49 protein-coding genes and 2 pseudogenes (1 of these 51 cut by a window edge) are annotated in these 56,033 nt (G+C 68.7%); 26 read left to right on the top strand and 25 right to left on the bottom strand.

Annotation, left to right across the window (positions count from 1 at the left end):
- From A6A40_RS16465 to A6A40_RS16440, 6 genes are all read right to left on the bottom strand, one after another.
- Positions 1–563 carry the 5' portion of an alanine racemase gene (locus tag A6A40_RS16465; protein ID WP_108546984.1) on the bottom strand. The gene continues 496 nt to the left of window position 1, outside the view, so only the first 563 of its 1,059 coding nucleotides appear in the window; its start codon is at positions 561–563; its stop codon lies beyond the left edge, outside the window.
- A gap of 69 nt (positions 564–632) precedes the next feature.
- Positions 633–1,016, bottom strand: a complete 384-nt coding sequence (locus A6A40_RS16460) for a RidA family protein (protein ID WP_014188873.1) — start codon at positions 1,014–1,016, stop codon at positions 633–635.
- Positions 1,017–1,069: 53 nt separating this feature from the next.
- On the bottom strand, positions 1,070–2,674 hold the full coding sequence (locus A6A40_RS16455; RefSeq protein WP_108546983.1) for an N-acyl-D-amino-acid deacylase family protein: 1,605 nt from the start codon (positions 2,672–2,674) through the stop codon (positions 1,070–1,072).
- Position 2,675: 1 nt separating this feature from the next.
- Positions 2,676–3,584 carry an ABC transporter permease gene (locus A6A40_RS16450; protein WP_236783841.1) on the bottom strand — a complete coding sequence of 303 codons (909 nt, stop codon included), beginning with the start codon at positions 3,582–3,584 and terminating at the stop codon, positions 2,676–2,678.
- A gap of 14 nt (positions 3,585–3,598) precedes the next feature.
- Positions 3,599–4,540, bottom strand: coding sequence for an ABC transporter permease (locus A6A40_RS16445; RefSeq protein WP_108546982.1), 942 nt, complete (start codon positions 4,538–4,540; stop codon positions 3,599–3,601).
- 74 nt (positions 4,541–4,614) lie between these two features.
- Entirely contained in the window at positions 4,615–6,189 is a 1,575-nt protein-coding gene (locus tag A6A40_RS16440; RefSeq protein WP_108546981.1) for an ABC transporter substrate-binding protein, read from the bottom strand.
- 144 nt (positions 6,190–6,333) lie between these two features.
- Here A6A40_RS16440 and A6A40_RS16435 point away from each other — a divergent pair, with 144 nt between their 5' ends.
- From A6A40_RS16435 to A6A40_RS16420, 4 genes are all read left to right on the top strand, one after another.
- Complete coding sequence (locus A6A40_RS16435; RefSeq protein WP_108546980.1) at positions 6,334–7,131, top strand: IclR family transcriptional regulator; 798 nt, start codon at positions 6,334–6,336, stop codon at positions 7,129–7,131.
- Positions 7,132–7,449: 318 nt separating this feature from the next.
- Positions 7,450–7,656 carry a hypothetical protein gene (locus tag A6A40_RS16430; RefSeq protein ID WP_108546979.1) on the top strand — a complete coding sequence of 69 codons (207 nt, stop codon included), beginning with the start codon at positions 7,450–7,452 and terminating at the stop codon, positions 7,654–7,656.
- Positions 7,657–7,757: 101 nt separating this feature from the next.
- Positions 7,758–7,934 carry a hypothetical protein gene (locus tag A6A40_RS30725; RefSeq protein ID WP_158279300.1) on the top strand — a complete coding sequence of 59 codons (177 nt, stop codon included), beginning with the start codon at positions 7,758–7,760 and terminating at the stop codon, positions 7,932–7,934.
- Between the two features lie 252 nt (positions 7,935–8,186).
- On the top strand, positions 8,187–9,074 hold the full coding sequence (locus A6A40_RS16420) for a cell wall hydrolase (protein WP_108546977.1): 888 nt from the start codon (positions 8,187–8,189) through the stop codon (positions 9,072–9,074).
- A gap of 9 nt (positions 9,075–9,083) precedes the next feature.
- On the opposite strand, the gene A6A40_RS16415 is transcribed toward A6A40_RS16420, so the two are convergent.
- The gene (locus tag A6A40_RS16415) at positions 9,084–9,704 is read right to left on the bottom strand and encodes a response regulator transcription factor (protein WP_108546976.1); all 621 of its coding nucleotides are present in this window, start codon (positions 9,702–9,704) and stop codon (positions 9,084–9,086) included.
- A complete protein-coding gene (locus A6A40_RS16410; protein ID WP_236783840.1) occupies positions 9,701–11,359 on the bottom strand; it encodes an ATP-binding protein in 1,659 nt (552 codons plus the stop codon). The genes A6A40_RS16415 and A6A40_RS16410 overlap by 4 nt, the downstream gene beginning before the upstream one ends.
- 223 nt (positions 11,360–11,582) lie before the next feature.
- Here A6A40_RS16410 and A6A40_RS16405 point away from each other — a divergent pair, with 223 nt between their 5' ends.
- From A6A40_RS16405 to mnhG, 8 genes are read left to right on the top strand one after another with little or no spacing between them, the layout of a single operon-like run.
- Positions 11,583–12,506: a universal stress protein gene (locus A6A40_RS16405; RefSeq protein WP_108546974.1), complete on the top strand. Its 924-nt coding sequence runs from the start codon at positions 11,583–11,585 to the stop codon at positions 12,504–12,506.
- A complete protein-coding gene (locus tag A6A40_RS16400) occupies positions 12,493–13,002 on the top strand; it encodes a PTS sugar transporter subunit IIA (RefSeq protein ID WP_108547266.1) in 510 nt (169 codons plus the stop codon). The genes A6A40_RS16405 and A6A40_RS16400 overlap by 14 nt, the downstream gene beginning before the upstream one ends.
- A 39-nt stretch (positions 13,003–13,041) precedes the next feature.
- Positions 13,042–15,993: a monovalent cation/H+ antiporter subunit A gene (locus A6A40_RS16395; RefSeq protein ID WP_108546973.1), complete on the top strand. Its 2,952-nt coding sequence runs from the start codon at positions 13,042–13,044 to the stop codon at positions 15,991–15,993.
- Position 15,994: 1 nt separating this feature from the next.
- A complete protein-coding gene (locus tag A6A40_RS16390) occupies positions 15,995–16,339 on the top strand; it encodes a Na+/H+ antiporter subunit C (protein WP_108546972.1) in 345 nt (114 codons plus the stop codon).
- Between the two features lie 8 nt (positions 16,340–16,347).
- Complete coding sequence (locus A6A40_RS16385) at positions 16,348–17,946, top strand: monovalent cation/H+ antiporter subunit D (protein ID WP_108547265.1); 1,599 nt, start codon at positions 16,348–16,350, stop codon at positions 17,944–17,946.
- On the top strand, positions 17,943–18,443 hold the full coding sequence (locus tag A6A40_RS16380; protein ID WP_108546971.1) for a Na+/H+ antiporter subunit E: 501 nt from the start codon (positions 17,943–17,945) through the stop codon (positions 18,441–18,443). Before A6A40_RS16385 ends, A6A40_RS16380 begins: the two co-directional genes overlap by 4 nt.
- Complete coding sequence (locus A6A40_RS16375; protein WP_174718527.1) at positions 18,440–18,721, top strand: K+/H+ antiporter subunit F; 282 nt, start codon at positions 18,440–18,442, stop codon at positions 18,719–18,721. The genes A6A40_RS16380 and A6A40_RS16375 overlap by 4 nt, the downstream gene beginning before the upstream one ends.
- The gene (gene mnhG, locus A6A40_RS16370; protein ID WP_108546970.1) at positions 18,718–19,068 is read left to right on the top strand and encodes a monovalent cation/H(+) antiporter subunit G; all 351 of its coding nucleotides are present in this window, start codon (positions 18,718–18,720) and stop codon (positions 19,066–19,068) included. Before A6A40_RS16375 ends, mnhG begins: the two co-directional genes overlap by 4 nt.
- Positions 19,069–19,077: 9 nt before the next feature.
- On the opposite strand, the gene A6A40_RS16365 is transcribed toward mnhG, so the two are convergent.
- From A6A40_RS16365 to fliF, 10 genes are read right to left on the bottom strand one after another with little or no spacing between them, the layout of a single operon-like run.
- Positions 19,078–19,431 carry a hypothetical protein gene (locus tag A6A40_RS16365; protein WP_108546969.1) on the bottom strand — a complete coding sequence of 118 codons (354 nt, stop codon included), beginning with the start codon at positions 19,429–19,431 and terminating at the stop codon, positions 19,078–19,080.
- Positions 19,428–21,290, bottom strand: coding sequence for a hypothetical protein (locus A6A40_RS16360; protein ID WP_108546968.1), 1,863 nt, complete (start codon positions 21,288–21,290; stop codon positions 19,428–19,430). The genes A6A40_RS16365 and A6A40_RS16360 overlap by 4 nt, the downstream gene beginning before the upstream one ends.
- 8 nt (positions 21,291–21,298) lie before the next feature.
- On the bottom strand, positions 21,299–22,096 hold the full coding sequence (locus tag A6A40_RS16355; RefSeq protein ID WP_108546967.1) for a MinD/ParA family protein: 798 nt from the start codon (positions 22,094–22,096) through the stop codon (positions 21,299–21,301).
- The gene (locus A6A40_RS16350) at positions 22,093–23,358 is read right to left on the bottom strand and encodes a flagellar biosynthesis protein FlhF (protein WP_108546966.1); all 1,266 of its coding nucleotides are present in this window, start codon (positions 23,356–23,358) and stop codon (positions 22,093–22,095) included. Before A6A40_RS16350 ends, A6A40_RS16355 begins: the two co-directional genes overlap by 4 nt.
- Before the next feature lie 46 nt (positions 23,359–23,404).
- Positions 23,405–25,582 (bottom strand): flagellar biosynthesis protein FlhA, encoded by a 2,178-nt coding sequence (gene flhA / locus A6A40_RS16345; RefSeq protein ID WP_108546965.1) that lies wholly within the window; start codon positions 25,580–25,582, stop codon positions 23,405–23,407.
- 40 nt (positions 25,583–25,622) lie between these two features.
- Positions 25,623–27,182: a sigma-54-dependent transcriptional regulator gene (locus A6A40_RS16340; protein ID WP_108546964.1), complete on the bottom strand. Its 1,560-nt coding sequence runs from the start codon at positions 27,180–27,182 to the stop codon at positions 25,623–25,625.
- Between the two features lie 4 nt (positions 27,183–27,186).
- Positions 27,187–28,083 carry a motility protein A gene (locus tag A6A40_RS16335; RefSeq protein ID WP_108546963.1) on the bottom strand — a complete coding sequence of 299 codons (897 nt, stop codon included), beginning with the start codon at positions 28,081–28,083 and terminating at the stop codon, positions 27,187–27,189.
- Positions 28,083–28,400 (bottom strand): flagellar motor switch protein FliN, encoded by a 318-nt coding sequence (gene fliN, locus A6A40_RS16330; protein ID WP_108546962.1) that lies wholly within the window; start codon positions 28,398–28,400, stop codon positions 28,083–28,085. The genes A6A40_RS16335 and fliN overlap by 1 nt, the downstream gene beginning before the upstream one ends.
- A gap of 34 nt (positions 28,401–28,434) precedes the next feature.
- Positions 28,435–29,211 carry a FliH/SctL family protein gene (locus A6A40_RS16325; protein WP_108546961.1) on the bottom strand — a complete coding sequence of 259 codons (777 nt, stop codon included), beginning with the start codon at positions 29,209–29,211 and terminating at the stop codon, positions 28,435–28,437.
- A 50-nt stretch (positions 29,212–29,261) separates the two neighbouring features.
- Positions 29,262–30,923, bottom strand: a complete 1,662-nt coding sequence (gene fliF / locus A6A40_RS16320; protein WP_108546960.1) for a flagellar basal-body MS-ring/collar protein FliF — start codon at positions 30,921–30,923, stop codon at positions 29,262–29,264.
- A gap of 606 nt (positions 30,924–31,529) precedes the next feature.
- On the opposite strand from fliF, the gene A6A40_RS16315 reads away from it, so the two are divergent.
- On the top strand, positions 31,530–32,033 hold the full coding sequence (locus A6A40_RS16315; protein ID WP_108546959.1) for a helix-turn-helix domain-containing protein: 504 nt from the start codon (positions 31,530–31,532) through the stop codon (positions 32,031–32,033).
- 46 nt (positions 32,034–32,079) lie between these two features.
- Here the strand turns inward: A6A40_RS16315 and A6A40_RS16310 are convergent, their stop codons facing one another.
- On the bottom strand, positions 32,080–32,688 hold the full coding sequence (locus tag A6A40_RS16310; RefSeq protein WP_108546958.1) for a transcriptional regulator: 609 nt from the start codon (positions 32,686–32,688) through the stop codon (positions 32,080–32,082).
- Between the two features lie 56 nt (positions 32,689–32,744).
- Positions 32,745–34,904, bottom strand: coding sequence for an ATP-binding protein (locus A6A40_RS16305; protein ID WP_108547263.1), 2,160 nt, complete (start codon positions 34,902–34,904; stop codon positions 32,745–32,747).
- Between the two features lie 203 nt (positions 34,905–35,107).
- Between A6A40_RS16305 and A6A40_RS16300 the strand changes: the two genes are divergently transcribed.
- The 3 genes and pseudogenes from A6A40_RS16300 to A6A40_RS16290 all read left to right on the top strand — a co-directional run.
- A complete protein-coding gene (locus A6A40_RS16300; RefSeq protein WP_108546957.1) occupies positions 35,108–35,542 on the top strand; it encodes a response regulator in 435 nt (144 codons plus the stop codon).
- A 259-nt stretch (positions 35,543–35,801) separates the two neighbouring features.
- Positions 35,802–36,425: an exopolysaccharide biosynthesis protein gene (locus tag A6A40_RS16295; RefSeq protein ID WP_335645192.1), complete on the top strand. Its 624-nt coding sequence runs from the start codon at positions 35,802–35,804 to the stop codon at positions 36,423–36,425.
- Positions 36,426–36,451: 26 nt separating this feature from the next.
- A pseudogene (locus A6A40_RS16290) lies at positions 36,452–37,738 on the top strand (hemolysin family protein); the annotation flags it as partial.
- 81 nt (positions 37,739–37,819) lie between these two features.
- On the opposite strand, the gene A6A40_RS16285 reads toward A6A40_RS16290, so the two are convergent.
- On the bottom strand, positions 37,820–38,077 hold the full coding sequence (locus tag A6A40_RS16285) for a hypothetical protein (RefSeq protein WP_108546954.1): 258 nt from the start codon (positions 38,075–38,077) through the stop codon (positions 37,820–37,822).
- A gap of 124 nt (positions 38,078–38,201) precedes the next feature.
- Entirely contained in the window at positions 38,202–38,576 is a 375-nt protein-coding gene (locus A6A40_RS16280; protein ID WP_108546953.1) for a DUF1636 domain-containing protein, read from the bottom strand.
- 202 nt (positions 38,577–38,778) lie between these two features.
- Here A6A40_RS16280 and A6A40_RS16275 point away from each other — a divergent pair, with 202 nt between their 5' ends.
- The 4 genes from A6A40_RS16275 (at position 38,779) to A6A40_RS16260 (ending at position 43,994) form a co-directional block, all read left to right on the top strand.
- The gene (locus A6A40_RS16275) at positions 38,779–42,234 is read left to right on the top strand and encodes a hybrid sensor histidine kinase/response regulator (protein WP_108546952.1); all 3,456 of its coding nucleotides are present in this window, start codon (positions 38,779–38,781) and stop codon (positions 42,232–42,234) included.
- Complete coding sequence (locus A6A40_RS16270) at positions 42,231–43,163, top strand: response regulator transcription factor (RefSeq protein ID WP_108546951.1); 933 nt, start codon at positions 42,231–42,233, stop codon at positions 43,161–43,163. Before A6A40_RS16275 ends, A6A40_RS16270 begins: the two co-directional genes overlap by 4 nt.
- Positions 43,164–43,320: 157 nt before the next feature.
- Positions 43,321–43,746: a putative toxin-antitoxin system toxin component, PIN family gene (locus A6A40_RS16265; protein WP_167562489.1), complete on the top strand. Its 426-nt coding sequence runs from the start codon at positions 43,321–43,323 to the stop codon at positions 43,744–43,746.
- Positions 43,743–43,994 (top strand): hypothetical protein, encoded by a 252-nt coding sequence (locus A6A40_RS16260; protein ID WP_014188911.1) that lies wholly within the window; start codon positions 43,743–43,745, stop codon positions 43,992–43,994. The genes A6A40_RS16265 and A6A40_RS16260 overlap by 4 nt, the downstream gene beginning before the upstream one ends.
- A gap of 81 nt (positions 43,995–44,075) precedes the next feature.
- Here A6A40_RS16260 and A6A40_RS16255 read toward each other — a convergent pair whose 3' ends face one another.
- Genes A6A40_RS16255 through A6A40_RS16245 form a run of 3 tightly spaced genes read right to left on the bottom strand, consistent with a single transcriptional unit; the run spans position 44,076 to position 47,856 of the window.
- A complete protein-coding gene (locus A6A40_RS16255) occupies positions 44,076–46,358 on the bottom strand; it encodes a xanthine dehydrogenase family protein molybdopterin-binding subunit (protein WP_174718526.1) in 2,283 nt (760 codons plus the stop codon).
- Positions 46,355–47,365: an FAD binding domain-containing protein gene (locus A6A40_RS16250; RefSeq protein ID WP_108546949.1), complete on the bottom strand. Its 1,011-nt coding sequence runs from the start codon at positions 47,363–47,365 to the stop codon at positions 46,355–46,357. Before A6A40_RS16250 ends, A6A40_RS16255 begins: the two co-directional genes overlap by 4 nt.
- Positions 47,362–47,856 (bottom strand): (2Fe-2S)-binding protein, encoded by a 495-nt coding sequence (locus A6A40_RS16245; RefSeq protein WP_236783838.1) that lies wholly within the window; start codon positions 47,854–47,856, stop codon positions 47,362–47,364. Before A6A40_RS16245 ends, A6A40_RS16250 begins: the two co-directional genes overlap by 4 nt.
- Positions 47,857–48,119: 263 nt before the next feature.
- Between A6A40_RS16245 and A6A40_RS16240 the strand changes: the two genes are divergently transcribed.
- The 6 genes and pseudogenes from A6A40_RS16240 (at position 48,120) to A6A40_RS16215 (ending at position 55,898) form a co-directional block, all read left to right on the top strand.
- The gene (locus tag A6A40_RS16240; protein ID WP_108546947.1) at positions 48,120–48,614 is read left to right on the top strand and encodes a GFA family protein; all 495 of its coding nucleotides are present in this window, start codon (positions 48,120–48,122) and stop codon (positions 48,612–48,614) included.
- Positions 48,615–48,641: 27 nt separating this feature from the next.
- Positions 48,642–49,292: a BLUF domain-containing protein gene (locus A6A40_RS16235; protein ID WP_236783837.1), complete on the top strand. Its 651-nt coding sequence runs from the start codon at positions 48,642–48,644 to the stop codon at positions 49,290–49,292.
- 109 nt (positions 49,293–49,401) lie between these two features.
- Positions 49,402–50,874, top strand: a complete 1,473-nt coding sequence (locus tag A6A40_RS16230) for a mechanosensitive ion channel family protein (protein WP_108546945.1) — start codon at positions 49,402–49,404, stop codon at positions 50,872–50,874.
- A 225-nt stretch (positions 50,875–51,099) separates the two neighbouring features.
- Positions 51,100–52,875, top strand: coding sequence for an N-acetylglutaminylglutamine amidotransferase (locus tag A6A40_RS16225; protein WP_108546944.1), 1,776 nt, complete (start codon positions 51,100–51,102; stop codon positions 52,873–52,875).
- A gap of 121 nt (positions 52,876–52,996) precedes the next feature.
- Positions 52,997–54,762 (top strand): annotated as a pseudogene (ngg, locus tag A6A40_RS16220) (N-acetylglutaminylglutamine synthetase); the annotation flags it as partial.
- A gap of 77 nt (positions 54,763–54,839) precedes the next feature.
- Positions 54,840–55,898 (top strand): osmoprotectant NAGGN system M42 family peptidase, encoded by a 1,059-nt coding sequence (locus tag A6A40_RS16215; RefSeq protein ID WP_174718525.1) that lies wholly within the window; start codon positions 54,840–54,842, stop codon positions 55,896–55,898.
- Positions 55,899–56,033 lie beyond the last annotated feature (135 nt).

Raw genomic sequence — 56,033 nt, 5'->3', positions numbered from 1 at the left:
CCCTCCAGCAGGGCGCGCGTCTCGGCGACGAAGGGCACGGTGCGGGGGCCGCGCGGGTAGGTCATCAGGCCGCGGAAGCGGGTCAGCCCGTTGCCGGCGGCGCGGCGGGCCAGCGTCAGCACCTCGTCCGCGGTCTGCACGCCGCAACGGCCGTCGCCGCTGTCGAACTCCACCAGGATGCCGATCTCGACGCCTGCTTCGGCGGCAGCGGCGGCCACGGTGTCGAGCGCCACAGCGTTGTCCAGCGCCACCGTCAGCCTGGTCTTGCCGGCGAGCTCCGCCAGCGGCGACACCTTGGCGGCGCCGACGATGGGGTAGGTCAGCAGGATATCGGTGCAGCCGGCCTCGGCCATCACCAGCGCTTCGCTGATCTTCTGGCAGGTGATGCCGACGGCGCCCAGCTCGATCTGGCGCAGCGCGAATTGGGGAAGCTTGTGGGTCTTGATGTGCGGGCGCAGCGCCAACCCATGCCGGTCGCAGTATGCCTGCATCTTGGTCAGGTTATGCTCGACCCGGTCGAGATCGATGACGGGGACGGGGGTGTCGAGTTCGTCGACGCGCATGGGACCGCTCCGGAACGCAGATTTGGGAAAGGGGCCGACCCGGTCGGGGCCGGCCGTGTACTCAGGATTTTACGCCGTCGGCAGGACGGCGATGCAGTCGATTTCGACCTGGATGTTGTTCAGCTGGCAGCCGATGGTGGTGCGGGCCGGCGGCTCGGTCGGGAAGAACTCCGAATAGAGCGCGTTGTATTCCTGGAAGCGGCCGAGGTCGCTGAGATAGCTGTTGACCTTCACCACATGGGCGAGGTCGGTGCCGGCGGCCTTCAGGATGATTTCCAGGTTGCGCAGGGTCTGGCGCACCTCGCCGGCGAAATCCTCGGGCAGGGCGCCGGTCTCCGGATGGTGCGGCCCCTGGCCCGACACATAGACGAAGCCGTTCGCGACGATGGCGTGGCTGTACTGGCCGGCGGGCGGCACCGCCTTCTCGGCGAAGATCGGCTTGCGGTTGGTCATTCGGTCCTCACTGGTTTTGAAACTCGGGTTTTGAAACTCGGGGTTTTGAAGGGTCAGGCGCGGGCCAGGGCCTTGCCCGGACGCGCGCCGGTGTGCCCGCCGTCGCGCAGGATGAACTGTCCGGCGACGAGCACGTCGGTGATGCCGTGGGGCGGGCGCGTCGGATCCTGGAAGGTCGCGCGATCCGCCACGTCGGCGGTGAACAGGGTCAGGTCGGCCATCATGCCCGGCCGGATCAGCCCGCGGTCGGACAGGCCGAAGCGCTGTGCCGGGACGGCGGTCATGTGGCGGACGGCATCCTCCAGCCCCAGCCCGCCTTCGCCTCCGATGGCGCGGGCGAGATAGCGCGGGAAGCTGCCGAAGGCGCGGGGGTGCGGCTTGCCGGTTTCGCGCGGCAGCCCGTCCGATCCCAGCATGTGTAGCGGGTGCGACAGCGCGGTCTCCAGATCGGCCTCGGCCAGCTGGAACATGACGATGTTGGTGCGGCCACGGTCGGCGCGGATCAGCCGGACCAGCGTGTCGAAGGGCGCTTCCTGTGCGACTTCGGCGATCTCGGTCAGCGACAGCCCTTCCAGCGTGCGCAGGTCCGGCTCGCCGACGCCGCCGATGCGGACATTCTCCCAGCCGATCAGGCGGATCTTGGATTCCCAGCCGGCGTCATTCGGTGCCTCGCCACCCTCCACCGCCCGGCGCAGCGCCGCCAGCCCGTCGGCATCGGCCATGCGCGCCAGCAGCGCCTCGACCCCGCCCGCCAGCGCCGACGGCGGCAGCAGTTGCAGGATGGTGCTGGACCCCGCCGGGTAGGGGTACATGTCGAAACTGACGTCGGTGCCGCCTTTGCGGGCGATCTCCAGCCGCTCCACCGCGCGCGGCAGGCTGCCCCAATAGGGCTTTCCAGCGGCTTGCAGGTGGGACAGCAGGCCGCTCGCCCCGCCGGTCTTCAGCAGATCGAGGAACTCGTCCACCGAGGCGATCAGCCCGCCCTCGTAGGAGCGGACATGGGCGGTCAGCAGCGCGCCATGCTCCGCCACCACCTCCGCCAGCCGCACCAGCTCGGCGCGGTCGGCCCAGGCGCTGGGCGGATAGACGAGGCCGAGCGACAGTCCGTGCGCGCCCTGGCGAAGCTGCTCGGCCAACAATGCGGCCATCGCCTCGCGCTCTTCGGCGGTGGCGGCGCGGTTCTGCCAGCCCATGACGGCGAGGCGCAGGGCCGCGTGCCCGACCAGCGAGACGAGGTTGATGGCGGTGCCGCGCCCGTCGAGTGCTGCGCGGTAGCCGGCGAAGTCGGCGAAGGTCTCCTGATCGGACACCGTGCCCAGCAGGTTGCCGAAATGCTCACGCAAGGGGCCGCCGCTGTCGGGGCTCTGCGGGTAGAGCCCGAAGGAGCAGTTGCCGACCACCACGGTCGTGACGCCCTGCGCCACCTTCTCCGGCCGGCCGGGCTGACGCAGCTGGATCAGGTCGTCGTGGCAATGGGCGTCGATGAAGCCAGGGGCGAGGAAACGGCCCTGCGCCTCCAACGGTTCGGCGTCGGCTGCGTCCAGCATCGGGCCGACGGCGGCGATGCGTCCGCGCTCCACCAGCACGTCGGCGGGGAACCAGGGGGCGCCGGTGCCGTCGATGACGCGGGCGCCCTTGATGAGAAGAGTATCGGTCATCTCATTTCGCCTTCTGGAGCCGGGGGTCGAGCGCGTCGCGCAGCCCGTCCCCGACGATCTGGAGCGACAGCACGGTCAGGACGATGGCGCAGCCGGGGAACAGGATCAGCCAGTCGGCCTGCTGGAAATACTGCTGGGCGCTGGCGATCATGTTGCCCCAGGTCGGCGTGGTCGGCGGCACGCCGACGCCGAGGAAGGACAGCGCCGCCTCCGTCAGGATGGCGTAGGCGAAGATGAAGGTGGCCTGCACCAGGATCGGCGACATCAGGTTGGGCAGGATGTGCAGGAAGACGATGCGCGGGGTCGAGGCGCCCAGCGCGGTGGCCGCCTCGATGAAGGGCATCTCGCGCACCACCAGACAGGCGGCGCGCACCACGCGGGCGACGCGCGGGGTGTAGACGATGCCGAGCGCCAGCACGACGTTGTAGAGCGACGGCCCCAGCGCCGCCATGAAGGCAATGGCGAGCAGGATGTCCGGGAAGGCCATCAGCGCGTCGGTCAGCCGCATCAGCAGCCCGTCCAGCGGCCGGATATAGCCGGCGGCGAGCCCCAGCAGCGTGCCGAGCAGCGTCGCCACCACCACCACCAGCAGGCCGACCAGCAGCGACAGCCGGGCGCCCAGCATCACGCGGGACAGCACGTCGCGGCCGTACTCGTCGGTGCCGAACCAGTGGGCGGCGGTGGGCGGCTTCAGCCGGCCGAGGATGTCCATCTTCATCGGGTTGAACGGGGTGATCCAGGGCGCCAGCAGCGCCACCGCCAGGATCGCCAGCATGATCAGGAAGGACAGCACCACCAGCCGGCGGCGGAACAGCTGGCGCAGCAGCAGGGCGGCCGGCGACCGGCTGTTCTGCGGCTTGCCGGGGGAGGGAAGGGGGACGCTGCCGTGACCGGCGGGGACGCTTGCCATGGAAACCCTCCCTCTCAATAACGGACCCGCGGATCGACCACGGCATAGAGCAGGTCGACCGTCAGGTTGATCAGCACATAGATGGCGGACACCACCAGCAGGGCGCCCTGGATCACCGGATAGTCGCGGCGCAGTACGGCCGAGACGATCAGGTTGCCGACGCCGGGCAGGCCGAACACGGTCTCCGTCACGATGGCGCCGGCGATCATCACCGCGGTGGTCAGGCCGATCACCGTCAGGATCGGGATCATCGCGTTGCGCAGCGCATGCTTCAGCACGACGACCAGCGGCGGCAGGCCCTTGGCCCGCGCGGTGCGGACGTAATCGTGGCTCATCACGTCCAGCATGCTGGTGCGGGTGAAGCGCAGGATCAGCGCCGAGTTCGGAATGCCCAGCGCGATGGCCGGCAGAACCAGATGGCGCATGCGTTCCAGCAGGTCGGCATCGGGCGGGCCGTAGCCGGCGACCGGGAACCAGGCATGGTCGACCGCCAGATACTTGATCAGCGTCAGCCCGATCCAGAAGCTGGGAATGCTGGCCGCCAGCATGGCGAGCCCGACCGCGGTCTGGTCGATCAGGCCGCCGCGCTTGGCCGCCGACAGGATGCCGACCGGCACGCCGATCAGCATGGCGATGCCCACCGACATCATGGTCAAAAGTCCGGTCAGCTCCGACCGTTCGGCCAGCGCCTGGGCCACCGGGCGGTTGAGGAAGATGGACTCGCCGAGGTCGAAGCGGACGATCTGCCCGAGATAGAGCAGGAACTGCGTCAGCAGCGGTTCGTCGAGCCCGAGCCGGCCGCGCAGCGCCGCGATGTCCTCCGGCGTGGCGGAGGACCCCAGCATGACGGCGGCGGGATCGCCCGGCACGACGCGGGCGATCAGGAAGACCACCATGGCGACGAGCAGCATGACGACCATCATGCCGGCGAACCGGCGGACGATGTAAACGAGCATGGTTGCGGTCCCGGACCGAGGGGAAGCACAGAGTTTCCCTCTCCCGTCCCGGGAGAGGGACTATCAAACCGCCCTCAGCCCTTCAGGTCGGTGTTCCAGAAGAACGGCCAGGGAGTCGGGGTGTAGCCGGTCAGCTTGTCGCTGCTGGCGGCGAGGTTGTAGAACTCGCCGACCTTCACGCTCGGCACCTCGCTGTAGAACAGCGTCTGCAACGCCACCCACTTCGTCTTGCGCGCCGCCGGATCCATCTCGCGGTTGAAGGCGGCCAGCGCCTCCTTCTTGGCCGGGCTGTCCCACCAGCCGGGATAGCTGGGGTTCAGCACGGTGATCAGCGACGGTTCCGGCACGAAGGTGTGGTAGGTGAAGAAGGCATCCCACCCCTTGTCGTCGCCGCGGCGCTGCAGCAGCGTCGCCCAGTCCAGCACCTGGAGGTCGACCTTGAAGCCGGCCATTTCGAGTTGGGCCTGCGCCACCATGCTCATCTTGTACAGGAACTCGTACTGCACCGAGGTCATGATGCGGATCGGCTCGCCCTTGTAGCCGGCGGCCTTCAGCAGCTCCGCCGCCTTGCCGGCCGCATGGTCGCTGTAGGGCTTGGCGCTGGCCGCATCGTAATAGGGCGTGCCCTGGGCGTAGATCGACCCCTCCGCCTGGACGAAGGCGGGATCGCCGAGGCCGGCCAGCAGCATGTCGTTCGGCTCCAGCGCCGCCAGGACGGCCTGACGGACCTTCGGGTTCGCCATCACGCCGGTCTTGGTGTTCATGATCATCAGCGGGAAGCCGAACGGCTTGACGATCACGGGCTTGACGCCGGCCGCACCCTTGATGCGCGGCAGGGTTTCCGCCGGCAGGCTGTCGGCGAACTGGTACTGGCCGGCCAGGACGCCCGACACGCGGGTGGCGGCGTTCGGCACCGGGACGAAGCGGACCTCGCCGATGTTGGCCTTGCGGCTGCCGGCATAGCCGCTCGGCGTGCCGGCGGGCGAGGCGTAGCCGTCGTGGCGCACCAGCCGGATATACTGGTCGGGCTTGTGCTCCAGCAGCTTGTAGGGGCCGGTGCCGATCAGCGACTTCAAGGCACCCGGCCCGTCGATGACCGATTTCGGCACGATGGCGGCGGCGCCGTTGTTCATCGCCAGCAGTGCGGTCAGCGGCGCGAAGGGCTCCTTCAGCGCGATGACGACGGCGTCCGCACCCTTGGCGGCGATGCTCTCCACCAGCGGGGCGACGGTCTTGCCGCGCGGCGAGGCCTTGGTCCAGTGATCCAGCGAGGCGACCACGTCGTCGGCCGTGACGGTGCTGCCGTCATGGAAGGTGACGCCGCTGCGCAGCGGGATGGTGTAGGTCTTGCCGTCCGCCGACACCTGCGGCAGGGCCGACGCCACCAGCGGGGCCAGCTTCCACTCGCCGTCGAAGGTGAACAGCGTCTCGAACATGTGCTGGGTGATGATGCTGACGAGGTCGGACGTGGTGCCGACCGGGTCCAGCGTCGGCGGCTCGCCGATGGTGGCGACCGTGACGACCGAGGCGCCGCCCTGCTGGGCCAGCGCCGGGGTGGTCCAGCTTCCGAGAATTCCAGAGGAAAGTCCGCCTGCAGCCAGCGTCGTGCCGAGGGCGGTGTTGAACAGACGTCGCGTGATCCCTGTCATTTCCGTCTCCCGAACCGTTTGTCCGAAATATCGGACGTCGGTCTTGTATTCCAGACAAGCGAACGGTATATCGGACAAAGACCGCTGGCAAGCCGAAAATCCGCGTGCTAATCGGTTGTGCGACGACCAGGGAGTGCGGATCAGATGACGGGCGACGGCGTGGCGCAGAAGCAGGCAGAGAAGCAGTCGGCGGAAAAACCGACGGGCCGCGCCCGTGGTATCGACCGTGTCATCGCGCTGATGGAGCATCTGCACGACCGGCGCGCTCCCACGCGGATCGCCGACATCGCCCGCGACACCGGCACGCCGCGCTCCACCATGTACGAGCTGGTCAATACGCTGGTGGAGGCGCGCTGGCTGGAACTGCGCGACGGCGACGGCACCGTCTATTTCGGGCCGGCGATGCATTACTACGGCAGCGATTACCTCGACAGCGTCGACCTGATCCGCAAGGCGAGGTTGGAGGTCGCCCACATCGCCGAGATGGTGGGCGAGACCGCGCAGTTCTGCACGCTGGAAGGCGACAAGTATCTGGTCGTGCTGAATGAACCCGGCCGGCGCATGTTCCGCATCAGCTCCGAGATCGGCATCAAGGTGCCGATTCCCTGGACGGCGTCCGGCCGGCTGCTGGTCGATCACATGGCCGCCGAGGAGATCCTGCGCTTCATTCCACCGGACGACTTCGTCCTGCCCGACGGCCGCCGCATCGCCGAGGACGAGTTCCTGGAGGACATGCGCCGCGCCCGCACCCAGGGCTATGTCCGCACCACGGCGCTGGTCGACCGTTTCACCACCTGCCTGGCGGCTCCGGTCCGCGATCCGGCCGGCCGCTGCATCGCCACCATCTGCTTCGTCGTTCCGGCCGACACGACGGAAGAGGCGCAGCAGGCGATGATCGACACGCTGAAGGCCAGTGCCGAGCGGCTGTCTCCGGGACGCTGACGGCGGCTGCGCCAATTCCGCGCATCGGCCGTTGCCATTGACACAATCCAACCCACATGTCTTTAATCTGGACAGACGGCAGCCAGTAATAGCGCTGCGAAACTCCCCATAAATCTCTGTAGAGCGCTGCGAAAGGCGCCGATATCCCAACAAGTTCTGCGGATATCGTCTTTCACAGCGCTATGCTGCGATGCAAAATGACGAATACAGGGATGTCATGTCTCCGCTTTTGCGGTGGCGTGATTGTGCCAATATCTTCCTAGACAGGCCGCTGCATCGGCCGCCGGAACTCAAAACCGACATTGAAGGAAGACCGTCATGACCACGCATGAAACCGACTCCGCTGTCTTCGCCGCCAAGTTCGCCGTTGTCCGTGTCGTCGTCGGCGTCCTGCTGTTCGCCGCCATCGCTGCAATCGCCAACGTGAACACCCCCGCCGTGCTGGCCGCCGACGAAGTCCGCGCCGCTGTCGCTCTGGAAATGGTGCGGACCATGCCGGTCACGGTGGCCGACGCCGCCAACTGATGTGCCGGGGGAGCGGGTTTCCTTCGACCGCTCCTCCGTTTCGTGATCTTGCTGGCCAACTCCTGTTTCCTGGACCGTCCCCGATGAACCAGGAGGAACCGATGTCCCGCAAGCCCGAAGGCTCCGACGACAGTGACGACCGCAAGTCCGGTCAGGACCAGGTGCCGAAACCTCCCTCCCGCGCGGAGGTCGAGGAGACCAGCCGTTCCCAGGACTATCTGACCGACGACTGGACCGGCGAGGGCGGCAAGCCTGACGAGGGCCGCCAGCCCGGCTGACGCCGCCGGCTTTTCCCCACAGACATCCATTCTGCCGATCGGGCTGGAAGCCGGAGGACTCCGAAGGCTTGCCGGCCCGCATCCCTATGCCCTGCTCCGACATCCAAACCCGCGGGAAAGCCCATGCGCGCGTCACCGGATTACGTCCTCCGCCCTCAGGCTTAAGCCATCGGAGAGGTGGACGAATCACGGAACTTGCGATCCGTCCCTCCTGTCGAAGGAAGTCCCCTTCCCCATACCGGAGAGACCGGGATGCGCCATTCCCTCCTCGCCCTGCTGTTCGCGACTGTCCTGGCTCCCGCCGGCGCAGGTGCCCAGGAAGCCGGTGCTGACATCGGCGCTCTCATCGCTGGAGGATTTCAGGCCGACCGGCCCGTCTGCCCTTCCGGCGACGACGGCTGCGCCCGCTTCGTCGGGGACGCGAAAGGCGCCCTGCCCAAGCGGGGCGGGGCGAAGCAACCGGTGGTCATCGGTTCTTCGGTCTACATGCTGACCCCCTGGCAGGCGGAGCGCGAGCGCCGTTGCCTCGCGCTGGCCGGTTGGGCCGAGGCGCGGGGCGAGGGCGCCGACGCCATGGCCGCCGTCATGTGGGTGGTCGCCAACCGGGCCGCATCGGCATCGCAGCCGTCGCTGCCTTGCCGCGTCGTCGTCGCCGCCGGACAGTTCGAACCCTTCTCCCCACCCGTGCAGGTGGAGCCACAGAAGCGCCGCAAGCCGGCCAAGTCGGCGGGATCCCGCGTGAAGCAGGCCGAGCCGCAGCAGGTGGCGGAGGATCCCCGCGCCGCCAGCCGGGCGGAGGCCCGGCGCATCCTGGCGGAGATCCGCCGTCAGGCGCAGGTGATCCGGGCCGGCGGCATGCCGTCCTGGCCGAAGCCGCGGCTCGCCCCCGACCAGGAGGCGCTGCGCCTTGCCCGCGGCCTCGCCTGGGGTCTGAACGACGACGAGATGCCCGATCCGACGGCGCGCGCCTCGCTGTTCTACAGCCCGACCACGCAGGCGGCACTGCGGCGCCAGAAGCCGGACTGGGCGCAGGCGCGGCTGCGCACTGCCTCCATCGGCGACCATTCCTTCTACCGGTATCCCGCTCCCGTCGAGCGCACCGTCCCGGTCGAGACCCAGGTGGCGGAGGTCGGCGAGTGAGGCGTCCGCCTATTCCCGCCGCTCGGCCAGCCGCATCTGCATCCGCGCCAACTCCGGGGCGTTGCGCGCCTCCATCTTCTCCAGAACGCGGGCGCGGTGGGTCTCCACCGTGCGGATGCCGATGGAAAGCCGCTGGGCGATCGTCTTGTTGGGCAGTCCCTCGGCGACCAGTTGCATCACCTCCAGTTCGCGCGGGCTGAGCAGGGCGAGCCGGCGGCGTATCTCACCGGCCTCCACGTCGGCGCGGCGGGCGGCCAGATCGCGCTCGAAAGCCTCCTGCACCCGTTCGATCAGCAAATCCTCGTCGAAGGGCTTCTGCAGGAAATCCACGGCGCCCGCGCGGAAGGCGCGGACCGCGGCGGTCACGTCGCCATGGCCGGTGATGATGATGACGGGCAGGATCAGGCCGCGACGGACCATCTCCTGTTGCAGATCCAGCCCATCCATGCCCGGCATGCGGATGTCGAGGATCGCACAGCCGGGCTGGTCGGGCGATGCGGCCTCCAGGAACTCCGCCGCCGAAGCGCAGCAGCGCACCGACAGACCAGCCAGATCGAGGTGAAGCGCCAGGGCGTCGCGCACAGCCTCGTCGTCGTCCACCACGAAGGCGACGGGCTTTTCGGTCGTCATGCAGGCTCTCCTTGCGTGTCCTTCGCGTGCACGGGAATGGTGAACTGGAACACGGTTCCCCCTCCGGCGTCGGCCGTGGAGCCACTGCCATCGCGGGTTTTCCCATTGTGCGCCGTCAAAGTGCCGCCGTGGGAGTCGACGATGGTGCGCACGATGGACAGCCCCAGCCCCATGCCTGTCGGCTTGGTGGTGACGAAGGGCGCGAACAGGTTGCGCTCCACCACCTCGGCAAGGCCGGGTCCGGTGTCGCGCACGCCGATGGCGACGAAACCGGGCTGGGCCGCCGGACAGGCGAAGATCACGATGCGGCGCCGGTCAGGCGCCTCTTCCGGCTGCGCGCCGTCCGGCGCCATCGCCTCCGCCGCATTGCGGACGAGGTTCAAAATCGCCTGCTGCAGTTGGACCGCATCGCCGGCGATGGCCGGCAGGGCGGGGGCCACCTCCGCCGTGATCTCCACCGAATGCCGGCTGGCGAGCGGGCCGGCCAGCGTCAGGCAGTCGGCGACCAGCGTGGCGACCGGCAGCGGCGCCCGGTCGCGGTCGCCCTTGCGCACGAAGTCGCGCAGGCTGCGGATGACGCGGTCGGCCCGCTCCGCCTGGGAAACCGTCTTGTCGAGGATCTCGGTCAGGCGGGGGGAGGCCTCTTCCATCCGCGCGATCTTACGGGCGGCGCGGGCGTAGCCCATGGTCGCCGCCAGCGGCTGGTTCAACTCATGGGCCAGCGCTGCCGCCATTTCCCCCGCTTCGATCAGGCGGGAGGCGTGGGCAAGGTCCGACTGCCGCACCCGCAGCCTGTCCTCCGCCCGGCGGCGCTCGCTGACCACGGCGCCCAGCAGCAGGATGGTGATGGCGAGCGTCAGCATCAGAAGCTGGAAATGCGCCGTTCGCGCGGTATCGACGCCGGTCGCCTGGATGGCGGCGATCAGCCCGGCCTGCGTGGCGGCCGATGCCAGCACCGCCCCGCCCAGCCCGTGACGCACCGCGACCGCGATGGCCGGCAGGAACAGCAGGTAGAAATACTCGTACTGGGAGGAGGCCAGCGGGCCGAAATCCAGCCACAGGGTGAAGCCGATCAGCGCCCCCTGGGCCAGGATCTCGGCGCCGCCGCCCCAGGACCAGCGCAGCGCCGGCATGTGCCGGGCCATCAGCACCATCGGGGTCAGGACAGCGATGCCGATGATCTCGCCGGTCCAGAAGCGCAGCAGCACCTCCGGAAAGCGCGCCCATTCGAACAGCCCGGCCACCGTGTGGACCGCGATGAAGCCCAGCCCGATGATCAGGACCGCCGCCGCGCTGCCGCCCAGCAGCAGAACGATGTCACGCAGGCTGGACAGTCCCGGATCGATGACCTTGCGCAGGAACCCTCCCGCCGCTCCATAGCCAATGGCGACGATTCCGTTCGCGAGAAGAGCCGTTCCCAGGCCGACCGGGAGGTCGCGGACCACGATGTCGGCGGCGGTCAGCCCCAGCCAGACCAGCGGCACCGCGCGCAGGCCCAGCAGCACCGACAGTCCCATCATCAGGCCGGCAGGCGGGTTCCACGGCGTGACGTTGATCGACGAGACCGCATGGATGAAGCTGATCCAATCCAGGAACATGTGGGCGGCCAAATAGGCCGGAATGAACATCCATCGGTGGCGGACAGTCTGTGGCATAGACCGATGGTAACGCCAACCGGACCGGACTGCATCAGCTGAAATCGACTGCCCCGTATTACTACGGACACTCGGCAGGCCTCCGCACGACCCTTTCGGGTCCGTATTTCCCGGCATGGACAGACTGCAACCGACTTCCGATCATCAAGATGTCCCTTGCGGAGAACTCCGGCGAGGAGACTTCCAACGGGGTGGCTGCCCTGCAACTGGATCGAAAGTCACGATGGCGAGCCTCCGGCGCATTCTGCTGGCAACCGACCTGGAACCGAAATCGGATCGCGCCCTGGATCGCGCCATCCAGCTCGCCCTCCGGTTCGGTGCGGAGCTGACGGCGCTGCATGTCGTCGAGGGTGCCGGCAGTCCTTATGGGTGCCTGCCGCTGCACCATGTGGAAGCGGAGATCCAGCGCCATATCCTGTCCGTGCCCGGCGGGGCGGACATCCGGTCCCAGGCGGTCGCGGTGCGCGGCGACGCCGTCGAACACCGGGTCGCCGGCTATGCCGGCCTGTGGCTTCCCGACCTGTTGGTGGTGGGAGTGCACCAGCGCGACCGTGTGGCCGACCTGTTCCTGGCCTCCACCGTCGAGCGCATCGCGATCGCCGATGCAACGCCGATGCTGATCGTGCGCGACAAGCCGCTCCGGCCCTATCTGCGGGCACTTGTGCCGGTCGACTTCTCCGAACGTTCGCGCCCTTCGGTGGACGGCATGCGGATGCTGATGCGGGAGGGAAGCATCCACCTGCTGCATGTCGTCGATCTGCCGGGAATTGGCGGCGCGTCCAGGTCGCCCCTGGACACGGCGCAGTTCGCGCACGACTTCCGGGAAGTGCTCGGCGGTCCGGCCGATTGGCCGGCCGGCGGGACGGATTTGGAAGCGGCGGTTGAGACGATCCTGCTCACCGGCTCTCCGGGGCGGCGGATCGTCGATCTCGCGCGGGACGGACGCTACGATCTGGTCGCCCTTGGCTCGGCCCGGCGCAGCGGCGTTTCCCGTGCCCTGCTGGGCAGCACGGCCGCTGAAGTGATCGAAGCGCTGCCCTGCGACGTGCTGATCGGCGGTACGGGCGGCGTCCGGCGTCCAGCGACCGCCTCGACCTTTGGCCTCAATGGAGAATCGGATGCCGGAGAACCAGATGGCCATCACTGAGCTTTTTTCCGCGGCCGACGTCATCCTCGACGCCGATCCCGCCAACAAACCGGCCCTGCTCGACCGGCTGGCGGCGGAGGCGGCATCCCGCAGCGGCCGGCCGGCGCCGGAAATCCTGGATGCCCTGCTGGCGCGCGAGAAGATCGGCTCCACCGCGCTCGGCAAGGGTGTGGCGCTTCCGCATACGGAGCTGGCCGACCTCGCGGAGCCGGTCGTCCTGTTCGCCCGGCTCCAGCGCGCGGTCGATTTCGACGCGCGCGACGACGAGCCGGTCGACCTCGTCTTCCTGGCTCTGTGGCCGGCATCGAACCGCAAGGGGCTGCTGACCGCCATGTCGGAGATCTGCAGGGCGTTGCGCGACCCGCAATCGGTGCGCCGGCTGCGCGGCGCCGCGACGCCCGACGACGCGGCCCGGATCGTCCTCCAGGCCGTCGCCCGCGATCCGGAGGATCCCGACCTCGTCAAGGACCAGGACGATCCGCCGCCCGGCCTCTGACCCCGCCCGTCCCCGCCGCCCCTTCGACCGTAGGACTTCATGCCCGACGCTCTGCTGCTCCTGATCGCCGTTGGCTTCCCCTTCGCCGGTGCGCTCGTCGCCGGGCTGTTGCCCACGCATGCGCGCAACGCGGCGGCGTGGCTGGCCGGCGGCGTGGCGCTGGTCGGGCTGGCGATGGTGTGGTCCGCCTATCCGACCGTTTCGGCGGGCGGCGTGGTCCGTTATTCGGCGGACTGGATGCCGACGCTGGGGCTTGACGTCTCCCTGCGCATGGACGGCTTCGCCTGGCTGTTCGCCGGTCTGGTGTTCGGCGTCGGCACGCTGGTGGTGGTCTATGCCCGTTATTACATGGCGGCCGAGGACCCGGTGCCGCGCTTCTTCGCCTTCCTTCTCGCCTTCATGGGGTCGATGACGGGGGTGGTGCTGTCGGGCAACCTGATCCAGCTCGCCTTCTTCTGGGAGCTGACCAGCCTCTTCTCCTTCCTGCTGATCGGCTACTGGCACCACACCGCCGCCGCCCGCGACGGCGCGCGCATGGCGCTGACCGTCACCGCGACGGGCGGCCTCTGCCTGTTCGCGGGCGTGCTGATTCTCGGCCACATCGTCGGCAGCTACGAGCTGGACGCCGTGCTGGCGGCGGGCGACCTGATCCGGGCGCATCCGCTCTACCTGCCGGCGCTGGTGCTGATCCTGCTCGGCGCCCTGACCAAGAGCGCGCAGTTCCCCTTCCATTTCTGGCTGCCGCACGCCATGGCGGCGCCGACCCCGGTATCGGCCTATTTGCATTCGGCGACGCTGGTGAAGGCCGGCGTCTTCCTGATGGCGCGGCTGTGGCCGGTGCTGGCGGGGACGGAGGCGTGGTTCTGGATCGTCGGCACCGCTGGGCTCGCCACGCTGCTGCTCGGCGCCTACATCGCCATCTTCCAGCACGACCTGAAAGGGCTGCTCGCCTATTCGACCATCAGCCATCTCGGCCTGATCACCCTGCTGCTGGGGCTGAACAGCGAGCTGGCGATGGTGGCGGCGATCTTCCACGTCATCAACCACGCGACCTTCAAGGCGTCGCTGTTCATGGCCGCCGGCATCATCGACCACGAGACGGGGACGCGCGACATCCGCCGACTGTCCGGCCTGAACCGCTTCATGCCCTTCACCGCCCGCCTCGCCCTGATCGCCGCCGGGGCCATGGCGGGCGTGCCGCTGCTGAACGGCTTCCTGTCGAAGGAGATGTTCTTCGCCGAGGCGCTGTCGGCCAAGGAGCCGCTGCCGGTCTTCTTCGACGTGCTGCCGGTCGCCGCGATGGTGGCGAGCGCCTTCAGCGTCGCCTATTCGCTGCGGTTCATCCATGGCGCCTTCTTCGGGCCGGACCCGGTGGATTTGCCGAAGAAGCCGCAAGAGCCGCCGGCCTGGATGCGTTTCCCGGTCGAGATCCTGGTGCTGGCCTGCATCGTCATCGGCATTCTGCCGGCCGCCACCGTGGGCCCCTTCCTCGACATGGCCGCCCGCGCGGCGCTCGGCGCGGCGACGCCGGAATACAGCCTTGCGGTCTGGCACGGTTTCAACCGGCCGCTGCTGATGAGCATGATCGCCTTTGCCGCCGGGCTCGGGCTTTACCGTCTGCTGCAGGGCCATCTGGCCAAGGGTATCGAGGGTCCGCCGCTGATCCGGGCGCTGGAGGGACGGCGCATGTTCGAACGGACGATGGTCTTCCTGTCCTGGCGCCTCGCCCGCACGGCGGAAGGGGTGATCGGCACCCGCCGCCTTCAGCCGCAGCTGAGGCTGGTGGTGTGCGCGGCGGTGCTGGCCGCCGGCGTGGCGGTCTGGCTGCGCGGTCTGGCGCCGGGCAACCTGCAGCCGGCGGGCATCGACCCGGTGCTGGCGCTGATCTGGGCGCTGGGCGCCGCCTTCGCGCTCGGCGCCGCCTGGCAGGCGAAGTTCCACCGGCTGGCGGCGCTGATCCTGCTGGGCGGCGCCGGGCTGGTCGTCTGCATCACCTTCGTCTGGTTCTCCGCCCCCGATCTCGCGCTCACCCAGCTGCTGGTGGAGGTCGTCACCACCATCCTGCTGCTGCTGGGATTGCGCTGGCTGCCCAAGCGCCTGGACATTCCCGGCTCCCGCGGGGCGGAGGCGGTCACGCTTGGCCGCCGCCTGCGCGACCTTGCCATCGCCATCGCCGCCGGGGCTGGCATGGCCGGACTGTCCTTCGGCGTGATGACGCGCCTGCCGCCGGAACTGCTGGCCCAGCATTTCCTGGAGCTTGCCTACAGCGAGGGCGGCGGCACCAACGTCGTCAACGTCATCCTGGTCGATTTCCGCGGCTTCGACACCATGGGGGAAATCGTCGTCCTGGGCGCCGTGGCCTTGACCGCCTACGCGCTTCTGCGCCGCTTCCGTCCGGCGGCCGACAGCGTCGACGTTCCCGAGCAGCAGCGTGACCAGAGCGCCTACGACATCTCCCGGCCCGGCCGCAAGGAGGGCGACACGGTGATGGAGTGGCTGTTCATCCCGTCGCTGATCGCGCGGCTTCTGTTCCCGCTGATCCTGATGGTGGCGCTGTTCCTGCTTCTGCGCGGCCACGACCTGCCGGGCGGCGGCTTCGCGGCCGGGCTGACCGTGGCCATCGCCATGATCCTGCAATACATGTTCGGCGGCATCCAATGGGTGGAGACGCGGCTGCGCGTTTTGCCGATGCGCTGGATGGGGGCCGGGCTGCTGCTGGCCGCCGGGACCGGACTGGGCGCCTGGATCTTCGGCCGCCCCTTCCTGACCAGCTACTTCACCTACGCCGACCTGCCGGTGCTGGGGAAGATTCCGGTGGCGAGCGCGCTGCTGTTCGACATCGGCGTCTTCGCCCTGGTGGTCGGCGCCACGATCCTGATCCTGATCGCGCTGGCCCGCCAGTCCGTGCGCGGCCACCGCGCTGCGGCGCCGCGCCCGGCCGAGATGCCGGCCATTCCCGATCGCGTGCCGTCCGCCGTGGGAGACGACTGACATGGAACTGATCCTTTCGCTCGGCATCGGCGTGCTGACCGGCTCCGGCGTGTGGCTGCTGCTGCGGCCCCGCACCTTCCAGGTGATCGTCGGCCTGTCGCTGCTGTCCTATGCCGTCAATCTGTTCATCTTCTCCACCGGCGGCCTGCGCACCGGCGCCGAACCGATCCTGGAGGGCGGCCGGGCCGGCAACCTTGCCATGCATGCCGATCCGGTGCCGCAGGCGCTGGTGCTGACCGCCATCGTCATCGGCTTCGCCACCACCGCCCTGTTCCTCGTCCTGCTGCTCGCCGCCCGCGGCCTGACCGGGACCGACCATGTCGACGGAAAGGAGAAGAGCCGGTGACCGGCTGGATGGATCACCTGACCATCGCGCCCATCGTCCTGCCCATGCTGGCCGGTGCGGCGATGATGCTGATCGACGACCGGCGGCGCACGCTGAAGGCCGTGATCGGCATGGCGTCGGCGCTGGCGCTGCTGGGGCTGGCCGTGCTGGCGCTGACGGTCGCGGATTCTGGTGCCGGAGGGACCAGGGTCTACCGGCTGGGCGACTGGCCGGCCAATTTCGGCATCGTGCTGGTTCTGGACCGTTTCGCCGCGCTGATGCTGGTGCTGACCGGCATCCTCGGCGTGGCCGCCCTGCTGTTCTCGCTGCCGCGCTGGCAGAAGGCGGGGGCACATTTCCATTCGCTGTTCCAGTTCCAGCTGATGGGGCTGAACGGCGCCTTCCTGACCGGCGACCTGTTCAACCTGTTCGTCTTCTTCGAGATCATGCTGGCCGCCTCCTACGGGCTTGCCCTGCACGGCTCGGGTCTTGCGCGGGTGCGGGCGGGGCTGCATTACATCGCCATCAACCTGTCGGCGTCGCTGCTGTTCCTGATCGGCGTCAGCATGATCTACGGCATTTCCGGCACCCTCAACATGGCCGATCTGGCCGGCCGCGTCGCCGGTCTGGCTGCGGAGGATCGCGGACTGCTGGAGGCCGGGGCGGCCATTCTGGGCGTCGCCTTCCTGATCAAGGCGGGGATGTGGCCGCTGGGCTTCTGGCTGCCCAACACCTATTCCACCCTGGGTGCGGCCTCTGCCGCCATCGTCTCCATCCTCAGCAAGGTCGGCGTCTATGCCGTGCTGCGGCTGTGGCTGCTGGTGTTCGGCGACGGGGCCGGCGCTTCCTCCGGATTCGGCGGCACCGTCCTGCTGGTCGGCGGGCTGCTGACCATCGGCTTCGGCTCCATCGCCGTGCTGGCCACTCAGAACATGGCGCGGCTGGCCGGGGCCAGCGTGCTGGTATCGTCCGGCACGCTGCTGGCGGCCATCGGCGCCGGGCAGCTGTCGGTCACCGGCGGCGCCCTGTTCTATCTCAGCAGTTCGGTTCTGGCGGTTGCCGGCTTCTTCCTGGTGGTGGAGCTGGTGGAACGCGGGCGTGCCGTCGGCGCCGACGTGCTCGCGGTGACACGCGAGGCGTACGGCGAGGGCGATGACGAGGAGTCCGACGATGGCGGCGCCGGCGTCGCCATCCCGGCGACGATGGCGATCCTCGGCATCGGCTTCATGTCCAGCGCGCTGCTGCTCGCCGGCCTGCCGCCGCTGTCGGGATTCCTCGCCAAGTTCGCCATCCTGTCGCCGCTGCTGGCCGCCGGTCCGGACGTGCCGGCCACCACCTGGGTGCTGGTGGCGGCGCTGGTCCTGTCCGGGCTGGCGACGGTTGTGGCGATGACCCGCGCCGGCATCGACGCCTTCTGGGCTTCCCCTTCCGAAGAGGCGCCGCGCGTGCGGGTGGCGGAGATCGCCCCGGTCCTGCTGCTGCTCGCCCTCAACGTGGCGCTGACGGTGCAGGCGGGTCCGGCGATGCGCTACATGGAGGACACCGCGCGGTCGCTGCATGAGCCGGGCGGCTATGCCGGTGCCGTGTTGTCCGTGACCCGCGCCCCTGGCATGGGAGGCAAGGAATGAGAGTGCCGGTCAAGAGATGGCTTCCCTACCCCATGATGGCGGCGACCCTGCTGGGGGTTTGGCTGCTGCTGAACGAAAGCGTGGCGCCGGGCACGATCATCCTGGGCGGCGTGCTGTCGCTGGCGACGGTGGCGACCCTGGACACGCTGGACCTGCCGGCCGGGAGGTTCCGCCGGCCGCGGGCGGCGCTGTCGCTGCTGGTGCTGGTGCTGGCGGACATCGTCCGCTCCAACATCGCCGTCGCGAAGATCATCCTGCGGCCGGGCCGCGGACAGCATGTGTCCGGCTTCCTGCGCATCCCGCTCGACCTCCGGGCGCCCTATGGGCTGGCGACGCTGGCCTGCATCGTCACCGCCACCCCCGGCACCGTGTGGGTTGCCTATGACCGGTCGCGGAACACCCTCCTGCTGCACATCCTCGACCTCGTTGACGAGCAGGAGTGGATCGACATCATCAAGGGGCGGTACGAGACGCGGCTGATGGAGCTGTTCGAATGATCGTGACTCTGCTGACCGGAACGATCCTCCTGTCCCAGATCCTGCTGGTGGTCGCCATGGCCTTCGCCGCCTTCCGGGTGCTGCGCGGACCGCGGGCGCAGGACCGCGTGCTGGGGATGGACGCCCTTTATGTCACGGCGACCATGCTGCTGCTGACCTTCGGCATCCGCACCGGCGGCATCCTGTATTTCGAGGCGGCGCTGATCATCGCCCTGCTGGGCTTCGTGTCGACGGCGGCGCTGGCGAAATTCCTGATGCGCGGGGAGGTGATCGAATGACCCATCTTGCCGAGATACCCGCCTGGGCGGCGGTCCTGACCTGCCTGCTGCTGCTGACCGGCGCCCTCCTGACGCTGATCGGGACGGTCGGGCTGCTGCGATTCGACAGTTTCTACCAGCGGGTCCACGCCCCGACGCTGGGCGCGACGCTGGGGATCGGCTGCATCCTGCTGGCCTCGATGCTGTTCTTCTCGGTCCTGGAGTCGCGGGCGATCATCCACGAGATTCTGATCACCGCCCTGATGGTGGTCACCACGCCGATCACCCTGATGCTGTTGGCCCGCGCCGCCCTCTACCGCGACCGCACGGAGGGAAGCGACGAGGTGCCGCCGCCGCCTTCGGACTGACCGGCCCGCTCAGATCCGCCGCAGCCGTCCCATCAATTGCGGATTGTCCCAGTTCGGCTGCCGGTCCTCGATCGCCACGCGATGGGGCAGGGGGCTGTCGCACTCCAGCACAACCTCGACCCAGCGCGGCACCAGCTCGTTGTTGAGGTCGTCGAGGATGGCGATCGCCAGCGCCTCCAGCCCGTCGGCGAAGCCGGCGAACTCCGCCAGATAGGTGGCGACGGAGGCCGGGTCCGGCACCAGCCGGTCGGGCACCAGACGCAGGGTCAGGCGCGTGCCGGTCCTCGGCTCGCCGCGCAGCTCCACCAGATAGTCGTGGCGGGCATCGGGGGAGGGGCGGGTGGTCAGTCGTTCCCGCCTCATGCGGACACTCCAAGCCCGGCTTGTCCGGCGCGGGTCAGTTTCACCCAGCTGCGCGCACCCGACTGGAAGGACAGCCCGCCGCTATAGCCCACTGCCCGCACGCTGTCGGCGAAGACCTGGATCAGCTCCACCCGCAGCTCCGGCGGCAGGGCGGCGTGGCTGCGCAGGATCAGGTCGAAATGGTTCGGCCGCACCAGCCCGTCCAGCTGCATCGGCCCGAAGCGGCTGAGGTCCAGGTCGATGAGGAAGCGGCTTCCTGGCTTGCCGCGCGGCCTGCCCTCGCCTTCCTCATCCTCCTTCAGCGGGTGGACATGCAGCTTGATCGGCTTCGGGCCGCTCGAATCCATCAGCGGGATGGTATAGCTGCGCCAGTCGCCCGGCAGAGGGTCCGCGGCCTCGCGGCGCAGCGCCTCGAAATCCTTTTCCAGCCGGTCCAGCAGGTCGCGCCGCCCGGCCTTGTCGAGCGCGGACGAGGCATCGTCGCCGAGCCAGCCGCGGGCGTCGCCCCCGCGCATCGCCGCCAGGAAGAAGCCCAGCGCCGCGGTCAGCTTGCGGTTCGGCTGCGGCATGGTCGCCAGCATCGACCTTGCCAGCGCCGGGTCGGACGCCGCGAGCGTCGCCATCAGCTGCCGCATCGCCGGCCAGTCGCGCTCGCCGAGCGGCCCCGGCGGGCCGGGCAGGGTGGGAGCCGCGGCCTGGGTCGCCTGTGCAAGGTCGGTGAGCACCGCGGTGACCTTGGCTCCCGGCGGCAGGCTGGCCGGCACGTTGAGGGCCAGCATGCCCTGTCTGGTCGCCAGGATCGGCTGACCCTGCGGCGTGCTGCCGGCGACAGTGCCGCGCAGAATCGGGGTATCCGGTGGGACGGCGGGATCCGCAGGGTCCGGGGCTGTCGGTTGACCGGCGGCCTGTCCCCCGGTCTGGTTTCCGCTGCCCTGGTTTCCTGCCTGCCCGTTCCGTCCGCCGGCCTCGGGATCGCCGGGGGGGCGTGGCTGTTGCGGAGGCGCTGTAACGGTCAGGATCTTCAACGCCACCGTGGCGCCGCGCGGCAGGTCGGGCGGTTCGGCGGGGGAGCCGGCTGCCGTGCCGGACTGCTGGTCCGGTGTCGCCGGAGATCCCGCGCCGGGATGCGCCGCATCGCCGCCCAGTTGCACCGGGGTGCCGTAGGTCGCGCTGCCGCCACCCATCGGCGGTGCCGGCAGGGATGGGGTGGCGGATGCCGCGGCGTCGGGCTTGGCCTGCCCTGCCGGGTTGCTACCGGCCGGGGAGGAGGCTGCCGGTTGGGGCGCGGTACTGCCGGACGGTGCCGCCGGCGTCGGCTTTGCCCCCGATCCGCCGGCGATCACCAGTGCCGGCACCACCGTGCCGGGCAGCAGCGGTGGCAGGGTGGGCGTCGCGGCCGGGGTGGGGGTCGGCAGCAGGACGGCGGGAGTCGCGGCATTTCCGGGTGCCGCGCCGCCCGCTGGCGTGGCTGGGGCCGTGCCGCCCGCCGCCGCGCCGGCCGTCCCCGTCCCGGTTGGGGTGCCCAGAGCCTGCAGCAGGATCACCGCGCTGGGCTTGGCCGCGTTCGGTCCCGTTGGTGTCGCGGTCGAGGGCGTGATCTGGACGGTGACCGGCTTGTCGGGCGGCAGCTCCGCCTTGCTGTCCAGCAGCAGCTCGCCCGCCGCCGTGCGCACGCGGGTCAGACCTTCCGGGGTCTGGCCGGCGACGGTGCCGGTCAGCACCACCGGGCGCGTCACCTCCGGCAGCCGCTCGGGCAGCCGGACGACCGTGGCCTCGGCCGTGGCCGGTGCGGCCGTGGCGGGGGCCGCCACGGCGGTGGCGGCAGCGGGCGTGACCGTCGGTGGGAGCGCCCCGCCCATCGGTTCCGTTACTTGGAGCCGGCCAGCAGCCGCTGCACGATCGCCTCGACGTCGCGCGCCGCGTCGCAGGCGGGCGAGCGGGTCAGCAGCGGGGTCTGGTTGCGGATGGCGTCGCGCACCTTCAGGTCGCGGCGGATGATGCCCGCCAGCGCCGGCTTGTATTTCAGGAAGTTCTGGCAGGCCTTCAGGATGGTGCCGTAGGTGCGTTCGCCATCCTTCACGCTCTGCGCCATGTTCACCACGATCCGCAGGTCGGCCGACGGGTTGGTGGCATGGGTCAGCTTGATGAAGGCATAGGCGTCGGTCAGCGAGGTCGGCTCGTCCGTCGTCACCACCAGCGTGGTGCCGGCCGGCCCCGACAGGGTGCGGACCGTGCGGTCGACGCCGGCGCCCATGTCCATCACCACCCGGTCATAGCTCCTGGCCAGCTCCAGCAGGTCGTTGCGCAGGCCCGACAGGCGCTGGCTCGGCAGCTGCGCCAGCGTGCCCGATCCCGACCGACCGGCGATGATGTCGAATCCGGTGTCGGGGAAGCGCTGCGCCGCCTTGGCCAGCGTCACCTCGCCGTTGATGACGGCGCCCAGATCGTTCTTGGGCGAAAAGCCCAGCTGGATGTCGACGTTGGCGAGGCCGAGGTCGCCGTCGAACAGCAGGGTGTTCATTCCCGCCTTGGTCAGGGCGTGGCTGAGCGTGATGGAGAACCACGTCTTGCCGACGCCGCCCTTTCCGCTGGCCACGGCGATGACGTTGGCGCCGCGCAGCGGGCGAACGTTCTTGAGGGCGGCCGGGAACACCGGATCGGTCATGGCAGGGTCCTCGACGAGGGGGAACTGGAGGCTTTTGCCTTGGTTGCGGATTTTGCGGTTGCGGGTTTCGTTGGCTTGGCGGCGGTGGCCCTGCGTGGCGGCGGGGGTGGCGGCGCCGGCTCGATCTCCGGCTCGTCGTCCTCCGGCTCATAGCCCCGCCCGAAGGTCGGCTTGCGCATGGGCGCATGGTCCGGCTCATGACCCAGCTGCCCGTCGTCTTCCTCGTCCCAGTCCGCGCTGCGGGCGGTGCGGCGCGGTGCCGCCTCCTTGGCGGCGGGCGCCTTTTCCTCGGCCGGGATCATCAGGCGGGCGAGCGCCAGTGGATTCAGGGCTGTCAGCCCCTCCGCCACCTTGGACGATACGCTGGCGTCGCAGAAGGACAGCCGGGCGCGGGCGGCGATCGCCAGCAGGCTGCCCAGCCGGCGGGTCATGTCCAGCCGGGTGACCAGCATCCGCCGCACGCCGACCGCCTTGAAGGCCAGCGCCATGTCGGCGGCCTCCAGCGCGTCCAGCCCGGCGGGCAGCACCAGCACCGGCTCCACCTCCCCGGCGCCGAGCAGGGAGCGGAGATCCTGCATGTCGTCGGCGTCGAAAGGGTTGCGCCCGGCGGTGTCCACCAGCACGAGGTCGGTGCGGCGGTGCACCTCGAAAGCGCCGGCCAGCGCGTCGGGATCCTCCACCGTCGCCAGCTTCAGCTTCATCAGCCGGGTGAAGGCGGCCAACTGGTCGACGCCGCCAGCGCGCACCGTGTCGGTGGTGATCACGCCGACCGAGCATTTCCTGAAGACGGCGCGGGCAGCCAGCTTGGCCGCGACCAGCGTCTTGCCCGATCCCGGCGGACCGACCAGCGCCAGCGGCTTCACCGGGTTGCGCCCGTCCGGCAGCGGATTGAAGGTGAAATAGGAATCGAGCGCCGAGCCCAGCGCCAGCCGCGGATCCTCGGTGTCGAGGCCCGACGCGGCATCGATCAGCTGTTCGGCCAGGGTGGCGGGGACGCCATGGCGCTGCAGGGCGTCGGCCACCACCTCGCCCACGTCGATTTCTGGTTCGACCGGCTTGGGCGGGGTCTTGGCCCGGCCGCCGCGCGCAGTGCCGGAAACCGGGGTGGGCGGCAGGTCGTCCTCCTCCACCGCCGCCGTGACGCGCACGCCGCCGCCTTCCTCCTCGCGCGTCGCGACGATGATGGCGTCGTCGCCCAGCGACTGGCGCACCATCCGCATGGCGTCGGACATGGTCTTGGCGTGGAAGGACTTCAGCCGCATCGGCGGTGCCTTCCGTCAGGCAGGGGAGGGGGAACGGCGCGCACCATCAGATCTGCCCCAGGGTCTTGATGCGGGCCTTCGGGTGGATCTCGTTCTGCGACATGACCACGGTCGCCGGCCGGAACCGCTCCACGATGGAGCGGACGAACGGCCGGATCAGCGGGCTGGTCAACAGAACGGGGCTCTCGCCCATCATGGCATGTCGCTCGAAGGTTTGGCGGACGGAGGTGATGAACTGCTGCAGGCGGGACGGGGCCATCGTCAGCTGCCGGTCGTCGCCGTCGCCCACCAGGGACTCGGCGAACGCCTGCTCCCATTCGGGCGACAGGGTGACGAGCGGGATGAAGCCCATCTCGTTCGTGTTCGCGTCGCAGATCTGCCGGGCAAGGCGGGAGCGCACATGCTCGGTGATCTGGGTGATGCTGCGGGTCTGGCTGGTCGCTTCGGATACCCCTTCCAATATCGTGGGAAGATCCCGGATCGAGACGCGTTCGGCAAGGAGATTCTGCAACACCCGTTGCAATCCGCCCACAGTGATCTGATTCGGCACCACATCGGCGATCAGCTTCTGGTGTTCCTTGTCGGTCTCGTCCAGCAGCTTCTGCGTCTCGGTGAAGGACAGCAGCTCCTGCATGTTGTCCTTGATCAGCTCGGTCAGATGGGTGGTCACCACGGTCGACGGGTCGACCACGGTGTAGCCCTTGAACAGCGCCTCCTCGCGATAGCCGGGCTCGATCCAGATGGCGGGCAGGCCGAAGGTCGGCTCCACCGTCTGCTCGCCGGGCAGGCTCATGGCGTCGCCGCGCGGGTCCATGACCAGCAGCATGTTGGGCCGGATGTCGCCGCGCCCGGCCTCGATCTCCTTCACGCGGATGATGTAGGTGTTGGGCGGAAGCTGCAGATTGTCCTGAATGCGCACCGCCGGCATGACGAAGCCGACCTCTCCGGCGATCTGCCGGCGCAGCCCCTTGATCTGGTCGGTCAGCCGGTGGCTTCCCGCCTGCGGCTGGTTGATCAGCGACAGCAGGCCGTAACCCAGCTCCAGCCGGATGAGGTCGATGGCGAGCGCGGTGGAAATCGGTTCGTCCGGCGCCGGTCCGGCTCCCGGCATGCCGCCCGGCCCTGCGCCGGTCGCGGCCTCCTCCGCCGCGGCGGCCTCCTCCGCCTCCTTCTTCGCGCGCAGGCGCGGCATGTACCAGGCGGCGGCACCCACGAGCCCTATGACCGGGGCCAGCGTCAGGATCGGCATGCCCGGCAGCAGGGCCAGCACGCCGATGGCGCCGGCCGACAGGGCCAGCGCCTGGCTGTGGCCGGTCAGCTGCCCCACAACCGCCTTGTCGGTGGAGCCGCCCATGCCGGCCTTCGACACCAGGAAGCCGGCGGAGATCGAGATGACCAGCGCCGGGATCTGCGAGACGAGGCCGTCGCCGATGGTCAGCTTGGTGAAGGTGTCCAGCGCCTGCATCACCGGCATGTCGTGGCGCAGCACCGCGATGGTGACGCCGCCGATGATGTTGATGAACATGATCATCAGGCCGGCGACCGCGTCGCCCTTCACGAACTTCGACGCACCGTCCATCGAGCCGAAGAAGGCGCTTTCGTCCTCCAGCTCCTTGCGCCGTGCCCGCGCGGTGGTCTCGTCGATCATGCCGGCCGACAGGTCGGCGTCGATGGCCATCTGCTTGCCGGGCATGGCGTCGAGGGTGAAGCGCGCCGCCACTTCGGCGATGCGGCCCGAACCGGCGGTGATGACCTTGAAGTTCACGATGGTCAGGATGGCGTAGATGATCACGCCGATGACGAAATCGCCGCCCATCACGAGATTGGCGAAGGCCTCGATGACATGGCCGGCGGCCGCGGTGCCCTCATGCCCCTGGGTCAGGATCAGGCGCGTGGAGGCCATGTTCAGGGACAGGCGCAGCAGCGTGGTGATCAGCAGGATCGTCGGGTAGGAGGACAGCTCCAGCGGCTTCTCGATGAACAGCACCACCATCAGGATCAGGATGGAGATGGTGATGTTCAGCCCCAGCATCATGTCGAGCATGACGCTGGGCAGCGGCATGATCAGCCCGACCACGACGATCAGGATGCCGATGGCCATCGCCACGTCGCCGCGCTTCAGCGACGATTTGGCGACCGCCCACATCTCGCCGAAGGCGGCCATGTTGCCGGTACCGCCGCCCCCGCCGCCGCTGCCCCCGCCATTCTGTTCCGTCAGCGCCATGGATGCTCCCGCCGCTCAGGGCCCGGTTCCGGACCGGCCGTCAGGCCGTCGCCCGTTCGTCGTTGCCCGGCGCGGGCACGTTGCGGCCCTCGTCGCCGTACTGCTTCAACTTGTTGCGCAGCGTGCGGATCGAGATGCCCAGGATGTTGGCGGCATGGGTGCGGTTGCCCAGGCAATGGGTCAGCGTCTCCAGGATCAGGTCGCGCTCCACGTCGGCCACCGTGCGGCCGATCAGCGCCGCCAGACCGGCACCGGTCCCGCCGGCATTGGCCGCGGCGGCGGCACCGCTGTTGGCGGCCATGCCGTAGGGACCGGTCTTGCCGCCCTTGGGCGGGCCGTAGCTGGTCGGCAGGGCGCCCGGCGGCGGCACGACCAGCGGCACGGCCGGCTGCGGCGCGTGCGGCTGCGCGGCGGGCACGGTGCCGCCGGGGCCGGCGAACGGGTTGGCGACCGGCGAGTCGGCGGGGATGGAGGCCTGGGCGCTGCCTTCCGGCGCCAGCATCTTGCTGGTCAGCATGATGGCTTCCGGCCCCACCTCCTCACCGCGCGACAGCAGGACGGCGCGATGCATGGTGTTTTCCAGCTCGCGCACGTTGCCGCGCCAGTGATGGGTCTTCAGCATCAGGAGGGCGTCCTCGGTCAGGCGCTTGTCGCCCAGCCCGTTGGCCTCCGCGTACTTCCTCAGGAAATGCTCGGCGATCATCGGGATGTCGGCCGGGCGTTCGCGCAAGGACGGGATCGCCACGCTGAACACGTTCAGGCGGAAATACAGATCCTCGCGGAAATTGCCGGAGCGGACCTCCGCCTCCAGGTTGCGGTTGGAGGTGGCGATCAGGCGGACATTGACCTTCACCGGCTGGCTGGAACCGATGCGGTCGATCTCCTTTTCCTGGATGGCGCGCAGCAGCTTGGCCTGCAGGCGCGGATGCATCTCCGACAGCTCGTCCAGCAGGAGGGTGCCGTTGTTGGCCTCCTCGAATTTGCCGAGCCGCCGGGCGACAGCGCCGGTGAAGGCGCCCTTTTCGTGGCCGAACAGCTCCGATTCCAGCAGGTTTTCCGGGATGGCGGCGCAGTTCACCGCCACGAAGGGCTCGTTGGCCCGCCGGCTCTTGCGGTGGATGAAGCGGGCCATCAGCTCCTTGCCGGTGCCGCTCTCGCCTGTGATCATCACCGACGCGTCGCTGGGGGCCACCTGTTCGGCCAGCCGCAGGGTCGCCAGCATGGCAGGGTCGCTGCAGACGATGGAATGGCTTTCCTCCGCCACCGCCTCCAGCACCGCGGCGATCAGCTCGGCATTGGGCGGCAGCGGCAGATATTCCTTGGCGCCGGCGCGGATGGCGCGTACGGCGGCGGCCGCATCGGTGCCGATGCCGCAGGCGACCACCGGGATGGTGATCCGCTCCGACTTCAGGCTGTCGATGAAGGTCGCGATGTCCAGCTTGACGTCGATCATCACCAGATCGGCACCGGCAGCGGCACGCAAGGCGGTCAGCGCCCCTTCGATGCTGTCGGTGTGCGACACCTTGGCCCCGCGCTTCATGGCGATCTTGCCGGCGGCGGTGATGTAGCCTTCCAACGTTCCAACGATCAGCAGACGCATAGCCTTACGCTCCCACTCTCGGGGCTTCCCGGTCGAAATACTGGATCCGCTTTCCAGGCGGCAGGACGGCGTTCAGGAGCATCTCCAGACGCCGCGGATTCTCCTGGCGCGCGATGGATACGGCGCCGATGGTAAAGAGGGTCTTGACCAGCGCGTCCTCCTCCGCCGACCGCTCCACCTTGGCGGCGAGCGGGGAGAGGACGACGTTGCCGAGTACGGCCCCGTAGAAGGTCGTCAGCAATGCCAGCGCCATCGCCGGCCCGATGGCCGACGGGTCGTTCAGGCTGCCCAGCATCTGGACGAGCCCGACCAGCGTGCCGATCAGCCCCATGGCCGGCGCCACTTCCGACGCCCGGCGCAGCACGCCGGCGCTCCTGCCCAGGGCGCCCGCGGTCGCCTCGACCTCGCCGGTCAGCATCTGCTCGATGCTGTCGGGCGGCAGCCCTTCGGTGATCAGGGTGACGCTGCGGTGCAGGAAGGGTTCGGCGCGCAGTTCCGGCAGGACGTTGCGCAGGGTCTCCGGCCCGGCCCGGCGGGCGGCCTCGGCCAGCAGGATCACCTGCCGGGCCACGCCCTTGGGGTCGAGCGTCTGGTGGACCAGCACCGCCGCCGCGCTCCGCCACGCCACCGCCACGTCGCCCAGCGAGAAGGACGCAGTGGTGACCGCCAGCGTTCCGCCCAGCACGATCAACAGCGACGGCGGATCGAGGAAGGCGCGCGCCGAACCGCCGGTGGTGATCGCCAGCAGGATCACCGCGCCGGCTGCGGCAAGCCCGACCAGGGTCGCCACGTCCAGCCCGCCGCGCAGCCGCACGCCCCGACCCGGCGCGGCGGCGGGCGCCGCCGGCTGCGGCTGGGCCGCCTTGGCGCGGGATGCGGCGTTGTCGGACGAAATCGCCATCAGCCCCGGTCCGACTTGATGATTTCCGTCATGGTCACGCCCAGCCGGTCCTCCACCACCACCACCTCGCCGCGGGCGACCAGGCGGTTGTTGACGTAGATGTCGATGGCCTCGCCGACCTTGCGGTCCAGCTCCACCACGGCGCCGCGGCCCAGCTTCAGCAACTGCGCCACCTGCATGGTCGATTTGCCCAGCACCGCGGAGATCTGGACGGGGATGTCGTACACCGCCTCCAGATCCTTGGCGATTCCGGGGCTGGCGTAATCGTCGCCATCGCCACTGTGCAGGTCGTTCAGCGAGAAATTGTCGCTCGGCATGTCGGTCTCGGACCTCCTTCAATCCGGTCACCCCTTAGACGGGGGCCGGAACCTCCAGCATGTGCGCGGCACGGCGTTCGATCTCGGCCAGCAGTTGGGCGGTGTCCCGCTCCATGCCGCCTTCGGCCCATTCGATGCGGCAGCCGCCGGGCGCGATCGACGGGTCGCCGATCACCATGAGCTTTGCACCGAAGCCGCGCGCCCCGACCGTCTGGTCCAGATGGTCGCGCACCAGCCCCATCGTGTCCTCCGCCACCCGGATGACCAGCCGCGGCTCGTCGATCAGGTCGGTCAGGCAGGTGCGGACCATCGCCTCCACCTCGGCCATCCCGCCGCGCCGCGCCCATTCGGGCAACAGCTTGCGGACGATGGCCAGCGCCAGATGGACCGGCTGTTCCGTGCGGGCGGCGTTGCCCGCCTCGCGCTCCGCCAGCAGGCGGGACACCCCGTCGGCGATCTGGGAGAGCGCGTTGGCGATGCGGTTGTTCACCGTCGCCTCGACCTCCTCCTTGCCACGCTCGTAGCCGGTGTTCTGTCCGGAGGCCATGCCGTCGGTGAAGCCCTTGCCGTATCCGGCGGCGGTGCCTTCCGACTTGCCGGCGGCCAGACCCTCCTCGTAGCCCTGGGCGCGGGCGGCGGCCAGCTCCTCCTCGCCGAAGGTCGGCGCGGGTGGTGGCGGCGGTTCCTCCGGCTCCGGCGGCAGGGCCGACAGCTCGTCCTCGGGCAGCAGGTCGTCGTCCTCCACATGGGTCATGCGGGGCACGGCGTCCACGTCGAAGGATTCGTCGAAGAGGAATTTGCGCACGCTCATCGCCGCGGCCCTCCCTCAGAAGACGGTATGGAAATGGAGGCCGGCATGGCTCAGCTCTCCTGGTACAGCCAGTTGCGCAGGATCGAGACGGCCTCTTCCGGGTGCTTGTCGACGATCTCGCCGACCTTGCGCAGGGACGACGCACGGACGCGGCCTTCCACCCGGTTGATGTCGATCATCTGTTCCAGCTCCTCGTCGGCCTGAGCCGCCTCCAGTGCCAGATCCTGGGCCAGGGCGCCGGTGGGGGCGGCGAGTGCCGCCGGCATGCCTGCCTGGTCGGTCAGCAGGCGGTCCATCTCGTCCTCCTCCTGCATCTCCGCCTTCTCGAAGGCGCGGGAGATCAGCGGGCGGATGACCAGCAGGATGATCAGGACGGCGACGATGCCCAGGACCACCATCTCCGCGATGCGGAACAGGTCGTCCTTGGTCATGCCCATGAACAGCTCTTCCGGCTTCTGGATGTCGTCCTCTGGCGACCAGAAGCGCAGGTTGACCACCTCCAGCGTGTCGCCGCGCACGGCGTCCAGCCCCACGGCGGACCGCACCAGCGCCTTGATGCTCTCGATCTCCTGCTCGCTGCGCGGCTGGTAGGCCGGCGGCGCCTCCTTGGAGGTCTGGTAGGTGCCGTCCACCAGCACGGCGACCGACAGGCGGCGGACGGTGCCGGCCTCGCGCACATGCGACTTGGTGGTCTTGGTGATCTCGTAGTTGATAGTCTCTTCGTTGCGGTTCGACTTGTTCGACGACAGCGGGCTGGCGCTGCTGCTGGCCTGGGAGGTCGGCAGGTTCTGGTCCACCGTGACCGGGGCCAGCGGGTCGCGGTCGCTGCTCTCGTTCGATTCGCTCACGGTCTGGGTCGAGCGGACGACCTGGCTTTCCGGATCGAAGATTTCCGACTGTGTCGTGATGCGGTCGAAATCGAGGTCGGCCGACACCTCCGCCCGGACCTTGCCGTAGCCGAGCGTGCGGCCGAGCAGATCCTCGATGGTGCGGGCGAGCCGGCCCTCATAGGCCTGCTTCTTCTCCTCGGCGCTCGCCATCATCGCCTCGGCGGTGTCGCTGCCGGTGCCGCGGGCGAGCAGCTTGCCCTTGTCGTCGACGATGGAGATGCGGTTGGGGTCGAGGTTGGGGACCGAGGCGGCGATCAGCTGCTGGATCGCCTGGATGTTCTCGCGGCTCAGCTGGGCGCCGGGACGCAGCTTCAGAAAGACGCTGGCGGTGGCCGGGTTCTGCTGGCGGGCGAACAGCTCGCGCTTGGGCAGAACCAGATGGACGCGGGCCTGCTGGACGCCGTTGAGCGTCTGCACCGTGCGCGCCATCTCGCCCTCCAGCGCGCGCAGGTGGTTGATGTTCTGCATGAAGCTGGTGGCGCCGAAGCCTTCGCCCTTGTCGAACAGCTCGTAGCCGACCGAGCCGCCGGAGGGCAGCCCCTGCGCCGCCATGCGCATGCGCATCGGCCCGACCTGATCGGCCGGGACCATGATCTTGGTGCCCGTCTTGTCGACGGTGAAGGGGACCTTCGCCTCCTCCAGCTTCTTGGCGATCGCCGCGGCTTCCGTCTGCTGGAGTTCGGCGTAGAGCAGCTCCATCTCCGGCGTGGACAGCCGGGTGGTCAGGTAGACGAAGAATCCGATCAGCAACAGCCCGACGCCGCCGATCGCCGCGAGGCGGGCGGGCCCGAGATTGCGCAAGGTCTGCAGCAGGTTGTTCACGCGCGGTCCCCGATCGGAAGTCTCCCCGGCATTCTCCTGGCATCGGCCGTTTCGCTGATGCAAAACGGTTTTTGCAAGTTCCGCGCCGGGCTTGCCTACGTTGGGGCATGCTGCGGTGTCTTGATGAAGAGAGGGTTAATCAGCGGCAGTTTTTGCCGGGCGCCCGGCAAAATATGCCTAGTGCCCCGCAAATGTTGCAGCCCTGCGACGGTTTCGTTCGGCAACCGTGGGTCACAATGCCGCATTGTATTCTCGCTGCATTGGATTGCCGGGTCGAGCGGTGCCGTAGGGGTGCCGCGACCGCTGGTAGGGCGATGCCATCCCTTGCGCGAAAAGAGTGTGCCGGCATCCCATGCCGTACGAATCCCGCGAAAGCTGTGCTGTCCAAAAGAGGTATTCAGCCGAGCGGAGGTTGACATCGGCAAGTGCCGGTCATAGCTGAGTTGCATTCCGTGCCCGCAACCGGCCGATTCGTCCTGCCTGTCGACGTCTTTCCAGCATCGACGCCGCCTGCGACGTTTTCCGGTTCGAAGGGCCAACCGGCGTCCCGGGGCATATCGTCATGGTCGGCGGCCGGGACCTGTACAGGATCGAAGGGGAAGTGCCATGAAACGGCGTGGCCGCGAAAAGAAGGAAGGCCTGAACGAGGTCGATGTGTTCGTCGGCCAGCGCCTTCGGGAGCTGCGCATGCTGGCCGGCCTCAGCCAGAGCGATGTCGCCTCGGCCCTCGGGCTGACCTTCCAGCAGTTGCAGAAGTACGAGCGCGGATTCAACCGAGTGTCGTCCAGCCGCCTGTTCAAGTTGGGCCAGTTCTTCCGCGTCCCCGTCTCCGTCTTCTTCGAAGGGCTGGAGAACCGCCAGCCGGTGGGCGAAGGCGGGCAAATGCCGGCGGCCGGCGGCGGGGAGGAGCAGGAGAACACCCTGCAATCGCGCGAGGCGCTGATGCTGGCCCGCTATTTCCAGAGCATCCGCGACCCGCAGATCCGGGCCGCCATCCGCGAATTGGCGGAGCGCTGTTCCGAGCAGCGGACAGACAGCGGGGAGGCCGGCGCGGCCCCGGCGGTCAAGCGCGGCCGCCCCCGCCGGACGGAGCAGGGCGGCCACGCCTGAACTTTCTTCCCGGTCTCGGGGCCACAGGGTTCCAGGGGCTGCGCGTTCAGGCCGGGCGCAGGCGCCGGTAATGCGCGAGGAAGTCGGCCAGCGCCTCTTCCGGGCCGAGCGGCACGATGGCGGCCTCGTCCGGGGCCGGCAGGTCACGCCAGTTGACGCGGTGCGGCGCGCAGAGGTCGCGCAGTTCCGTCGCCAGTGCCCGCTGGTCGGCCAGCTTGACCGCCTTCGGCTCGGGGTGGCGGAAACCGAAGCGCAGGGCCAGCGCGCTCTTGATCGGCTCCACCGCCTGCCGGATGGCGTCCCGGCCGATCCGCACCTTCCACGGCGTCGGCCAGTCGCCGGTGAAGGCCTCCTCGCAGTCATGCATCAGCGCGTCGTAGGCGTAGCCTTCCGGCGCCAGCCGGCTGGCCAGCACGCAGTGCTGGGCCACGCTGAAGAAGCGTTGGGTGTTGCCGACGAAGCGGCACTGGTAGGCCAGCGGGCGGGCGATGTCCTCGATGTCGAACGGGCCAAAATCCGGCCGCTCCAGATCCACCGTGCGGCCCGAATAGGTGATCATGACCGCGGTCGGCTCGGGCACGTCGAGCAGGTCGAACTGGTCGGGATGGGGGATGCGGGGCGACCCGCTGCGCCGTTTCGGCGTGGCTTTCTTCATGCCCGAATCTCTAGCAGATCGGCCGTCCGCCGCTCAACCGCGCGTCCGTACGCCCTTCAATCCTTGCTGCCCGCCGGCTCGCGCACCAGGGTGCCGGTGGCGCCGACGGTGGTCTCCAGCAGGGGGAGCAGGGCGGCGACCTTGTCGGTGTCGCCCGGATTGTCGTTGATGGCGCGGGCGATGGCGGCCATGCGCGGCGCGCCGAAATTGGCCGCCAGTCCGGACAGGGTGTGGGCGGCCTGCTTCAACTCCTTCGGGCGTCCGTCCTGCAGGGCGGAGCGGATGGCGGTCAATTCGCGCAGCGCCGTTTCCGGCAGGAGTTGGAGCATGCCGTCCAGCGCCGTGCCGCCCAGAGCCAGCCGCAGTTCCGCCAGCTTCACCCGGTCGAGCAGCGGAAAGGCCATGAAGTGGCCGCCCTCCAGCGCCGGACGGCTGGGGATCGGCACCACGCGACCGTCCTCAGGCCGGGTCGCCAGATCCACCAGAACGGCGTTCAGCTGTTCCCAGTCGATGGGTTTGGTCAGGTAGGCGTCGAGGCCGGCGGCCATGTGGCCGTCGCGATGTTCCGGCAGGGCATCGGCCGACAGGCCGACGATGGGGATGCGCGCCATCGGGCCATCCATCCGCCGGATCGCCCGCGCCGTCGACCGCCCGTCAAGCACCGGCATCTCCATGTCCAGGATCAGCACGTCGTAGTCGGCCGCCTTGATCGCGTCCAGCACCGCCCGTCCGTCGTTGACCGCGTCGATGCGGTGGCCGATGCGGGTCATCATGGCGGTGATCAGCATGCGGTTGATGTCATTGTCCTCGGCCAGCAGGAGCCGCAGGGCGACGGCACTCTGCTGAGGCTCCTCCGCCGACATGGCCGGCAGGCCGCGGGTGCCCAGATCGCCGAGCGGCTGGGCTTCCGCCACGCGTGTCCTGATCGAGAAGCGGAAGGTGGAACCGCGGCCGGGCGCGCTGGCGACGGCGATCTCCCCGTCCATCGCCTCCACCAGCCGCTTGCAGATCGCCAGACCCAGCCCGGTGCCGCCATATTTGCGGCTGGTCGAGACGTCGGCCTGGACGAAGGCGTCGAACAGCCGCCCGCGCTGTTCCGCCGTCATGCCGATCCCGCTGTCCTGCACCTCGAACCGCAGCGTGACCGGCGGGGTGGCCGGCTTGGCTGCGTCCTCCTCCCCGGCCCGGCCGGTGGACGGCGCAACGGGCGGATCGGGCGACCACACCGCGATTTCGATCGCGCCGCGTTCGGTGAATTTGATGGCGTTGGACACCAGATTGAACAGCACCTGCCGCAGCCGGGTCGGGTCGCCGCGGATGTGGCGCGGCGTGTCGTCGGCGATGGAGGCGGACAGGGTCAGCCCCTTCGCCGCCGCGCGCACCAGAAAAAGCTGGACCACGTCGTCGACCAGCCGGGGCAGGGAAAAATCGATCTCCTCCAGCGTCAGCTGCCCGGCTTCGATCTTGGAGAAGTCGAGCACGTCGTTCAGGATGGTCATCAGCGTGTCCGCCGACGACCGCAGGGTCCGCACGAAGGATTTCTGCTGCTCCGACAGGCCCGTTCCCATCAGAAGGTCACCCATGCCGATCACCGCGGTCATCGGTGTGCGCAGCTCGTGGCTCATCATCGCGAGGAATCGCGATTTGGCACGGCTGGCATTTTCCGCCGCCATCTGGGCGGCTTCGGCCTCCTCCCGCGCGCCGTCCAGCTTCTCGGCCAGGGCGAAGGTCTCCGCCGCCAGCCTGGTCAGCTGCTCCTCGGCGGCGCGCAGTTCCTGTTCCGACCGGCGGCTGCGGGTGACGTCGGCGCAGGATGCGGCGATCCAGCGCGGCCGGCCGCCGGCCCCTTCCCCTTTTGCCGGCCCCGGCACCGGCCGCAGGGTCAGTGCATTCCAGAAGGCGCTGCCGTCCTTGCGATAGTTCAGGACCTCCACCGACAGCGGGCGCGCCTCCGCCATGGCGGAGCGGATCGTCGCGGCGGTCTCCGGATCGGTGTCCGGCCCCTGCAGCAGCGCGCTGTTCCGGCCGATCACCTCGTCCGCCCCGTAGCCGACCATCTCCAGGAAGGCGCGGTTGCAATAGACGATCGGCTGGCCTGGGCGCGTCGCGTCGTGCACCACGATCCCTGCGCCGCTGGCCTCGACCACGGCGGCGAGCATCGCCGCGTCGGGCGAAGCGCCGAAGGGCGGGGTTGGAACAGCGGTCGGTGCGGTCACGGGGCGGAAGGTCCTCATCCTCGTCGGATCGCAAGGATAAGGCTTCGTGCCGGCGAATGCCATTCCCCCGCCGGCGCGATTTGTGCGATCCGCCAGTCGATAACGTAATTTCGTTAACGACTGTGCAACGGTGCATTACAAAAACTGTGAACGAAGGATGCCGGCCCCAGCGCCGGAGGCAAACAGGCCAAGCGGAGAGCGTCATGGTGGTGGAGGCAGGCGGCGGCACCCGGAAAATACGGACGATCCACGATCTGGGGGTGCTTCTGGTCGAGGACGACGATTTTACCCGCAAGCTGATCTCCCGCCTGCTGCATGACATCAAGGTGCGCGCGGTGTTCGAGGCGGCGGACGGCATCCAGGCGCTCGACATCCTGCGCAAGAACGGCGGGGAGGTGGATGCGGCGATCTGCGACCTGGAGATGCCGCGCATGGGCGGGCTGGATCTTCTGCACGCGCTGCGCACGGCCACCGGCAACCCGCTTGCCGACCTGCCGGTCCTGGTCCTCACCGGCCATCGCGAGGCGGACGTGGTGAAGCGCGCCATCGCCTACGGTATCTCCGGCTATCTGGTGAAACCGGTGTCGAAGGCCGACCTGACCAAGCGGCTGAGCTTTGCCATTCAAAAGAAGCAATAGGCCGTTTGTCCGGCCCGACCAATCCTTTGCGTGTGTCACCCCGCGCTGGCGCTTTGGCCGCCCTTCCTGTAGAAGGGAGATCGATGCCGCCGCGACGCGAAAGGTCCATGGGTTCCTGCCATCCTTCGCCCGGCCCGCTCCGATCCCGTTTCCGGCATCGGGGAGAGCCGTGAGCAAAGACCGACCTCCCGGGTCGTCCCCCAGGTCGAACGACGCCCGTCCTCCCGGTGCGGACAGGGCTTGTGCGCGCGTTTCCGACCTGCTGGACGACTTCCTGGCTCGTGGTGACGGGGCTGCCTCCGACGGCGTCCCACTTTCCTCTTCCGCCTCCCTCGACCGCATATCGTTGGGCGAGGTGATGGATGCGCTGGGAGACCGTGCCTTCGGCGCGATGCTGCTGATGCTGTCCATCCCCAATGTCCTGCCGGTGCCCGGCCTCTCGACCGCCACCGGCTTGCCGATGATCCTGATCGGCGCCCAGATGGCGATCGGCCGGCACGGCCCCTGGCTGCCGCGCCGCATGCTGGCGGCCACCTTCGACCGCAAGGCCTTCCTGGGCGTGATCCGCCGGGCCAAGCCCTGGGCCGTGCGGCTCGAACGGCATCTGCGCCCCCGCCTGCCGGTGCTGGCCGGTCCTGTCGCCGAGCGGTTACTGGGGCTGGCGGTGATGGTTCTGGCCGGCGTCCTCGCCCTTCCCATCGTCTTCGGAAACCAGCCCCCCGCCTTCTCCATCGCACTGATCGCGCTGGGGCTGATGGAATCCGACGGAGCTTTCGTGACGGCCGGCCTCGTCGCCGGCCTTCTATCCATCGCCTTCGTCGCCGCCCTCCTGCTCGGTCTCGGGCAGGCGGCGGTTGCCGTGGCGCAACAATTGATCGGTTGAGGGAGCGCCCTTTTGGGCATACCGCCATGATTTGGGAATTGTTGGTCATCGTCCTGCTGATCCTGCTCAACGCCTTCTTCGCAATGTCGGAGATGGCGCTGGTGTCGGCGCGCCGCGGCCGGCTTCAGCAGATGGCTGAGGAAAAAGGCGGCGCCGGCGCCCGCGCGGCACTGGAGCTTTCGGAGGATCCGAGCCGCTTCCTGTCGACCGTGCAGGTCGGCATCAGCCTGACCGGCATCATCGCCGGCGCCTATGGCGGCTCCACCCTGGCGGAGCGGCTGGGCGGCGTCCTGAACGAGCGGGTCGAGTGGATCGCCCCCTACGGCCACACCGTCGCCTTCGCGCTGGTGGTCGCCGCCATCACCTATTTCTCGCTGATCGTCGGCGAACTGGTGCCCAAGCGTGTGGCGCTGATCTCGTCGGAGCGGATCGCCGCCATGGTGGCCACCCCGATGCGGACGATCGCGCGCCTGTCGGCCCCGGTGGTCTGGCTGCTGGGCGTCTCGAGCGACGCGGTGCTGAAGCTTCTGCGCCTGCCGACCTCGCGCGAGCAGACGGTGACGGAGGAGGAGGTCAAGACCCTGATCGCCGAAGGCACCCAGAGCGGCGTTTTCGAGCCGGCGGAACGCCAGATGATCGAAGGGGTGATGCACCTGTCCGACCGCACGGTCCGCTCGATCATGACGCCGCGCCCCGACCTGATCTGGCTCGACATCGACGACACGCCGGAACTGGTCGGCCGGGAGATCTGCGACAGCGGCTATTCCCGCTTCCCGGTCTGCCGTGGCGACGTTGACGAGCTGCAGGGCGTCGTGGCCGCCAAGGCCCTGCTCGACCAATCGCTGAACGGCATCGCCTTCGATCTCAGGGCGGCGATGGTCCAGCCGCTGGTCGTCCATGACGGCACGCCGGTCTTCCGTCTTCTCGACCTGTTCAAGCAGGCGAGCGTCCATATGGCGATCGTGGTCGATGAGTATGGCAGCGTGGAGGGTCTGGTCACCATGACCGACATCCTGGAGGCCATCGCCGGCGAACTGCCCGACAGCACCCAGGAGGGCGAGGCCGCCGCCATCCAGCGCGAGGACGGCAGCTGGCTGGTCGACGGCATGACCCCGGTGGAGGAGGTCGAGGCGCTGGTCGGGGTCAAGAACATGAAGGGGGAGGGCGATTTCCACACCATCGCCGGCTTCCTTCTCGATCATTTCGGCCACATTCCGACCGCGGCGGAGCATCTGTTCTGGAACGGCATCCGTTTCGAGGTCGTCGACATGGACGGCCGCCGCATCGACAAGGTGCTGATCCAGCTGAACCCGNCAGTCCCCTCTCCCGCGCAAGCGGGGGAGGGCTAGGGAGGGGGCAAAATGCAGAAATGGGGCGATCTCTGAGCGATCCCCTCAATGCACCGCCATCCCCCCGCCGCAGACCCGCACTCCCTCGTCCCCGTTCGTCATCTGCACCGCCCGCACCAGATCGCGCACTTCCTCGGTCAGGTCGTCCGCGTTCCAGCCATGCCCGTCCGCCCCGGCCACCACCAGCAGGCGGAGCGTGGTCCGCAGCAGGTCGCCGGCCTCCCAGCCGTTGGAGCGTTCCGCCTCGCGCGCCATGTGCAGCAGGCCGGTGGCGCAGTTCAGGACCTCGGGGTCGACCTTCATCGGGCGCGTCTCCTTGCTCGCGGACGGAGATTGGCTTGTATGACCAACAATAATTGCGACAGAGCCTTGGTCTGTCAAACACCTCCTTCGGAAGTACGGGAAAGCACCTAAGTACCGCCTGTCGTCACTCCTCCAGCGGCGGCAGGCGGGAAACGAAACGACCTTTGACACCCTGCGGCCATTGCTTGAACGGAACGATACCGTCGGCGGTCGCCGCATAGGCGCGCAGATAGGCGGTCAGGGTCTCCGCCGTCGCCTCGTCCGGAGCGAAGTCGCCCAGCACATAGCTCATGCGGGTGGCCGAACGCACCGCGACGGCACAAGGGCGCTTGCAGCTCATCAGGCAGCGCATCGGCCGCAGCCGCACCTGTGCCGCCAGATCGGGGGCGTCGGCCAGCACCCGCCGCATCAGGTCCACCAGCTCCGCCCCCGGACGGCTGGCCTCCGGCGGATCTTCCGGACGGCGGCAGGTTTCGCAGATGACGAGCTCGACGGTCATGATTCCGCTTTCGAAACAATGGCAGGGCGTTGAAAGGGGGGCTGAGACCCCGCAGAGCTAGTTTCCAACCTGCCCCCTGTCAACGTCCGGGCGTCCCGGCAGTGCTCCGTTCCGGGGCCGGAGAGGGAGAGGCTTGCCAACCACCGCCAAACTCCCGACGATGCGCTCGGGCAGGGGCGACGGACGGGAACGGCGGACGGGCATGAGCGCGAGGCAACGGATCGTCCGTGAACGCCGGCAGTACAACCAGCTCGCCGCCGATCAGACCATGGAGGATTATGCGCTCCGCTACACGGCGGAGCGGGCTCGGCGCTGGTCCGCCTGGCGCGTCGCCAACACGGCGCTGGGCGCCATCTCCTTCCTGGCCTGCGAGGCGATCGGGGCCGCCGTCACCCTGACCTACGGCTTCGAGAACGCCATGGCCGCCATCCTGGCGGTGGCGGTGCTCAGCATCCTGGTCGGGTTGCCGATCACCTACCACGCCGCCAAGGCCGGGGTGGACATCGACCTGCTGGCCCGCGGGGCGGGCTTCGGCTATCTCGGATCCACCATCACCTCGCTGGTCTACGCCTCCTTCACCTTCATCCTGTTCTCCATCGAGGCCAGCATCATGTCGGCGGGGCTGACCATGGTGCTGGGCATCCCGGCCTCGCTCGCCCATGTCATCAGTTCGCTGGCGGTGATCCCCATCGCCATCTACGGCATCCGTTTGATCAGCCGCATGCAATGGGCGACGCAGCCGGTGTGGATCCTGCTGCAATGCGTGCCGCTGGCCTATTTCTTCCTGCTCGACCGCGAAACGCTGGCGCAATGGACCTCTCTGCCCGGCGTGTACGCGCCCGACGGCGGGCTGTCGCTGCTGCCCTTCGGCATGGCGGCCTCGGTGCTGCTGTCGCTGCTGCCGCAGATCGGGGAACAGGTGGACTATCTGCGCTTCCTGCCCTCGCAGGTCAGGATCGGCCGGGTGCGCTGGTGGGCGGCGATGCTGGCCGGCGGACCGGGCTGGGTGCTGATCGGCAGCCTGAAGCTGGCGGCGGGCTCGTTGCTGGCCTTTCTGGCGCTGAAGCACGGCATGCCGGCGGCGGACGCCGTGCAGCCCAACAGCATGTATCACATGGCCTTCCTCGACGTGTTCGGGTCGCCCGCCGCGGCGCTGGCGCTGACCGGCATCTTCGTCGTGGTCTGCCAGATGAAGATCAACGTCACCAACGCCTATGCCGGCTCCATCGCCTGGTCGAACTTCTTCTCCCGCCTGACCCGCAGCCATCCCGGCCGCGTCGTCTGGCTGGTGTTCAACGTGCTGCTCGCCCTGCTGCTGATGGAGATCGGCATCCTCGGCGTGATCGAGAGCATCCTCGGCCTCTACGCCAACGTCGCGGTGGGCTGGCTGGGGGCGGTCGCCGCCGATCTCGCCATCAACAAGCCTCTCCGCTTCAGCCCGCCGGGGATCGAGTTCAAGCGCGCCCACCTCTACGACATCAACCCGGTCGGCACTGGGGCTATGGGGCTGTCGGTGTTGTGCTCCACCACCGCCTTCTTCGGGCTGCTGGGGCCGGTGGCGCAGGCGCTGGCGCCCTTCATCGGGCTGGTGGTAGCGTTCGCCGCCGCGCCGCTGATCGCCTGGAAGACCAAGGGCCGCTACTACATCGCCCGCAAGTCGGACACGCTGCCCGGCGACGGGGCGACCGTCCGCTGTTCGATCTGCGAGAATCACTTCGAACGGCCGGACATGGCCTTCTGCCCGGCCTACGACGCGCCGATCTGCTCGCTCTGCTGCACGCTGGAGGCGCGTTGTCACGATCTGTGCAAGACCGACAGCCGTTTCGCCGACCAGATCGCCCACAGCCTGCAACGGGTGCTGCCCAAGCGCATGGCCGCCGGGGTCCATACCCGCACCGGCCATTTCATCGGGGTGATGACGCTGTTCTCGCTGGTCTTGGGCGGGGTGCTGATCGTCATCGATTTCCAATATGCCAATGCCGACGCGGCGGAGCGGGCGGCGATCCACACGGCGCTGGTCTCCGTCTTCGTCTGTCTGTTCATCCTGTCCGGCGTCGCCGCCTGGCTCCTGGTGCTGGCCCATGAAAGCCGCCGCAAGGCGGAGGAGGAGACCGCCCGCCAGACCGCCATGCTGATGGACGAGATCGCCGCCCACGAACGCACCGACGCCGCCCTGCAGAAGGCCAAAGAGGTGGCGGAAGCCGCCAACGCCGCCAAGAGCCGCTACATCATCGGCGTCAGCCACGAAATCCGCGCGCCCTTGAACGCCATCTCCGGCTATGCCCAACTGCTGGAGAGCAACAGCACCCAGCGCCCGCAGGACGCCGTCCGCGTCATCCGCCGCAGTGCGGAGCATCTGTCGAATCTGATCGACGGGCTGCTGGACATCTCCAAGATCGAATCGGGCCTGCGCCGGCTCAGCCGCGACAAGGTGCAGCTGATCGACTTCCTCGACCAGCTGGCCGACATGTTCCGCATCCAGGCCACCGCCAAGGGGCTGGAGTTCCGCTATGCCCGCGTGGCGCACCTGCCGGCCTGGGTCCACACCGACAGCAAGATTCTGCGTCAGATCCTGATCAACCTGCTGTCGAACGCGGTGAAATACACCGAGAGCGGCCATGTCGCCCTCAGCGTTCGCTACCGCAGCCAGATCGCCGAATTCGAGATCGCCGACAGCGGCATCGGCATCCGGGAGGAGGATCTCGACCGCGTCTTCGAACCTTTCGAGCGCGGGCGGGGGGCGGCGGTGCGGGCGGTGGCCGGCACCGGGCTCGGCCTGACCATCACGCGGGTGCTGACCCGGATCATGGGCGGCGACATCGCCGTCCGCAGCACGCTGGGGCAGGGCAGTGTCTTCACCGTCCGCCTGCTGCTGTCGGAGGCGATGCACCGGCCGGGCGAGCAGGCGGAGCGGCGCGCCATCACCGGCTATGCCGGGCCGCAGATCACCATCCTGCTGGCCGACGACGACCGCGACCATCTGGCGCTGATGACCGACATCCTGCGCCCCCTCGGCTTCGTGCTGTTCACCGCGTCGGACGCCGCCACCTGCCTGGAGCTTGCGGCGCAGTGCAAGCCGGACCTCGCCATGCTCGACATCTCCATGCCGGGAGAGAGCGGTTGGGACGTGGCGGAGGAGCTGCGCCGGCAGTTCGCCGACCGCATCCGCATCGTCATGGTCTCGGCCAACGCCTACGAGGCGCAGGGTCCAGGCGATGGGCGGGCGCCGCACGACGCCTTCGTCGCCAAGCCCATCGAAATCCACGCCCTGCTGGACCGGGTCCAGGCGCTGACCGGGCTGGAATGGATCCATGCCGCGGAAAAGCCGCCGGAACCGCTTGCGCCTGTGCCGGTGGCGGTCAAGGCTCCCGCTGCGGTCCCGGTGATCGCGGCGATCCCCGCCCGGCCGCCGGACTCGGCGCTGCGTCATCTCGACGACCTGCGCCAACTGGGCCGGATCGGGTACATTCGCGGTATCGAGGCCAAGCTGCGCGAGATCGAGGCGGAGGACGCTGCCGCCACGCCCTTCGTCGAACGGCTACGGACCCTGGTGCGTGCCTTCGACCTGAAGGGCTATATGCGTGCGGTGGAAGAAGCCGCGGACGGAAGCGGCACAGGATCGAAGGGAGAGGCAGTGGACGGGGCCGTGACAGGATGAAGCGCCGCGACATGATCCTGGTGGTGGACGACACCCCCGACACGCTGGGATTCCTGACGGAGGCCATCGAACAGGCCGACCTGACCGTGCTGGTCGCCGTCGATGGCGAAAGCGCGCTGGAACTGGTCGGCCAGATCACGCCGGACCTGATCCTGATGGATGCCGTCATGCCGGGGTTGGACGGTTTCGAGACCTGCCGGCGGCTGAAGCAGATTCCCCACCTGTCGCACCTGCCGGTGATCTTCATGACCGGCCTCAGCGACACCGAACATGTGGTGAAGGGGCTGGAGGCCGGCGGCGTCGATTACGTCACCAAGCCCATCGTGGTGGACGAGTTGATCGCCCGCATCCGCGTCCACCTGACCAACGCCCGCGTCGCCTACGGTGCCCGCGCGGCGTTGGACGCCACCGGCCGCTTCCTGCTGGCGACGGACGGGGAGGGGAGGCTGCTGTGGTGCACCCCCCAGGCGGAACGTCTGCTGGGCGGGCTGCTGCCGGGGGCGGACGGCGTGCGGCCGGAATTGGCGGCCACGCTGGCGGCCGGTCTGGTCCGTCTGCGTCAGGGGGCCGGACCCGGCGCCGCGGCGGAGAGTTTCACGCTCGACCTGCCGGACGGGGAGAGCGTGCGCCGGCTGGAATTCACCTATCTCAGCCCGGCCAACCCTGACGAATACCTGTTCCGCCTCAGCGAACCGGCCGCCGGCCGGCAGGAGGCGATCCTGCGCGACGCGCTCGGCCTGACCGTGCGCGAGGCGGAGGTCCTGCTGTGGATCGCCAACGGCAAGCCCAACCGCGATATCGGCGAGATCCTGGGCATCAGCCCGCGCACGGTGAACAAGCATCTGGAACAGGTTTTCGCCAAGCTGGGCGTGGAGAACCGCGCCTCCGCCGCAGCGCTGGCGATCCGCACCCTGGCGGCGCGGGGGTGAGCGGAGGCAGGCCCTCTGCTCTGCAGGGGATAGCCTTCATGCCGATCCACTGCTTCTCCGCACCGGAGCCCATATGCGGAGAACAGCAACCCATGTGACATCCCATAGGATGTCACATGGGTTGCTGTGCTTGCAGAACTTCCTTATGATCGACCGGATGAAGAGAGCTGTTCTCGACACCAACATTCTAACCGCAGGTTTGCGTAGCCGCCGTGGTGCCTCATTTGCAGTGTTGAGTCTTCTTGCCGAAGGACAATTCAGGGCGTTGGTGACCACTGCCCTGTTCCTGGAATACGAGGCTGTGTTGAAGCGGCCTGAACAGCGCGAGGTTCACGGACTTGGCGAACCCGATGTAGATCGTTTGCTGGCCGAGTTGGCCGCGGTCCTGGAGCCTGTGGACGTGCGTTTCACTTGGCGGCCCCAGCTTTCCGATCCGGCCGACGAGATGGTGCTGGAGGCTGCGGTCAATGGCAGAGCGGATGTGCTGGTGACCCACAATGTCCGGGATTTTGCCGCGGCCGCGCCGCGGTTTGGCATTCCGGTTCTCCGACCGGCCGAGTTCCTGCGAGGAGTGGCGACATGAGCAAGGCAACCTATCCCCTGAAGCTGCCCGCGTCCGTCAAGGATGCCGCTGCCCGGCTGGCCCGAGAGGATGGCGTGTCTCTGAACCAGTGGATCGCCGCTGCCGTAGCCGAGAAGGTCGGCGCCGTCGAAACGGCAGCCGCCTTCCTGAAGGCTCGTGCCGGCACCGCAACCGGTGCAGGCTTGCGCTCCTTCCTGGACAGGGTACCGGACAGGCCGCCACAGACCGGCGACGAACTGGAGCGGTGATTACGGGTCCATAAGAGGAGCGACCGTGCCCGGTGCTGGTTCGGGGAGGAGGTACTTCTCTATGACGCCTCCTCCCTGCACCTACGCCCCCAGTATCCTGTCCACCGTGATCGGCAGATCGCAGAGGCGCTTGCCGGTCGCGTGGTAAATGGCGTTGGCGATGGCGGCGGGGACGCCGACGATGCCGATCTCGCCGACGCCCTTGGCGCCCAGCGGGTTGACGATGTCGTCATGCTCTTCGACGAAGATGACGTCGATGTCCTGGATGTCGGCGTTCACCGGAATGTGATACTCGGCGAAGTCGTGGTTCATGAAGCGGCCGAGCCGCTGGTCGGTCATCGACTCCTCCTCCAGCGCCATGCCGATGCCCCACACCACGGCCCCCAGAATCTGGCTGCGCGCCGTCTTCGGGTTGATGATGCGGCCGGCGGCGACCGCACTGACCACGCGGGTCACCTGCACGGTGCCCAGATCCTCGTCCACCCGCACCTCCGCGAAGATGGCGGAGTGGGTGCCGAGCGTGTGCCGCATCTGCGACTTGTAGGAGGGGATGGAGCGGGCCTCGTCCTCCAGCACCAGCAGATCGCTGCCGCGCATCACCTCGGTGATCGACATCCGCCGGGACGGGTCGCCCCTGGCGATCAGGAAGCCGTCGGCGAAGACCAGATCGTCGGCCTTCACCCCCTTCAGCGGCCCGTCGTCCAGCCCTGCGGCCAGACCGGCGAGCTTGTCGCGCAGCCGGTCGCAGACCGCCTTCACCGCCGACCCGACCGACGACACCGTCCAGGACCCGCCCTGCAGCGGCGCCATCGGCAGGTTTGAGTCGCCCAGTTGGAACGACACCCTGTCGATGGGCAGGCCCAGGATGTCGGCGGCGATCTGGGTCATCGCCGTGTAGGTGCCGGGGCCGATGTCGGCGGTGGCGCTGCCCACGACCAGCGTGCCGTCGACGCCGAGCCGGGCCGATGCCGCCGCCTGCCCCTGCATCGCATCCCACACGCCCGACGCCATGCCCCAGCCGATCAGCTGCCGCCCCTCCCGCATCGACCGGGGAGCGGGATTGCGCCGGTGCCAGCCGAAGCGCTCCGCCCCCTGCGTGAAGCAGGCGCGCAGTTCCTTGCTGGAGAAGGGCTTGTCGGTGTTGGGATCGACCTCGGTGTAATTCTTCAGCCGGAACTCCAGCGGGTCCATGCCCAGCTTGGCCGCCAGCTCGTCCATGGCGATCTCCAGTGCCGGGACGCCGGTGGCGGCGCCGGGGGCGCGTTGGTCGAGCGGGGTGTGGGTGTCCATCCGCGCCAGCTTGTAGTCCAGCCGGACATTGTCGCATTTGTACTGCTGGCCCGACCAGTTGACGACGACCTCGACATAGTTCTCGCTCTGAGAGGTCTCCTGCACCGCCTCGTGGATCATGGCGGTCAGCGTTCCGTCCTTGCGGGCGCCTAGCGCCACGCGCTGCAGCGTCTCCGGCCGGTGGCCGAAGCTGAACATCTGCGGCCGCGACAGCTCCACCCGGACCGAGCGCTTCAGCGCGGTCGCCGCCAGCACCGCCATGAACAGCTGGTGCTGCGGCCGCAGCCCCGAGCCGAAGGCGCCGCCGACGAAGGGCGAGATCACCCGCACCGCGTCCTTCGGCAGGTTGAAGACGTTGCAGACATAGGTCTGGGTGTTCAGCGGTCCCTGGGTCTTGTCATGGACGGTCAGGGTGCCGTCATCGTGGTGGATGACGGTGGAGGCGTGCATCTCCATCGGGTTGTGATGCTCGACCGCCTGGGTGAAGTGCAGGTCGATGCTGACCTCCGCCTCAGCCAGCGCCCGGTCGGCCTCGCCGCGCGGCTTCGGCGGCGGCTGGAACCCGCCCTTGTCCTTGCCGGGGGTGAAGGCCTGGGCCTGCGCCGCGTGCAGGTCGGTCTGGTGCTCGTCGGCCTCATAGACGACATGGATCAGGCGGGCGGCGTAGCGCGCCAGCTCGAAGCTCTCAGCCACCACCAGCGCGATGGGCTGCAGCGAGTGGTGGAGCGTCGCGTCGTGCAGCGGGCGGAAGGGGGAGCCCTTGGGCGCGTCGTCGTCCTTCCACTTGCGGTCGAACCAGGGCCGGCTCGGCCGGTTCTCGTGGGTGAAGACCTGGAACACACCGGGCAGGGCCAGTGCCTTGGACGTATCCATGCTCAGGATCCGGCCGCGGGCGATGGCGCTCGACAGGATATAGCCGTGGGCGAGACCGGGCGTGTTGAACTCCGCGGCGTATTTGGCGCCGCCGGTCACCTTCAGCCGGCCGTCGACGCGGCTGACGGGCTTGCCGATCTGGGCGCCCGAAGGTCCTTTGGGATTGTCCAACGGATCGGGGATGCTCGGTTTGGCGATCATGGGTGCTCCATTCCGGCGGCTTCGGCCAGCGCCCGGACGATGGCGCGCTCGGCAAGTCCGATCTTGAAGGCGTTGTGGGACTGGCCCTTGGCGTCGCGCAGCAGCACGCGCGCCGCCTCGCGGAAGGTCTCCAGCGAGGCCGGCTTGCCGGCCAGCTCGGCTTCGGCCGCCGGGTCGCGCCAGGGCTTGTGTGCGACGCCGCCCAACGCCAGCCGCGCGGTGCGGATCGTCCGCCCATCCATCTCCAGCGCCGCCGCGACCGACACCAGCGCGAAGGCGTAGGAGGCGCGGTCACGCACCTTCAGGTAGGTCGAATGCTTGGCGAAGCCTTCTGCCGGCAGGTCGATGGCGGTGATCAGTTCGTCGGCGGCAAGCGCGCTGTCGATGTGCGGGGTGTCGCCGGGCAGGCGGTGGAAGTCGGCGAAGGGGATGGTGCGTTCCCCCTTCGGTCCGCTGACGCGCACCACCGCCTCCAGCGCCGCCAAGGCGACGCACATGTCGGACGGATGGACGGCGATGCACCGGTCGCTGGCGCCCAGGATCGCATGGATGCGGTTGACGCCGGTCAGCGCGCCGCAGCCGGTCCCCGGCTCCCGTTTGTTGCAGGGGGTGCCGGTGTCGTAGAAGTAATAGCAGCGCGTCCGCTGCAGCAGGTTGCCGCCGTTGGTCGCCATGTTGCGCAGCTGCGCCGACGCCCCGGCCAGGATCGCCTTGGACAGCATCGGATAGCGCGCCTGCACCCGCTCATCGTAAGCGGTATCCGAATTGCGGGCGAGCGCGCCGAGCCGCAAGGCCCCGCCGCCCAGCTCCTCAATGCGGTCGAGGCCGAGGCGCGAGATGTCGATCAGCCGTTCCGGCCGCATCACGTCGGCCTTCATCAGATCCAGCAGATTGGTGCCGCCGGCGACGAATTTCACCGCCGCCTCGGTCGTCGTGCCCGGCTGTCCCGCCACGCCGCCGAGCGCCGCTTCGACGCTGCCGGGACGGTCGTAGGAGAAGGCCCTCATGGCGTGCCTCCATCCTTCGATTGCCCATCCATCACCTGCCGGATCGCCGTGACGATGTTGGGATAGGCGCCGCAGCGACACAGATTGCCGCTCATCAACTCGCGGATGTCGTCGTCGGTCTTGGCATGGCCCTCCTCCAGCATGCCGACGGCAGAGCAGATCTGGCCCGGCGTGCAATAGCCGCACTGGAAGGCGTCATGCTCGACGAAGGCTTCCTGCAGCGGGTGGAGCGTGTCGCCGTTGGCCAGCCCTTCGATGGTGGTGACGGCCCGTCCCTCCATCATCACCGCCAGCGTCAGGCAGGAATTGATGCGCCGCCCGTCGACCAGCACGGTGCAGGCGCCGCACTGCCCATGGTCGCAGCCCTTCTTGGTGCCGGTCAGGTCGAGATGCAGGCGCAGCGCGTCGAGCAGGCTGGTCCAGGACGCGACGTGCAGCGTCCGGCGGCTGCCGTTGAGGGTCAGGATGACTTCCATCGCTTTGGGGAGCATGGCATCCGGCGGAGGCGCCGGCTGCATGTTGGCTTGGCCCTGGGATGCTGGGCCTGTTGGCTGGGACATGACCGCTCCGACTGCTGGCAGGGGTTGCGCCGCCGGCCGCGGTGGCGCGGCGGCGCGTCTTGGCTTCCGGCTGTAACAGCCGCCCTTTCGTTGCGTTCCCTGGGTGCGGATGGTGGCAAACGGCGATTGCGGTCCCATCTGGTGCGGAGTGCCGCGTCCGCTGCCGGCGCCACCCCATCGCGGAGACCCCTGCCATGAAACTCTCCGGTTCCTGCCGCTGCGGCGCCGTCCGCTTCACGCTGAACTCGTCGACACCGGTGCCCTACATGCACTGCTACTGCAGCATCTGCCGCAAGAGTGCCGGCGGCGGCGGTTACGCCATCAATTTGGGCGGTGATGCCGACACGCTGGAGGTGGAGGGGCGCGAGGCCGTGGCGACTTGGCGCGCGCCCATCGACGATCCCGACCATCCGGGCCGGACCCGGCTCGGCCCCTCGCACCGGCATTTCTGCAAACAGTGCGGCACCGCGCTGTGGGCGGAGGATCCGGCATGGCCGGAGCTGGTCCATCCCTTCGCCTCGGCCATCGACACGCCGCTGCCGACCCCGCCGGAGCGGGTTCACATCATGCTGGACTTCAAGGCGCCGTGGGTGGAGGTGCCCAGCGGCCCGAACGACGTCCATTTCGCCCGATACCCGGAGGACTCGCTGGAGGACTGGCACCGGCGCCACGGGCTGCTGGAGCGCTGAACGCTCCATGGTGGCGAAGCTGCGGGGATGGCTGGACTCCGCTCGATCTGCCGGCGGCAAATCGCCTCACCGCCATCCCGGATATATCCGCCGGCTGCGGCACCGCATCGACGAAAGAAGGGGTTACTGATTGTCGGTTTCACAATCATTCTTTCCTCAAGGTGGGGCAAAAGGTGGAGGAAACCGATGCTCACTCTTCTCTATCGCAGCGATGCCGTCGCTTTGCTGCCGTTTTCGGCGTTGGCGGACATTTGCGTGCGAAGCTCTTCAAACAACCGGCGTCTGGGCGTCACCGGCTTCCTGATCGAACATGAAGGTACCTTCCTCCAGGTGCTGGAAGGGGAGGCGGACGCCGTCGGCACCCTGTTCGACAGCATTTCCAGAGACACGCGGCACCGCAACCTCGCCGTGCTCGGCCGTTGGGAAAGGCAGGAGCGTTCCTTCGGCTTCTGGGCGATGAATTTCGGGCCGCTGGACAATCCGGATTTCTGGGTTGGCGAGTTCGCCTCGCTGCGCCAGGGCGAGGCGTTCCGGCGCAAGAGCGGCGATGCCGAAACCGCACTGGCCGTCCTGTGCCGCGCCTATGCCTTTGCGAGCAAGGTCGCGGACTCCGACCCGGTGATCGGCGATTTCGTGATGGGGCTGTCTCCGCCAGTCCGCCGGCCGGTCGTCGTCTGAACGCTCAAGCCGCTGAAAAAATTGACTGCTTGACGAGATGGCGCCTGTCTGTGCCATCGTCCCACCTCGCCCGGCCAAGGGGGCCGGTCGCCGAGGAGAACCCCGTCCGATGAACGCCTTGCGGCGTCTGTCCGTCCCTGTTCTGCTGCTTGCCCTGCTGGCCGCCCTTGTCGCTGCCAAACCTTGGCTGCACAGCCATCTGGAGCCCGTCCTCGGCCGCTCGCTCAGCACCGGATTCGACATCGCGGTCGCATCGGCCGCCTGGCTTATCGCCGCCTGGGGTGGAGCGCGCCTGATCGACCTGCTGGCGGCCGGCAATGGCGGCGCCGGCCCGGACGGCATGCCCCGGCCGCCGCGCATCCCGCGGTTGCTGGCCGACCTGCTCCGCTTCTTCGTCTATGGCGTCGCGGTGCTGGCGATCCTGGCCTTCGTGCTGGAACAGCCGGTGACCGGCCTGCTGGCGACCTCCGGCGTCGCCATCGCCGTGCTGGGTTTCGCGCTGCGCAACATGATCGCCGACATCTTCGCCGGCATCGCGCTGAACATCGAGCATCCCTACCGCATCGGCGACTGGCTGGAGCTGTCGCCCGGCGTGGCCGGCCGGGTGGACGAGATCAACTGGCGCGCCACCCGCCTGATCGCCAGCGACGGCACCGCCGTCATCGTGCCGAACGGCATCGTCGCCGGCAGCCGCTTCGTCAATTTCAGCCGTCCCAACCCGGCCTTCCGCGCCAGCGTGCCGGTTCTGCTGGACCATGAGGTGCCGGTGGAGCGGGCCAAGCGCATCCTGCTGTCCGCCATGCTCTGCGCCGACGGCGTGCTGCCGATCCCGCGGCCCGACGTGATCGTGGAGGCGGTGACGCCCAACGGCATCTCCTATCTGGCGCGCTTCTGGACTGACGACGGTGGGCGGGTGTCGCTGGTGCGCGACGCCGTTTTGACTGGGGCGCTCGCCAATCTCGCCCGCGCCGGGATCGAGCCCGCCCGGCCCAAGCAGGAGGTTCGCCGCCGCCAGCCTGCCCAGCCCGACACCGACATGCTGCGACACAGCCTGTTGCGCCAGCTGGAGCTGTTCGACGCCTTCGACGACGAGGAGGTCGGGGCGCTGGCCCAGGCCATGCGCGAGCTTCACCTCCCCGCCGGGACCGCCGCCGTCCGCCAGGGCGAGGCCGGCGAATCTCTGTTCGTCATTGCGGAGGGCGTGTTCGACGTCCAGGTCGCCGCACCGGCCTCCACCGACACCGCCTTCATCAATCCGAATGACGGCCAGCGTCCGGGCGTGATCCACCTGACCCGCCTGCGCTCGGGCGACCTGTTCGGCGAGATGTCGCTGCTGACCGGCCAGCCGCGCAGCGCCTCGGTCGTCGCCTGCACCGATGCGGTGGTGTACGAGTTGGCGCGCAGCCATCTCGACCCGGTGCTGCGCCAACGCCCGCAGCTGGCCGAGCGGCTGGCCGACCTGATGGCCGACCGCCAGTCCCGCAACACCGTCGCGCGCAGCCGCCAGCAGGGCGTCGCCCAGCCCCCGCCGGTGGAATCGCAGGCTCTGCTGGTCCGGCTGCGCAACTTCTTCAAGCTCTGAGAGGACGCTGCCCCTCCCAAAAAGCCCCCCGTCCTGGAACCTTGGACGCTGCCAACCGTTATGCCGCGCGGGTGCCGGTGGTGAATCGAGCGGGAGGAGGGCCGGCATCCATGATCGCTCCCAACGGGTGGCGGCCGCATTCCGCAGCCGGCGCCCCCGGTGTTTGGCCCTGTTTGCGGGTCGAGCGCCCCTTCGTCCTGAACCAACGAGGAGGCTCGACAGCCGATGTGCGGACTGAGTGGCGAGATTCGTTTCAAGACCGGCGAGGCCGCCAGCACGGCGGCGGTCCAGGCCATGTGCGACCGGCTGGCGGCGCGCGGGCCGGACGGCCATGGCCTGTTCGCCCATGGCCGCGTCGCCTTCGGCCATCGCCGGCTGAAGATCATCGATCTCAGCGAGGCATCGCAACAGCCGATGGTGGACTCCAGCCTCGGCCTTGCCATCGTCTTCAATGGCTGCATCTACAACCACCGCGAGTTGCGCGAGGAGCTTGCCGGGCTCGGCTACAGCTTCTTCTCCGACGGCGACACCGAGGTTCTGATCAAGGCCTATCACGCCTGGGGGCCCGATTTCGTCAAGCGCATGAACGGCATGTTCGCCTTCGCCATCCATGAGCGCGACAGCGGCCGCGTCGTGCTGGGCCGCGACCGGCTGGGTATCAAGCCGCTCTATCTCGCCGATATTCCCAGCGGTCTGCGCTTCGCCTCCTCCCTGCCGGCGCTGGTGGCCTCCGGAGGCATCGACACCGACGTCGATCCGGTGGCGCTGCACCATTACATGAGCTTCCACGCCGTCGTCCCGGCGCCGCACACCATCCTGAAGGGCGTGCGGAAGCTGCCGCCCGCGACATTGCTGGTGGTGGAGCCGGACGGCACGCGGCGTGAGCACACATACTGGTCGCTGAGCTTCGGTCCGCAGGCCGGCGACGAGGGGCGCGGCTTCGCCGACTGGCGCGAACTGGTGCTTGAGACGCTGACCCGCGCCGTGCGCCGCCGGCTGGTCGCCGACGTGCCGGTCGGCGTCCTGCTGTCGGGCGGGCTGGACAGCTCGCTCATCACCGCATTGCTGGCCGAGAACGGGCAGAGCGGACTGAAGACCTTTTCCATCGGTTTCGAGACGGTTGGCGACGAGCGCGGCGACGAGTTCCAGTATTCCGACATCGTCGCCCGGCATTTCGGCACCGACCACAACCGCATCTTTGTCGATTCCGCCCGCGCCCTGCCCGAACTGCGCGACTGTGTGCGCGCGATGTCGGAGCCGATGGTCAGCCACGATAATATCGGCTTCTTCCTGCTGTCGCAGGAGGTGGCGAAGCAGGTGAAGGTGGTGCAGTCCGGCCAGGGCGCCGACGAGGTGTTCGGCGGCTATCACTGGTATCCGCCGCTGCTGGACAGCAAGGATGCCGTCGGCGACTACGCCCGCGTCTTCTTCGACCGCGACCATGCGGAGATGGCGGAGGCGCTCGATCCCCGTTTTCTCGGCGAGGACCATTCCCGCCGCTGGCTGGAGCGGCAGTTCGCCATGCCCGGCGCCGAGCGGCCGGTGGACAAGGCCCTGCGCCTCGACACCACGGTGATGTTGGTGGACGATCCGGTGAAGCGGGTCGACAACATGACCATGGCCGCCGGGCTGGAAGCGCGCGTGCCCTTCCTCGATCACGAGCTGGTGGAGCTTGCCGCCCGCATCCCGGCCGAAATGAAGTTGGCCGAAGGCGGCAAATATGTTCTGAAGGAAGCCGCCCGCCGCGTCGTCCCGGCCGCGGTGATCGACCGGCCGAAGGGCTATTTCCCGGTGCCGGCACTGAAATACCTGCGTGGCCCCTTCCTGAAGCTGGTGGGCGACGTGCTGAGCGCCCATGCTGCGCGTGAACGCGGCCTGTTCCGGCGCGACTATCTCGACCGGCTGCTCGCAGATCCGGAACGCCACATCACGCCGTTGCGCGGGTCCAAGCTGTGGCAGGTCGCCTTGTTGGAGTTCTGGTTCCAGGAACAGGGCTTCTGACGGCCCATCCGGCCATCCCATCCAAACGAACGCTTCGCCGGGGCGTCCGGGGCGCGGGACCGATCCCCGCCTCGGGTTGTTTTCCGAACATGGAGCCGCATCCGACGATCAGGGGGATCCCATGAGCTATGCCCGCGTGAAACCGCACCGGCTGGAGCGCGCCGCCAGCGCCAGCCTGCGCCACACCCGGCGTTACACCGGCCAGCCGCCGACGGCGGGGCAGGGGGCCGTGCAGGGAACCGAGGCCGAGGCGCCGCGCGCCGATGTGGTGGTCGATTGCGGATGGGGCCGGCTGATCTTCGCCCACACCTTCGACGATCTCGACCGCATGATCGATACCCTGCGGCAGGAGGCGCCGGGGACCCGCGACATCGTCTTCTACCTGCAGGACCCGCATGTCGCCCTGTCCCGCGCCCCGCAGGAGCTGTTTCTCGACCCCTCCCACACCTTCCGGCTTTGGCTGACCGACTACCGCCCGTCGCGGCGCCGGCCCAAGGGCTACAGCGTCCGCCGCCTGCGCACGCGGGAGGATGCGGAGGGGGTGCAGCGCATCTATGCCCGGCGGCGCATGGTGCCGGTCTCCTCCTCTTTCCTGGTGGCGACGCGCAACAGCCGGGTGCTGACCCATTTCGTCGCCTGCGACGACGCCACCGGCGAGGTGGTCGGCTCGGTGACGGCGGTGGACCATGGCCATGCCTTCGCCGATCCGGAAAATGGCAGTTCGCTCTGGTGCCTGGCGGTCGATCCGCAGGCCTCCTTTCCGGGCATCGGCGAGACGCTGGTCCGCACGGTGGCGGAGCATGTCCAGGCACGCGGCCGCGCCTTCCTCGACCTGTCGGTGCTGCACGACAACGAGAACGCCATCGCGCTGTACGAGAAGCTGAATTTCCGCCGCATCCCGGCCTTCGCGCTGAAGACGAAGAACCCGATCAACGAGCGGCTGTTCACCGGCCCGCAGCCCGGAGAGCGGCTGAACCCCTATGCCACCATCATCGTCAACGAGGCGCGTCGGCGCGGCATCGGCGTCGACGTGCTGGACGCGGAGGCGGGCTATTTCTGCCTGACCTGGGGCGGGCGCAGCGTGGTCTGCCGTGAATCCCTCAGCGAACTGACCAGCGCCGTCGCGATGAGCCGTTGCGATGACAAGGCGGTGACGCGGCGCGTTCTGGAGCGTGCCTGCCTGAAGGTCCCGGCCCAGGCGGTGGCGGGGGAGCCGGAGAAGAATGCCGCCTTCCTGGAGACTCATGGCCGCATCGTGGTGAAGCCGGCGCGCGGCGAGCAGGGTCGCGGCATCACCGTGGACGTGCGCGATGCCGAAACCATGGAGCGCGCCATCGCCTCGGCCCGCCAGCATTGCGACACGGTGCTGCTGGAGCAGTTCTGCGAAGGGCAGGATCTGCGCATCGTCGTCATCGACAAGAAGGTGGTCGCCGCCGCGGTGCGCCGCCCTGCCGAGATCACCGGCGACGGCGCCCACAGCGTCGGAGAACTGATCGAGGCGCAGAGCCGCCGCCGCGCCGCCGCCACCGGCGGGGAGAGCCACATCCCGCTGGACGGCGAGACCGAGCGCTGTCTCGCCGCCGCCGGCCGGACGCTGGACGACGTGTTGCCGGCGGGGGAGGTTCTGCCGGTGCGCAAGACGGCCAACCTGCACACCGGCGGCACCATCCACGATGTGACCGACAGCCTGCACCCGGAACTGGTGGAGGTGGCGACGGTCGCCGCCCGCGCGCTGGACATCCCGGTGGTGGGCTTCGACCTGCTGGTGGAGGCACCGGACCGGCCGGGCCATGTCTTCATCGAGGCGAACGAGCGGCCGGGCCTCGCCAACCATGAACCGCAGCCGACGGCGGAACGCTTCGTCGATCTGCTGTTTCCTCAGACGCGNCGAAGAGGGGGAGGGTTAGGGAGGGGGCACAGCACCGTCGCATTTCCCTCATCCTCAGCAGGAGGAAAATCCGACCATGGCCGTGCCGCTGCCCATCGACATGGGCTATGTCACCGACGTTCTCTACCGGCTGCTGACCACGCCCAGCCCGACCGGCTACACCACCGACGTGGTCCGGCTGTGCTGCGCCGAGCTGGAGCGGATGGGCATCCCCTATGAGCTGACCCGGCGCGGCGCCATCCGTGCCGACCTGAAGGGCGTGCGCGGCAGCCCGGACCGGGCGCTGGTCGCCCATGTCGACACGCTGGGCGCCCAGGTGAAGATGCTGAAGGACAATGGCCGTATGGAGCTGGTGCCCATCGGCCACTGGTCGTCCCGCTTCGCCGAGGGCGCGCGCTGTACCGTGCTGACCGACCGCGGCCCCTGGCGCGGCACCATCCTGCCGCTGAAGGCGTCGGGGCACACCTTCAACACGGAGGTCGACAGCCAGCCGGTCAACTGGCAGCAGGTGGAACTGCGCGTCGACGCCCCCGTCGCCGACCGGCGGGACCTGGAGGAACGCGGCTTCAACATCGGCGATGTCGTCGCCATCGATCCGCAGCCGGAATTCCTGGAAAACGGCTACATCGTCTCCCGCCATCTCGACGACAAGGCCGGGGTGGCGGTGATGCTGGGCGCGGCCAAGGCGGTGGTGGAGGCCGGAGCCGCCCTGCCGGTCGACTGCCACCTGCTGTTCACGATTTCCGAAGAGGTCGGGTCCGGCGCCTCGTCGATCCTGCACCAGGACGTGGCGGAGATGGTGACCATCGACAACGGCACCACCGCCCCCGGCCAGAACAGCAGCGAATACGGCGTCACCATCGCCATGGCCGACAGCACCGGCCCCTTCGACATGGCGCTGACCCACTCGCTGCTGACCCTATGCCAGGCGCAGAACATCCCGCACCAGCGCGACGTCTTCCGCTATTACCGCTGCGACAGCGCGTCCGCCATCGAGGCCGGCAATGACATCCGCACGGCGTTGGTCTGCTTCGGCATCGACGCCTCGCACGGCTACGAGCGCATCCATGCGAACGCGCTGGAAAGCCTCGTGCGGCTGCTGGTGCTGTACCTGCAGAGCCCGCCGCGGGATTAGAGTCTGTCTGGTGCTTATTCAAGCACCAGACAGACTCTAAACTTATGGTTTTCCCGTGTGATTCACGCTTCAAGCGATTCCGCTTGAACCGATCACACTCTAATACCGCCTCTCCTATGAAATGACCTTCTACTA

Origin of the sequence: Azospirillum humicireducens (assembly GCF_001639105.2) — a bacterium.
GTDB lineage: Bacteria > Pseudomonadota > Alphaproteobacteria > Azospirillales > Azospirillaceae > Azospirillum > Azospirillum humicireducens.
The sequence above is the reverse complement of the archived record's forward strand: the minus strand, read 5'-3'. Positions and strand labels throughout refer to the sequence as shown.

Excerpts from the sequence above, each read along its gene's own strand:
- A6A40_RS16240 (WP_108546947.1), top strand. The coding sequence starts at position 48,120 with ATGAAACTCTCCGGTTCCTGCCGCTGCGGCGCCGTCCGCTTCACGCTG.
- A6A40_RS16380 (WP_108546971.1), top strand. The coding sequence starts at position 17,943 with ATGAGAGTGCCGGTCAAGAGATGGCTTCCCTACCCCATGATGGCGGCG.
- A6A40_RS16460 (WP_014188873.1), bottom strand. The coding sequence starts at position 1,016 with ATGACCAACCGCAAGCCGATCTTCGCCGAGAAGGCGGTGCCGCCCGCC.
- A6A40_RS16400 (WP_108547266.1), top strand. The coding sequence starts at position 12,493 with ATGGCCATCACTGAGCTTTTTTCCGCGGCCGACGTCATCCTCGACGCC.
- A6A40_RS16230 (WP_108546945.1), top strand. The coding sequence starts at position 49,402 with ATGAACGCCTTGCGGCGTCTGTCCGTCCCTGTTCTGCTGCTTGCCCTG.
- A6A40_RS16265 (WP_167562489.1), top strand. The coding sequence starts at position 43,321 with ATGAAGAGAGCTGTTCTCGACACCAACATTCTAACCGCAGGTTTGCGT.
- A6A40_RS16225 (WP_108546944.1), top strand. The coding sequence starts at position 51,100 with ATGTGCGGACTGAGTGGCGAGATTCGTTTCAAGACCGGCGAGGCCGCC.
- A6A40_RS30725 (WP_158279300.1), top strand. The coding sequence starts at position 7,758 with ATGTCCCGCAAGCCCGAAGGCTCCGACGACAGTGACGACCGCAAGTCC.
- A6A40_RS16300 (WP_108546957.1), top strand. The coding sequence starts at position 35,108 with ATGGTGGTGGAGGCAGGCGGCGGCACCCGGAAAATACGGACGATCCAC.
- flhA (WP_108546965.1), bottom strand. The coding sequence starts at position 25,582 with ATGGCGCTGACGGAACAGAATGGCGGGGGCAGCGGCGGCGGGGGCGGC.
- A6A40_RS16250 (WP_108546949.1), bottom strand. The coding sequence starts at position 47,365 with ATGAGGGCCTTCTCCTACGACCGTCCCGGCAGCGTCGAAGCGGCGCTC.
- mnhG (WP_108546970.1), top strand. The coding sequence starts at position 18,718 with ATGACCCATCTTGCCGAGATACCCGCCTGGGCGGCGGTCCTGACCTGC.
- A6A40_RS16455 (WP_108546983.1), bottom strand. The coding sequence starts at position 2,674 with ATGACCGATACTCTTCTCATCAAGGGCGCCCGCGTCATCGACGGCACC.
- A6A40_RS16385 (WP_108547265.1), top strand. The coding sequence starts at position 16,348 with ATGGATCACCTGACCATCGCGCCCATCGTCCTGCCCATGCTGGCCGGT.
- A6A40_RS16275 (WP_108546952.1), top strand. The coding sequence starts at position 38,779 with ATGAGCGCGAGGCAACGGATCGTCCGTGAACGCCGGCAGTACAACCAG.
- A6A40_RS16440 (WP_108546981.1), bottom strand. The coding sequence starts at position 6,189 with ATGACAGGGATCACGCGACGTCTGTTCAACACCGCCCTCGGCACGACG.
- A6A40_RS16420 (WP_108546977.1), top strand. The coding sequence starts at position 8,187 with ATGCGCCATTCCCTCCTCGCCCTGCTGTTCGCGACTGTCCTGGCTCCC.
- A6A40_RS16215 (WP_174718525.1), top strand. The coding sequence starts at position 54,840 with ATGGCCGTGCCGCTGCCCATCGACATGGGCTATGTCACCGACGTTCTC.
- A6A40_RS16325 (WP_108546961.1), bottom strand. The coding sequence starts at position 29,211 with ATGAGCGTGCGCAAATTCCTCTTCGACGAATCCTTCGACGTGGACGCC.
- A6A40_RS16445 (WP_108546982.1), bottom strand. The coding sequence starts at position 4,540 with ATGCTCGTTTACATCGTCCGCCGGTTCGCCGGCATGATGGTCGTCATG.
- A6A40_RS16355 (WP_108546967.1), bottom strand. The coding sequence starts at position 22,096 with ATGACCGATCCGGTGTTCCCGGCCGCCCTCAAGAACGTTCGCCCGCTG.
- A6A40_RS16335 (WP_108546963.1), bottom strand. The coding sequence starts at position 28,083 with ATGGCGATTTCGTCCGACAACGCCGCATCCCGCGCCAAGGCGGCCCAG.
- A6A40_RS16310 (WP_108546958.1), bottom strand. The coding sequence starts at position 32,688 with ATGAAGAAAGCCACGCCGAAACGGCGCAGCGGGTCGCCCCGCATCCCC.
- A6A40_RS16285 (WP_108546954.1), bottom strand. The coding sequence starts at position 38,077 with ATGAAGGTCGACCCCGAGGTCCTGAACTGCGCCACCGGCCTGCTGCAC.
- A6A40_RS16270 (WP_108546951.1), top strand. The coding sequence starts at position 42,231 with ATGAAGCGCCGCGACATGATCCTGGTGGTGGACGACACCCCCGACACG.
- A6A40_RS16430 (WP_108546979.1), top strand. The coding sequence starts at position 7,450 with ATGACCACGCATGAAACCGACTCCGCTGTCTTCGCCGCCAAGTTCGCC.
- A6A40_RS16260 (WP_014188911.1), top strand. The coding sequence starts at position 43,743 with ATGAGCAAGGCAACCTATCCCCTGAAGCTGCCCGCGTCCGTCAAGGAT.
- A6A40_RS16435 (WP_108546980.1), top strand. The coding sequence starts at position 6,334 with ATGACGGGCGACGGCGTGGCGCAGAAGCAGGCAGAGAAGCAGTCGGCG.
- A6A40_RS16365 (WP_108546969.1), bottom strand. The coding sequence starts at position 19,431 with ATGAGGCGGGAACGACTGACCACCCGCCCCTCCCCCGATGCCCGCCAC.
- A6A40_RS16390 (WP_108546972.1), top strand. The coding sequence starts at position 15,995 with ATGGAACTGATCCTTTCGCTCGGCATCGGCGTGCTGACCGGCTCCGGC.
- A6A40_RS16450 (WP_236783841.1), bottom strand. The coding sequence starts at position 3,584 with ATGGCAAGCGTCCCCGCCGGTCACGGCAGCGTCCCCCTTCCCTCCCCC.
- A6A40_RS16255 (WP_174718526.1), bottom strand. The coding sequence starts at position 46,358 with ATGATCGCCAAACCGAGCATCCCCGATCCGTTGGACAATCCCAAAGGA.
- A6A40_RS16280 (WP_108546953.1), bottom strand. The coding sequence starts at position 38,576 with ATGACCGTCGAGCTCGTCATCTGCGAAACCTGCCGCCGTCCGGAAGAT.
- A6A40_RS16395 (WP_108546973.1), top strand. The coding sequence starts at position 13,042 with ATGCCCGACGCTCTGCTGCTCCTGATCGCCGTTGGCTTCCCCTTCGCC.
- A6A40_RS16410 (WP_236783840.1), bottom strand. The coding sequence starts at position 11,359 with ATGCCACAGACTGTCCGCCACCGATGGATGTTCATTCCGGCCTATTTG.
- A6A40_RS16415 (WP_108546976.1), bottom strand. The coding sequence starts at position 9,704 with ATGACGACCGAAAAGCCCGTCGCCTTCGTGGTGGACGACGACGAGGCT.
- A6A40_RS16350 (WP_108546966.1), bottom strand. The coding sequence starts at position 23,358 with ATGCGGCTGAAGTCCTTCCACGCCAAGACCATGTCCGACGCCATGCGG.
- A6A40_RS16235 (WP_236783837.1), top strand. The coding sequence starts at position 48,642 with ATGGCTGGACTCCGCTCGATCTGCCGGCGGCAAATCGCCTCACCGCCA.
- A6A40_RS16340 (WP_108546964.1), bottom strand. The coding sequence starts at position 27,182 with ATGCGTCTGCTGATCGTTGGAACGTTGGAAGGCTACATCACCGCCGCC.
- A6A40_RS16245 (WP_236783838.1), bottom strand. The coding sequence starts at position 47,856 with ATGCTCCCCAAAGCGATGGAAGTCATCCTGACCCTCAACGGCAGCCGC.
- fliN (WP_108546962.1), bottom strand. The coding sequence starts at position 28,400 with ATGCCGAGCGACAATTTCTCGCTGAACGACCTGCACAGTGGCGATGGC.
- A6A40_RS16375 (WP_174718527.1), top strand. The coding sequence starts at position 18,440 with ATGATCGTGACTCTGCTGACCGGAACGATCCTCCTGTCCCAGATCCTG.
- A6A40_RS16315 (WP_108546959.1), top strand. The coding sequence starts at position 31,530 with ATGAAACGGCGTGGCCGCGAAAAGAAGGAAGGCCTGAACGAGGTCGAT.
- A6A40_RS16405 (WP_108546974.1), top strand. The coding sequence starts at position 11,583 with ATGGCGAGCCTCCGGCGCATTCTGCTGGCAACCGACCTGGAACCGAAA.
- A6A40_RS16360 (WP_108546968.1), bottom strand. The coding sequence starts at position 21,290 with ATGGGCGGGGCGCTCCCACCGACGGTCACGCCCGCTGCCGCCACCGCC.